The sequence below is a fragment of the Candidatus Phyllobacterium onerii genome, from assembly GCF_028331445.1.
Classification (GTDB): Bacteria; Pseudomonadota; Alphaproteobacteria; order Rhizobiales; family Rhizobiaceae; genus Phyllobacterium; species Phyllobacterium onerii.
This window is the reverse complement of sequence record NZ_JAQMHX010000001.1, coordinates 454860-512530: the sequence shown is the minus strand read 5'-3', so window position 1 is coordinate 512530 and position 57671 is coordinate 454860. Positions and strand designations below refer to the sequence as shown.

The window sequence follows — 57671 nt, the reverse complement described above, 5'->3', positions numbered from 1 at the left end:
TAGACTGGCGTGGTCGAAAGCTTGACTTTTTCCTGGCCGACCAGTCCGCGTCCGTCCTTCTCCAGCCGGGCGAGAAGCGCGGCCCTCGCATCGGCATCGAGCGACGAACCAAGCATTGTCGCGTCCACATCCTCAAAAGGAAGGCGCGTCGAAAGTGCCGGGCCAACCATCATCTGGTCGAGCCGGTCCATGACATGCTTGCGTTCCTTTTCCTGCCCGCACCACCAGGTGGCGATGCTCGGCAGCGCGAGATCGCGATTATGCAGCGCCTTGGAAATTGCCGGCAGAAACGCTAGCAGCGCACGCGTTTCGAGTATCCCGGAGCCGAGCGCGTTGACCAGCGAGACCGATTGCTGGCGGAGTGCGCCGACAATGCCGGGCGTGCCGATCCACGAGTCGGTTTTAAGCTCGAGCGGATCCATGTAGGCGGCATCCATTCGTCGCCATAGAACGTCGATAGGCTTGAGACCGGAGACAGTGCGCACCATCACCCTGCCGTTGCTGACTGTCAGGTCATCGCCTTCCAGAAGCATGAAGCCGAGATACCGGGCAATATAGGCATGTTCGAAATAGGTCTCGTTGTTGGGTCCAGGTGTCAGGATCGCGGCACGTCCCTGTGGATCGGTGACGAGGCTCTGCAGCGAATCGCGGAAATCCTTGAAGAACCCCGCGAGGCGATGCACGTTCATGGCGCCGGAAATATCCGAAAGTGCTCGTGTCGTTGCCACTCTGTTTTCGAGCGCGAAACCGGCACCGGAAGCAGCCTGTGTGCGATCACCCAGCACCCACCACCGGCCATCAGGCGCACGCCCAAGTTCGAATGCGCAGAAATGCAGGAAATGGCCGCTCGCAGGTTTTACGCCTGCCAGCGGATGCAGGAATTCCGGATTGGACGCAATCAGATCCGGCGGCAGTATTCCATCGCGGATCAGTTTTGTCTCGCCATAGATATCCGCGACGATCTCCTCCAGGAGGTCAGCTCGCTGTGTGAGACCAGCCGTGATTGTCTGCCAATCCGCCTCATTGATCAGAATCGGTATATGCGCCAGCGGCCACTCGCGTTCCTGCGTGCCGTTCTCATCGTAGACGCGGTAAAACACACCGGCATCGAGCAAGTACTGGTTGGCGCGGGCAAAACGCGTCGCGAGCTTTTCAGGACCAATCTGGTCGAGCGTATGGAGCAGTGTTTCCCAGCCCGGCCGCACCGCGCCCGATGGATCGATCATCTCGTCGGCTACACCAGGCAGGGGCTTATAGCTTGCAAGCAGGCCGGAACTTGCGAGGGATGGAGCTTGGCTCACCTTTGACATCGTCGCTTTTCGATACCTGTGTTCATACCCGCGGCCTTCGTAGATCAAGCGTCATCGGAAACTCCGCTGCGGGCTGTTCCTTTCTGAGCTCGTAAGCTCCGGCCGTGTGCCCGCGCGGCTCAAACCGGGTAAGCCTGCGTGCTTCCGCCTCGTTTGAATTCACGGGAAACGTATCATAGCTACGGCCGCCCGGATGTGCGACATGATAGACGCAACCGCCAATAGCACGTCCTGACCATTGATCGTAGAGGTCGAACACCAGCGGCGTATTGACCGGGATCATCGGGTGGAGACCGGATCGCGGCTGCCACGCTTTGTAACGGACGCCGGCGACGGCGGTGCCCTGCACGTCGGTCTTCAGCGGCACTTCGCGACCATTGCAGGCGACGCTGTGGCGGGCAGGATTGAAGCCTTCAACCTTGACCTGAAGCCGCTCGACAGAGCTATCGACGAAACGCACCGTACCGCCAATCGCGCCCTGCTCGCCCATGACGTGCCAAGGCTCCAGCGCCTGGCGCAGTTCAAGCTTGACGCCTTCGTTCTCGATTTCGCCGCAGAAGGGAAAGCGGAATTCAAGTTGTGCCTCGAACCATTCCGGACGGAAATCAAAGCCGTTCTGGCGCAGATCTGCGAGTACATCCAGAAAGTCCTGCCAGACGAAGGCCGGCAGCATGAAACGGTCATGCAACGTGGTACCCCAGCGCACAAAACTCCCCTCGATCGGCGTATTCCAGAACCGGGCGATCAATGCCCGCACCAGCAATTGCTGCGCGAGGCTCATACGGGCATTGGGCGGCATCTCGAATCCACGAAACTCGACCAAACCCAGCCTTCCGGTCGGACCATCGGGAGAAAACAGCTTGTCGATGCATATTTCCGAGCGATGCGTATTGCCGGTCACATCGACCAGCAGATTGCGGAACAGGCGGTCGACGAGCCAAGGCAGCGGCGGCGTGCCCTTGCCGGGCAACGGTACCTGCGCCATGGCGATCTCGAGTTCGTAGAGGCTGTCATGGCGTGCTTCATCGAACCGCGGCGCTTGGCTGGTCGGCCCGATAAACATCCCGGAGAACAGATAGGACAGTGCTGGGTGACGCTGCCAATGTAAAACGAGGCTCTTCAACAGATCAGGCCGGCGCAGGAACGGACTGTTGTTCGGTGTCTCGCCACCGACCACCACGTGATTGCCGCCGCCTGTACCGGTATGGCGACCGTCGATCATGAACTTGTCAGCGCCGAGCCGCGTCTGCCGCGCTTCCTCATAGATAGCCGTCGTTACCTCGACGCATTCGCGCCAGTTCGACGCCGGGTGAATATTCACCTCGATGACACCGGGATCTGGCGCAACGCGAATGACATTGATGCGATGATCCTGCGGCGGCCCGTAGCCTTCGATATGGACCGGCAGGCCCAGGCTTGCCGCCGCAGCTTCGGCTGCGCCAACAAGTTCGAGATAGTCTTCCAGTGCCTCAACCGGCGGCATGAAAACGCTTAATCGGCCATTGCGCGGTTCGACCGAAATGGCCGTGCGCACCGCGCCACCGATTTCACCGAGCTCCTGTTCGATACGCTCCTGTTGTGTGCCCTCGGCCGCAGTGAACGAGGCCACGGTCTGCGGCGCGTCTCGAGGAGCCGCTCCAGGCTGAGCAACCGAATCCGGCAAAGGACCGCGCTCGACAGATGGGTCTACGGGCACGATAAACGGATATTCAGATGGGGGAACATGCGGCAAGGAGCCGAGCGGCAGGCGATAGCCAACAGGCGAATCACCCGGCACCAGGAAAAGCTTGCCACGGCGCGTTGTCCACTTCTCGCTACGCCAGCGCGGCCCTGCGGCAGCCTGACTGTTCCAGCGCTGCACGGGGAGCACGAAACCTGTCGGTTCCGTCAGTCCGCGTTCGAAGACGCGTGCCATGCGGCTGCGCTCTTCCGGATCCTTGAGCTTGGAATTGGAGGGATCGACGTTGGCAGGCAGATTGCCTTCCTTGACTATCCATTCGGCCGGGTCTTCGTAGGCAGGCGTGACCATCTCGTTCTCGACGCCGAGCACCTCGGCCATGCCGGTCAGAAGCTTGCCCGCATCGTCCGGTTTGATCTTTGCCACGCTGTTCTCGGCTGCAATCAAATCCGGATTGACCCAGATCGGCTTGCCGTCCTTGCGCCAGTAGAGCGAGAACGTCCAGCGTGGAAGGCTTTCGCCGGGATACCACTTCCCCTGCCCGTAATGCAGGAACCCGCCCGGAGCGAAACGCTCGCGCAGGCGGCGGATGAGCTTGTCGGCCTTCTCGCGTTTGGTCGGTCCGACAGCATCGGTATTCCACTCGCCGGATTCGAAATCGTCGATGGATACAAATGTCGGCTCGCCGCCCATCGTCAGGCGCACGTCGCGCTCTTTGAGAAACGCGTCCACCTTTTCACCGAGTGCATCCAGCGCTGTCCAGGATTCATCGGAGAATGGCTTGGTGATGCGCGGGTGTTCGGAGACGCGTGTTACACGCATATCGAAGCCGAATTCGACATTCGCGGGTTCCGCCATGCCGGAGATCGGAGCCGCATTGCGATAATGCGGCGTGGCAGCCAGCGGCACGTGGCTCTCGCCAGTCAACAGACCGGATGTCGGATCGAGACCGATCCAGCCTGCACCCGGCAGATAGACCTCGCACCAGGCATGGAGATCCGTAAAATCCTGGCTCGTGCCGGCGGGCCCGTCCAGCGAAACAAGATCGGGCTTCAACTGTATGAGGTAACCGGAAACAAACCGCGCCGCTAGGCCAAGATGGCGTAACGCCTGCACCAGAAGCCAGCTCGAATCGCGGCAGGAACCCGTGCGCACGTCCAGCGTCACTTCCGGTTCCTGCACACCGGTTTCCATTCGAATGACATAGCCAACTTCGCGCTGGATACGCGCATTGAGATCCACGACGAAATTCACGGTGTTTGTCGGAGTGCGATCGACAGTCGCAAGAAAATTCGAGAGCAGCGGTCCGATCGGCTCCGGTTTCAGATAGATCGACAAATCGTCCTTTATGTCGTCGGGATAAGCAAAGGGCCATGTCTCGGCGACGGGTTCGACGAAAAAGTCAAACGGATTATAGACCGTCATGTCGGCAATCAAATCGACTTCGATCTTGAGTTCCGTCACCGGCTCCGGGAAAACGAAGCGCGCCAGGAAATTGCCGTAGGGGTCCTGCTGCAGATTGACGAAATGATTGGCCGGACTGACCTTCAGCGAATGGCTTAGAACTTTGGTCCGGGAATGAGGCGCGGGCTGCAGACGGATCACTTGCGGCCCGAGCATGATCGGGCGGTCATATTTATAGTGGGTCAGATGATAGACTGCTGCGTGAATTGCCATGTCGCCTCAAATTTTTTTCTGAAATGCTTGTCCCCGAAGAACCGTAGCCTACTCCACGCCTTTGTTAAATGTCCCTGCCAATTATTTTAGCACGGAAAAGGTTTGCCGCATAAACGGGCTTGGCCACACAACTTGGAGCGCCGTCGCGACCTGACGAATGCAACCCTGCATTCGTTGCCGCCAAGATCGATCACAGTCACCTTCGTCGAGTTTTGTGAGTGAAGCAGAAAACACCGGGCCAGCCGGTGTATCGGAGGCATTAGGCATCTCCGACTAGGGCAAGAGCCTTGCTCGCAAGACAGGAGGTGACGCTATGTGGTTTCTACCACTGCGTATCACCCTGGAATTGAAAAAGACCCGGAGCAGCTGGACACTGACTCTCCGGGTCTTATTTCAGTAAACCAGGAAAGAGAGGCAGGCGAAAGCTTGCCTCTCACTCCAAGACAAAACATAGCATTTCTCTCCATTTTTCCAAGCGGTATCCGCTCTTGATTGGTGTGCAGGCTATTAAACGGATTGCTTTGGGTGCTTTTTCCACTAATGATCGTCACCGATGGTTTCTCCGGCAAGACAACGCTGGAGATGAAAAGGGAACACGGTGAGGCGTACCCACAAGGGACCGAGACCGTGGCTGCCCCCGCAACTGTAAGCGGTGAGTGAGGCTCAATAGCGCCACTGGTGAAAACCGGGAAGGCCGGGCCAAACCGAGACCCGCGAGCCAGGAGACCTGCCATCAATACTGAAATTCGAACCGGACGGGGTGTGCCGGGAGCGATGCGATGTTTCCCGCTGCAACGGTCCCCTCGGCGGGTCCGTGCCTGATGGCAGCGCTACATTGTCCGTTCCCTGATCCTGTCCCCTAACAGATGGACGGGAATGAACACCCCAAAGACTCCCTCTCGCGTCAGGCCATTTCTTGCGCTCAGTATATCGCAGGCCTTTACATACGTTATAACGTTACGTAATGGAGGTGCTGTGCGCTGCGACTTTTGCCGCCTTTCAACATCCGGAGGACTTCACTCATGAGTCATATCGTGCTCAACGCCGCCGACGTGACTTATCGCATAGCCGGCGAAACCCTGGTCGACAAGGCGTCCTTGACGATCGAATGCGGTGCACGCCTGGCGATCATCGGACCGAACGGTGCCGGCAAGTCGACCTTGTTGCGCATGCTGGCAGGTCTCCTTCACCCCGCAAGCGGCGATATCACGCTTCATGGCAAAAGCGTCAGCCATTTGACACCGCTTGAGCGTGCCCGGCAGTTTGCCTTTGTCGGCCAGACCGACACGCCGGCGCTGCAACTTTCCGTCGAGGATTATGTCTCGCTCGGCCGTATTCCGCATATTGGCGCCTTTACCAAGATGCGGGAACGCGAAATTGTGGCTGAAGCATTGCACCGCGCGAAGCTCGCGCAGTTTTCGCGACGTGCCATCGGATCGCTGTCGGGCGGCGAGCGTCAGCGCGTACAGTTGGCGCGGGCCATTGCCCAACAACCGGCCGTGCTTTTCCTTGACGAACCAACCAACCATCTCGACCCCAGGGCGCGCAGCGAGTTGCTGTCACTGGTCGCCGGACTGGACGTAACGACGATCGCGGTCCTGCATGATCTGCCGTTGGTCGCGCCCTTTGCCACGCATGTCGCAGTCATGCACAACGCCCGGGTAGTGGCCACCGGCACCCCCGATGAAACGCTGACGCCTCGGGTTGTCGGCGACGTGTTCAATTTAGACGTTTTGCGCTTGCGCCATCCATCGCAGAACCGCGACCTCATGGTGTTCGAGACGCCAGAACCATCGCCTTCAGTCCATCCCCACGCACGGAGCATTTGATGAAAAAGACAATTCTTGCCCTCGCACTGACCGTATTGTCGACGCCCGCTTTCGCATTCCCCGTTACTGTCGACAGTTGCGGCAAGCCGCTGACTTTCGATGCCGCGCCAAAACGAGCCGTGATCCAGGATCTCAACATGAGCGAGATGGCCTTCACGCTCAATCTGCAACCGTCGATGGTCGGTGTGACCGGCATCACTGGTTGGTACAAGGTGGATGACGCCTTCAAGAAGCAGCTTGGTCAAATCCCGGAACTCGCTTCCAAGGAACCGACACTGGAAAACCTAGTTGCCGCCAACCCGGATTTCTTCTTTGCCGGCTGGTACTATGGGATGAAGCCCGGCGGTGACGTGACCCCGGATACGCTTGCGCCCTACGGCATCAAGACTCTCGTCCTGACCGAGAGCTGCGTCCACCTCGACAAGAATCGCCCCGCCGCTTCGATGGATCTGCTCTATGGCGACATAGCCAAACTCGGCAAGATTTTTGGCAAGGACCAGCAGGCCGAGGCACTGGTTTCCGGCTGGAAGACACAGCTCGCGGAGATCAAAAAGAGAATCAACAGCAGCGGCGAAACCCGTGTTTTCCTTTATGATTCCGGTGAGGACAAGCCATTCACCGCGGGCAGGTTCGCAATGCCGACGGCGCTAATCAGCGAGGCCGGCGGTACCAACATCATGTCCGACATGGAGACGAGTTGGAGCACGACATCATGGGAAACTGTCGCGGCACGCAACCCGCAATTCCTCATCCTGCTCGACTATCAGGATGGTGCAGGCTATCAGAAGCTGCTCGACTTTCTCAAAGCGCATCCAGCGATGAAGGAAACCGATGCGGTGAAGAACGAGCGGTTCGTGGCCCTGCGCTATGCAGAGCTCACGCCCGGTCCGGCCAATATCGAAGCGATCGGCAAGATCGCCAAGGCCATGCATCCGGAAGCCTTCTGAGTGCACGCCAGAGGACGCATTTCATTGGTGGCGGGCGTGATGCTGGTCATCACCCTCGCTCTGCTATCCATCGCCTATGGCTCGACTGTCATACCCTTGAGCGATGTGCTGAATGCCTTCGCCCATGCGGCCGGTCTTAGCCACCTCAACACCACGATACCAATCGAACGCATTGTCGTTGATCTGCGCCTGCCGCGCGTCATACTTGCCATCTGCGTTGGCGCCGGGCTCGGCATTGTCGGCGCGATGTTGCAGACGGTAACGCGCAACGATCTCGCCGACCCATTCCTGTTCGGGCTATCCTCGGGTGCCGCAGCCGGTGCGGTTTCGGTGATCAGCATTTTCGGCGACCGCTTCGGCATCTGGACGCTACCGATCGCTGCCTTCATCGGCGGCATGCTTGCGGCGGTCATCGTGCTATTGCTGGCGCGCCGCGTCCAGGGTCAGGGGCCGGAACGCATGATCCTTGCGGGCCTTGCCGTCTCGTTCCTGTTTGCCGCGCTCACCAACTATATGGTGTTCTCCGGCGATCAGCGCGCCGCCCATTCCGTCCTGTTCTGGACGCTTGGAGGGCTCGGCCTCGCACGCTGGGAAAACCTGCCGCTGGCCTTGCTTGGCCTCGCCGCAATCCTCATCCACGCGCTCTATAATCACCGCAACCTCGATGCGTTTCTCGCCGGCGAAAATACTGCGGAAAGCCTGGGCGTCCGCGTCAACCGCACGCGCAATACGGTCTTCATCGTCTGCGCATTCTCAACGGCGATCTTCGTTTCGGTCGCAGGCGTCATCGGTTTTGTCGGTCTGATGATTCCGCATATCGCCAGGCGTTTTGCCGGTCAGCTTCATGCGGGCCTGATCCTCACCTGCGCACTGCTCGGCGCAATGTTGATCCTCCTGAGCGACCTTGCCGCACGGATCCTGCTCGCGCCGCAGGAACTACCGATCGGCATCGTTACGAGCTCCGTCGGTGCGTTTTTCGTGGTGACGCTGCTGTTACGCAAGCGGTCGGGCTAGAGCCTTCCGCGGGCCACGAAGCTCGGATTGGCGAAGTCCGCATCATTGGCCTGGTTGCGGCGGCCATAGGTCAGCGGCTTGCCGTCAAGTGTCAGCGTGACACCTCCCGCGGCGCGTAGAACCGCATCACCTGCCGCCGTGTCCCATTCCATTGTACGGCTGAGCCGCGGATAGATGTCCGCTTCGCCCCGCGCCAACAGCCCGAACTTGATTGATGAGCCGACCGAGACGCAATCGGCGATGGCGAAATCCTTCAGATACTCATCAGTTTCCGGCGTACGGTGTGAGCGGCTGGCGACGGCGATCATTTCCTTCGGCGCAGTCCGGCACGAAATGCTGTTGCGCGTGGTCACGCTTCCCGTGGAATCGACGGTCACTTCCTGCGCACCGTTCGGGCCGCCGGTGAACAGCCACCCGCGTACCGGAGCATAGACGATGCCCAGCACCGGAGCGCCGTCTTCGATCAGGGCGATGTTTACAGTGAAATCACCATTGCGATTGACGAACTCGCGCGTGCCATCGAGCGGATCAACCAGATAAAAACGGTTGCCGAGATCACCGGGCACATGCCCGCCGGAAATCTCTTCCTCCGCCACGATCGGAATATCGGGCGTTGCCTGGCGCAGCGCTTCGAGGATGATCGCTTCCGCCGCACGGTCTGCCGCCGTGACCGGTGAATTGTCGTCTTTCAACGCGACATCGCAGCCTTCTATGTAAATGCGCAGAATTTCGCGTCCGGCAGCAATCGCCGTGGATTCGAAGGTCGCGAGGAGATTGGAGTGGTCGAGAAGTTGAGCAGATTTCATAAACGGGTCCAGATTATGCTGCGAGAATTGCCGCCTGACCCTCCCCCTTGTGGGGAGGGAGGCTGCGAAGCAGCAGGGAGGGGTTCTTTGCGGCAGTCAACCTGGCAGTGCATCCGCCTCTAGTTTTCAAGAAAGCCCCCTCCCCGGACCTGCGGTCCGTCCCTCCCCACAAGTGGGAGGTAAAGAGCAGAGCTTAAATCGACCACGAACTCTGATCGTAGTTGAATATGATACCGTGCTCTACAAGCAGCTTTTCAACCTCTGACGCCAGCTCTTCCGTCGTCCGGCCAACTGTCTTCAAATGCAGTTCCGGGTTGTCAGGCGCTTCATAGGGCGAGTCCACGCCAGTGAAATTCTTGATCTCGCCGCGCAGTGCCTTGGCATACAATCCCTTGGGATCGCGCTTCGCGCACTCCTCGAACGGCGTATCGACAAAGATCTCGAGAAATTCACCTTCAGCCAGCAGCTCGCGGACCATACGGCGCTCGGAAGCAAACGGCGAAATGAACGATACGAGCACGATCAATCCGGCATCAGCCATCAGCTTGGCCACCTCGCCGACACGGCGGATGTTCTCGACGCGGTCTTCTTCGGTAAAGCCAAGATCGCGATTGAGACCATGACGGACGTTGTCGCCGTCGAGAATATATGTGTGCTTGCCGAGTGACGACAGGCGCTTCTCGACGAGATTGGCAATCGTCGATTTGCCGGAACCCGATAGGCCGGTGAACCACACGACCGCGGGTTTCTGGTCTTTTTGCGCAGCGCGCGATGCCTTGTCGACATCGAGCGCCTGCCAATGCACATTGGAAGCACGGCGTAGCGCGAAGTCGATCATGCCGGCGCCGACCGTCGCATTGGTCAGGCGGTCGATCAGGATGAACGACCCTGTCGAGCGGTTCGACTTGTAGGCATCGAAGGCGATTGGCACCTGCGTCGAGATATTGACGACGCCAACTTCATTCAGGTCAAGCGACTTGGCGGCTTCCTGCGCGAAACTATTGATATCGATTCGATATTTGAGATCTGTAATCGTCGCAGTGACCTGATCGGTTTCCGTCCGCAGGATATAGGATCGCCCCGGGATCAGCGCATGCTCGGCGAACCACACGACGTTGGCGGCGAACTGGTCCGCGACGTCAGGCCGTGCGTCGGGTGCGACCAGCATATTGCCGCGCGAAACCTCGATCTCGTCATCGAGAACGATCGTGACTGCTTCGCCCTCGCCGGCAGACTTGAGGTCGCCGTCCCACGTGACGATACGCTTGACCCGCGAAGACTTGCCGGATTTGGCAACGACGACTTCGTCGCCCGGCGCAACGCTGCCTGAGGCAATGGTGCCGGAAAAACCGCGGAAGTCGAGGTTGGGCCGGTTGACGAACTGAACCGGAAAGCGGAACGGACGTGCCTCATCCGCGATTTCCAACGGCACGTTCTCCAGATGCTGCAACAGCGCCGGTCCCGTGTACCAGGGCAGGTTGGCCGATGGCCCGATGACATTGTCGCCAAAGCGCGCCGAAAGAGGGATGGCCTGTATTGTCTTGAATCCGAGTTTGCTCGCAAACTCCTGATAATCCGCAACAATCTTGTCAAAAACATCCTGCGAATAGTCCACGAGATCGATCTTGTTGACGGCAAGAATGATGTTGCGAATGCCAAGCAGAGACGCGATGAAACTGTGACGCCGTGTCTGGCGCAGGATGCCCTGCCGCGCATCGACCAGCACGATTGCAAGGTCCGCAGTCGAAGCCCCCGTCGCCATGTTGCGCGTGTATTGTTCATGGCCAGGCGTGTCGGCGACGATGAACTTGCGCTTCGGCGTCGAGAAGAAACGATAGGCGACGTCGATGGTGATGCCCTGCTCGCGTTCAGCTTCCAGCCCGTCGACCAAGAGAGCGAAATCGATATCTTCGCCGTTGGTGCCGTGCTTGCGGCTATCCTTGGTCAGCGCTGCCAGCTGGTCCTCGAAGATCAGCTTGGTATCGTAAAGCAGACGTCCAATGAGCGTGGATTTGCCGTCATCGACGGAGCCGCAAGTGAGAAACCGCAGCAGCGATTTCTTCTCTTGTTCGGCCATATAGGCGTTGATTTCTTCGGCGGCTGAAGCTGCAGGCGAAATCTCGATCTGTCCGAGCTTAGACATCAGAAATAGCCCTCACGCTTCTTCTTCTCCATGGAGCCCGCCTCGTCCTTGTCAATCATGCGTCCCTGCCGCTCGGAGGTGCGCGAGACCAGCATTTCGCTGACGATTTCCGGCAGCGTTGCCGCGCCGGACTCAACAGCTCCCGTCAGAGGATAGCAGCCAAGCGTGCGGAACCGCACCATTTTCTGCTGCAGCACTTCGCCGGGAAGCAGTTGCATCCGTTCATCGTCGCGCATGATCAACATGCCGTCACGCTCGACAACCGGACGCCTCGCGGCAAAGTACAATGGAACGATCGGAATTTCCTCCTGCATGATATATTGCCAGATATCGAGTTCGGTCCAGTTGGAGATCGGAAACACGCGAATGGATTCACCCTTGGCGACGCGGGTATTGTAGATCTTCCACATTTCCGGCCGCTGGTTCTTCGGGTCCCAGGAATGCTGCGCATTGCGGAACGAGAAAATCCGCTCCTTTGCCCGAGACTTTTCCTCGTCACGGCGCGCACCACCAAAGGCGGCGTCGAACCCGTATTTGTCGAGCGCCTGCCGCAGTGCCACGGTTTTCATGATGTGCGTATGCGTGTTGGAGCCATGCGTGAAGGGACCAATGCCCTGCTCGATGCCTTCCTGATTGCTGTGCACGAGAAGATCGAAGCCCAGTCGCTGAGCTTCTGAATCACGAAATGCGATCATCTCCTTGAATTTCCACGTGCTATCGACGTGGAGGAATGGAAATGGCGGCTTGGCCGGATAGAAGGCCTTCATCGCCAGATGCAGCATGACGGACGAGTCCTTGCCGATCGAATAAAGCATCACGGGATTGGAGAACGTCGCCGCGACCTCACGAAAAATATGGATTGCTTCGGCTTCAAGACGCTGGAGATGCGTCAGGTTCTTGGTCATGAAAATTACTATCCACTCTCGCTGCCAGCATCAGGCGTAACGAATATCAACTGAATCACGCGGCGTATCAATATCGCCATTGCTCGCGGCAACATAGTGGAACGGCGGAATTTAAGGAAAGGATGGTTTCACAAGGGATACGAAATCCGCGCCAATTTATTGCCGTGAACGACATTTTATCAGAATGCGATTCCATAGCTGGGCAACGCCGGAGTCCAGCTTTTTTAAAACGCGCAGTCCGTGGAAAATTGATCCCGGACCAAGTTCTAGCTCGGCGAAGACTTTTCGACAATTCGATTTGACGGCCGTCAGGGTGGATTATCGAAGGTCTTCCGGCGGGATCACGCCCTTCGTCAGGATAAAACACCCATAAAACCGCCGCTCTCCGGTGGCGATGACGCAATAGGCATTCTTGGCGTGTTCATAGAAATCCATCCGGTCGATAGAGACCATCGGCCAATGCTTGCCTTCTGCGGCGTCGATCTCCGCCTGCATTTCTACCTGCACATCAGGAATTTCGTCGGGACTGCCGACGATTTCCATGCGCGCGGCGGCGTCATCGATGAATGTGTCGAGCGGCATGACCGAGAGAATGGCACGCGCGGCTCTCGGCGCAGTCACAGCGTCAATGCGCAACAGCCGGCCGAGCCGTGTCTGGCGCGCAATCGAATCCCCCGGAAAATTCGTATCGCAAATGACCAGCCGGTCGCCATGGCCCATAGCTCTCAGAGCGTAGAGGACATCCGCATTCAGCAATGGATCCAGATTCTTGAGCATGTTTCCTCCCGATATGTCTGATTATTTCGCGCGATTTTGCAGAAATTGATCGAATTCTTCGGCCGTCGCATAGGACTTCTGTGTGCCTTCGCGGGTAATTGAGTCAGCGGCATAGAGCGCCGCTTTCCTGAGCGAGGCTTCGAGTTCCCGGCCCTCTACGTAGTAGCGAGCGAAGCTGCCGATGAATGCATCGCCGGCGCCTGTCGTGTCTTTCGGCTGGACTTTGAGAGGCTCGATCAATGTCGAGGAACTTGCCGTGATCAGGCGGGCACCGCGGGAGCCGAGGGTGACGATGACCGTGCGGATGCCCTTGTCGATCAAGGAGCGCGCTGCCGTTTCAATCTCGGGGTCTGTCCCGGTAGGCATGCCGGTCAGCAGCGCCAGTTCGGTTTCGTTGGGAACAACGAAGGTTGCCCTGGTGACCTGTTTCGGATCGAGATCAGGCGCAGCAGGTGCGGGATTGAGGATGGTTTCGATGCCATGCCGATCAGCGAAGGCAATCGTGTAATAGACGGTCTCAAGCGGCACTTCCAATTGCATCAGGATGAGGTCGCAGCGTTTCAAGTCTTCTGCGGCAGCATCGATATCGGCGGGCTTCAGATCATTGTTCGCGCCCTTGATGATAAAGATCGAGTTCTCACCGCTTTCATCGACAAAGATTGGCGCAACGCCGCTCGATTTACCCGTAACGGTTCCGACATGCGAGACGTCGATGCCGTTGCTCTTCAGGTTGTCGATGGTGCTTTGACCGAAAACGTCGTCGCCAACCTTGGTGACCATCATCACATCGGCGCCAAGCCTTGCAGCAGCGACCGCCTGATTAGCGCCCTTGCCGCCAAATCCCATCGAAAATGCCGGTGCTTCCAAAGTTTCTCCCGGCGCAGGCATGCGAATGATCGATGTGACGAGATCGGTCATGTTGCTACCAACGACCGCGATGCGACGTGCCATATCTGTTTCCTCTTTGGTCAATAGTCTTTTGCCAATGATCTATAGCAATGATTAGCCGGAAAGAAACAGGTCTTGTCATGAAATGACTGGCTGGGGCGGGAGGGTTCGAACCTCCGAATGGCGGTACCAAAAACCGCTGCCTTACCACTTGGCTACGCCCCAAAATGTCAGCGCCGGTTTGAATAATCCGCGTGACAGCGCGGCCTTATAACCTCTGGTTCCAGCTTGTGCAATGTGAATGATTGGAGAGTTTGTACGTTCTTCGCAATTGTTTCCGCAATATTTTCGTGACCCACGCCGGAACGGGACTTGGACTTAAGTCAGGGTTCTGTTCAGAAATGTATGCCGTAAGCTGGAGGAATATTGCGTTTTGACGGCGAAGCAGCAGCACCGTGCCAGCCGGTGCAATCAGGGGGATGGGCCTCCCTGGCTGAGGCATACGGCCAATATGCTGTCAAAACTTGGAGTGAAGCGAATGTGGTTTCTACCGCTGCGCATCACCCTGGAAGTGAAAAAGAATCGGATCAGCTGGTCACTGACAATCCGATTCTCATTTTCACTAACCTAGGAATGGGGGGTGGGCTTCGGCCTGCCTCCTATCCAAGCGGGAATATAGCACTTCTCAAGGAATTTCCAAGAGTGCTAAGTGACCACTACGAGGTCGTATAATTACGGGAATCAGCATTGGCCGCCATCATAGCTCCTTTTCTTGCCGCTGCCGTTGCAAGTGCCGTCTTGCTGACGATCATCATGCGGGCGCTTCCCGCAGATTTCCTCGGCGCGGCGGTGACCGATCGCTCCAATCACACGCAGGCGGCGCAGCAATTGGGCGGCCTCGCCATTGTACCGGTCATCATTGTTTCACTGTGGATATTCGGCCCTGCAGCCGGCCTTGACCGGCAGTTTCTCAGCGCAACAACCATTGCCGCTGCCCTGCTATGGGTTGTCGGTTTCCTCGATGACCGCCATCATCTGCCCGAAACAATCCGGCTGGCATCGCAAGTCGCAGCCTCGGCGGTTGCAGTCTATGGGCTTGGGGCCGACTTTCGCCTTCTACCGGAACTCCTGCCTTTCCTTGTGGAGCGTGGTCTTCTCGTTCTCGCTCTCGTCTATTTCATCAACCTGACCAATTTCATGGACGGGCTTGACCTGATGGTCGTATCGGGCCTTGGCATTCCCCTCGCCTTGCTTGCCGGGTTTGCGGTCTTCGGACTTGTTGTGCTCGGGACCGGTAGCCTCGCCGCATCGATTGCAGGAGGGCTATTAGGCTTTGCCGTCTTCAACCGGCCGAAAGCGAGCGTGTTTCTCGGCGATTCCGGCAGCTTGCCCATCGGCTTGCTCAGCGGGCTTGCCTTCTTTCGGCTTGGCCATGATCTGTCGATCTGGGCCGGGCTGATCCTGCCGCTGTTTTTCATGGCCGATGCAACATCGACGCTGTTCATGCGTCTGGCAGCAGGCGACAACATTTTCGCCGCGCACTCGAAGCATGCCTATCAGGTAGCGAAGCGCTCCGGCTGGTCGGTCTGGGGGATCGTCATTAGCGTTGGCGTGCTCAATGTCATACTTGGAGCCTGTGCCGTCGCAGCGGCACAACACGGTCTGTTTCGTGCCGCAGGTATTCTCGTGGCGCTGATTGGCGTCGGGTTCGTTCTGCTCCGGTTTCGAGCCAAGTTGCGCTAGGCTCTAGGAGGTTGCGTACTCGAACAGAAGCTTGCGCACAGTATCCGCGTCCTGCTTTTCGATCAGCTGCCGCAACTCTGTGATAGCTTCAGGCAAATGGTTCACAGAATTGGCGCCGCGCTTGGCGCGCAGGATTTTAGAATGGTTTGTCGGTGACACGCCAGTCGGATCGTAGAACAACTCTTCATGCAGCTTCTCGCCATCGCGTATGCCAACGGTGACGATTTCGATATCGCCCTCGGGATGGAGGCTGTCTTTGATCGATAGGCCGGCAAGAAGAATCATGTTTTCCGCAAGATCGCGGATACGCACGGCTTCGCCCATTTCGAGCAGCAGAATATCCCCGCCCCCGGAAAGCGCTCCCGCCTGAATGATCAGTTCCGCAGCTTCGCGCACCGACATGAAATAGCGGGTCATGTCGTCATGGGTGACCGTCAACGGACCGCCATGGGCGATTTGCTCGCGAAACAGCGGCACGACCGAACCGCTGGAACCGATCACATTGCCGAAGCGAACCGACGCGAATATCTGCCCGCTGCCCTGCCTGCTCGCCTCATCGCCATGATAGCGTACGATGAGCTCGGCCCATCGTTTGGTCGCGCCCATGACATTCGATGGCCGCACGGCTTTGTCGGACGAAATGAGGACGAAATTTCTGACCCCTGCCTCGCGCGACAACGCGGCCAGCACCTCCGTACCGATCACATTGTTTCGTGCGCCCTCGACAACATTTTCCTCCACCAGCGGCACGTGCTTATAGGCGGCACAATGATAGACATTCTCGATCTTATGCGCCGCAAGCACGGTTCTGATCAACGGCGCATCGGCGATGGAACCGAGCACAGGTACGATCAGACAATCGCTGACCGCGGCGAGCTCGCGATGGAGCTGATAGATGCTGTGCTCATTGACATCGAAAATGACCAGCTTCGCCGGTGCCAGCTTGACGATGGTGCGGCAAAGCTCCGACCCGATCGATCCGCCAGCGCCAGTCACGAGAATGGCGCGATCTTCCACGGTCTTGTCGAGCAGGATAGGATCGGCCGGCACTGGCGAGCGGCCTAGCAGGTCATCGATATCGATGTCGCGCAGATGGCTGATCAGGTATTTTCCTGCGGTCAGATCTGAAATCGCTGGGAGGATACGAACCTTGACATCGAGAGACTTCAACCTGCCGATCAGGCGGCGGCGCTGAATGCCGCTCAACGACGAGGTCGTCACGATCATCTCGTTGATGCCGAAATTGTCGATGAGAGTCTCGAGCTGCGATGTCGGGTAAACACGGATGCCAAGAATATCCATGCCATGCAGGCTCTTGTCGTCATCGACAAAACCCGCGACGAAGACTTCGTTCTGCGACCTCAAAGCGTTGGCCAATTGGCGGCCGGCATCGCCCGCCCCGAATATAAGACACTGCCGCGCCAGCAGCTTTTCACGCAAGGGGCTCCACAGAAGCCATTTTGCGGCAAAACGGCTGCCGCAGATGAGACCGATGCTCAGCACCCAATAAAGAAATGGTATGGCGCGCGGCACACCTTCGGCACCGGTCATCAGCGTCAGGAAGGCGAGGCAGACCCAGAGAATGACGGAGATCGTCACGGCCTGGATCATCGTCCAGATTGCCTTGTCAGGAAGGTAGCGTATGACAGACCGATACAGCCCGAAACGCACGAACACCGGCAGACCGATAAGAGGCGCAGCGACCATCAACAAAGCTTGCTCGCTGTTCGGGATAAAAAATTCACCGAATCTCAGCAAATAGCTGAGCCAAATAGCGAAAGTCAGCGTAACCATGTCAAAAATGACAAGGAGTATCTGCTTGTAACGACGCGGCATCATCGAGACGCTTTGCCGAAAGATTTCCAATTTCATTAATCCTCAAGGTTCAAGGCAAAAAACGCAAGACCAGTAGCATAGGGCATCATAAATGCAATGCTCGTCTATCGATCAACCGGGACGTGCTTGGAAATCAACAGAAAACTCGATATAATGGGTGTCGGAGAGAGGGCAGGCTTTCACCCGCCCTCCTTTCCTTACCGTATGAAATGGACCCGAAGAGACAGTGACCAGCTGCTTCGGGTCCTTTTCATTGTAAGGGTGATGCTAAATGGCAAGTACCACATAGTTCACCTCCGGTTTCCTGGCGAGGCCCTCGCCTCGGCCGAAGCGGCCTATCCTCTTCGAATGCACCGGCTGGCTCGATGCTGCTGCTTTCGCCTGAAAACCTGTTGAGGATCGCTTGGTTGTCGGTTGAAGGCAACGAATGCAGGGTTGCACCGATCTTCAAAAAACACGTTGCAAGGTTGTTGCAGCGGCCACTTCCCACGGGCTGTTTATCCACCACCTGTCAGGCGGCTTTAGAGTCCTGGTCTTGATCGATTGCTGAAGGACAGCCAGATGGACCAGACGACGACGAACCTCAAATTGCCCTACATAGCGCCATCGCAGGCGCAAAAGCATGTCACCCACAACGAGGCTATCCGAGCGCTCGATGCGCTGGTGCAGCTCTCTGTGGTGAGCCGCAAACTGAAGAATGCCCCGCCGGAGCCCTCGGAAGGAGACCGTTACATCGTCGCGGCCGAGGCCGTCGTGCCATGGGCGGGGAAGACGGACCAGATCGCCGCGTGGCAGGATGACGCCTGGGCGTTCTTCCAGCCGCAGGAGGGCTGGCACGCCTGGGTGGCAGAGGAACAAACCTTTGTCGTTTTCGATCACAATTCCTGGAGCAGGGTAACGAGCGGAACCAACCCGGTAGATTCTGTCGGTATCAATACGGTCGCTGACGAGAACAATCGGCTGGCGTTAAAAAGCCCTGCGTCGTTGTTCGATCATGTTGGCGGCGGCCATCAGCTGAAAGTAAACAAGGTGGATGACAGCCAGACCGCCTCGGTGCTTTTCCAGTCCAATTATCGGGGCCGGGCCGAGATGGGCACAATGTGGGATCGTGATTTTCATATCAAGACCAGCTCCGACGGCAATCAATGGCAAGACGCCATGGTCGTCGATGGCGCCACAGGGATGGCCCGTTTTCCCTCAGGCATCGCTCATTCAGCCACCGCCAAGAAGCAGTCCGGTCTGATTTTCCTCCCGCCAAGCGACACCGGCACGGCGATTTTCCAGCCGCTGGGGGTTCGCGCCCAAGCCCTGAAGACCGCCAAACTGGCTTCGATCAGCGCTGATATCGTGACCTTCACCAGCAATACCGCCGGCGAATTCTTCGGCGCCGCCATGCGCGGCCTGTCGATGGCTCGCATCTGGAATGTAACCAAAATACCGGCGCAACCGGCCTTCGCCAAATGGGATACTGCAGCCAACCAGCTGCAAGTGAGCAACGCCGACGACGTCAAGCTATGGTCTGCGGGCGATACGATCCAGCTTGGCGATCAGGTTGCCAATCTCATTGCCATTGATGTCTCGCCGCTGATGCAGAAAATTCTGGGTAGCGTATTCCGGCAAGACGGCCTTCTTCTCGATGCGGGGAACACCAATATCACCGTTGCCTGCAGGAATCAGTCTCCTGCATCCACATCCAACCTCGTCTATTTCAAGAGCGATGAAGCTCGTAGTTTCAGCGTGATCGGGATTTACGGGTGAGAGAGAGCCTTGAGAATTCAGCCTGATGAGGCAGCTGGTGTGGTTTTCGAGAACCGGAGCGCAGTGGCCTTTTGGGTCCATGAGCACCGGAAGCACAGAAAATCGCATCAGATGTCCATCAGGGTGAAGCTATCAAGGCTCTCTCAACTGCCTCTGTAAGTCGAATACCCCCACGGCGTTACCAACAGAGCTACATGATAATTGCCATCGGCATTCGCTATTGAAAACCGGAGAGGAATATCGTCGAGGAACGGAGGTTCGTCACGCGCAATTTGCGATGCCTTGAAATAATCCTCGATGAAGAACGTCAGCTCGTATTGACCCGCCGTCATCTCATCCGGGGATAGCAGCAGCGCATCTGTCCTGCCATCGGCATTGGTAACGGCGGTCTTGAGCAAATGACGGCCGGTTTCATCGATCCGGTGCAGCGTCAACGCCATGCCGGCGGCCGGCTTTCCCGCCGCCGTATCGAGCACATGTGTGGATAACTTTCCCATCAAAAGCTCCTCATGCAAATAAATCGTCGAGACGAAAGCGTGCGATCAATGCGATCTGCCGCAGCGCTTCGATCACCTCTTCGCCCGAATTGTGGTTCAGGCGTTGGCGAAACGCCGCCATGATCGAATGCTTGTCATGCCCCCGGACCGCAAGAATAAACGGGAAACCGAAACGGCTCTGATATGCGTTGTTCAACCGATGAAACTCTTCGAACTCGGCATTCGTCAACCTGTCGAGACCCGCGCCCTTCTGCTCGCTCGTCGATTCCGCTGTCAGATTGCCCTGCCGCGCCGCCTTACCCCCGAGATTGGGATGTGCCCGTATCAACCCGAGTTGCGCCACCTGCCCTGACGCGTTCACGGCATTGACCATCGCTGCGTGCAGGTCCTCGGTGTTGGCAAAAGGCCGTAACTTCGCGACAGCCTCCGGAACCCAAGGCGAGTGTTCGAATATGCCGCCCAGCGCTGCAACGAAATCCGTGGTGCTTGCCTTGTTCAACTCATCAAGTGTCATTCATTCCCCCTCGTACGGCCTGCACAGCACGCAACACCGCCTCGGGTGTCGCCGGGGAATCCAGCTGCGGCACCCCGCCACGGATCGAAGCGATTGCGTCGCGAATGGCCAGCCACACCGATATACCAAGCATCAACGGGGGCTCACCGATGGCCTTGGAGCGAAACACCGTTTCTTCCCTGTTGGGCATATTGTCGAGAATGCGCACATTGAACTCAGGCGGTACGTCGCGCGATCCGGGTATCTTGTAGGTCGATGGCCCGACAGTCCGCAGCTTGCCCGCTTTGTCCCACCAAAGCTCCTCGCATGTCACCCAGCCCATGCCCTGCACGAAGGCACCCTCGATCTGGCCAAGGTCAATGGCAGGATTGAGCGGTGAGCCGACGTCCTGCAAGATATCGGCGCGCAGGCAACGCATCTCGCCCGTGAGCGTGTCGACGGCAATTTCCGCCACCGCTGCGCCATAGCTGAAATAGAAGAAAGGCCGGCCCTTCATCGTCTTGCCGTCCCAATGAATCTTCGGCGTTGCATAGTGTCCGGCTTCCGAGAGCTGGATGCGCTTGGCCCAGGCCATTTTCGCCAGTTCACCGAAGGATACCGAGCGATTGTCAGCGTGGACACGGCCTTCGCGATAGATGATCACGTCTTCTTCGACATCGAAATGCTCGGCTGCCACCCGTGTCATGCGCGCCTTGATTGCGGTCGCGGCCTTGAACGCAGCCATGCCGTTGAGGTCGGAGCCGGTAGACGCCGCAGTGGCACTGGTGTTCGGCACCTTGCCCGTCGCGGTGGACGAAATGCGGACCATGTCGAGCTCGACCTGAAACACCTCGGCCACCACCTGCGCGACCTTCACAAACAGGCCCTGCCCCATTTCGGTGCCGCCATGATTGAGGAAGATCGACCCGTCCAGGTAAACATGGACCAGCGCGCCCGCCTGATTGAGCGAGGTCAGATTGAACGAGATGCCAAATTTGATAGGCATCATCGCCAGCCCGCGCCGGATAACAGGATTGGCAGCATTGTGCGCGTCGATCTCAGCGCGGCGATAGTCCCACTCGGCGGACCCGAGCACCGCATCCGTCACCTCGACCAGACGATTATCCTCGACCTGCTGGCCATAGGGCGTCATGTCGCCGGTCTCGTCGCCATAATAATTGACCGCCCGGACCGCATTGGGATCAAGCTTCAATTCGCGGGCGACCGTATCGATAACGGCCTCGATGGTGATAATTCCCTGTGGACCGCCAAAGCCGCGAAACGCCGTGTTTGACACGGTGTTGGTCTTGCAGGCATGGCCGATGAAGCGCGCGTTCGGGATAAAATAGGAATTGTCCGTGTGAGTCAGCGTGCGCGTGATAACCGGTCCCGTCAAATCTGGCAGATTGCCCGCCCGCGCCAGATATTCGACATCGAGACCGAGAATGCGGCCCCTATTATCGACACCGGCCTTCCAGTTGGCGATATAATCGTGGCGCTTGCCGGTCGCTACCATGTCGTCGCGGCGTTTTAGCCGCATCTTGCAAGGTTTGCCGGTCTTGGCTGCAACCAGTGCCGCGGCGCCAGCAATGATCGTCGGCTGACTTTCCTTGCCGCCAAATCCGCCGCCCATGCGCCGCACCTGACATTCCACAGCGTTGGCGTGTATGCCGAGAATACCGGCAACATGGTGCTGTACCTCGGTCGGGTGCTGGGTCGAGGAATGCACCAGCATTTCACCGTTCTCGCCGGGAATGGCATAGGCGATATGGGTTTCGAGGTAGAAATGGTCCTGCCCGCCGATGTGCAGCTTGCCGGAAATGACATGCGGCGCGCCCGCAAGTGCAGCTTCGACATCGCCCTCGATGACTTCCTGCGGCGGCAGCACATAGCTTTTCCGCCGGTGCGCCTCTTCGATATCCAGCACAGGCTCGAGCGTCTCGATATCGAGCTTTACCTTTTTGGCAGCGCGATACGCCGTTTCGAAATCCTTGGCTGCAACGACCGCTATCACCCGTCCTTCGTGATCGACAATATCTTCGGCGAAAAGCGTCTCGCCGTGGAGGATTGGCCCGACTTCATTGTGGCCGGGTACATCCTTCGCTGCCCAGATACCGGCAACACCATCTATCGCCAGCGCTTCGGAGGCGTCGAAGCCGTTCAGCCTGCCGTGCGCCACCGGCGAAAGGACGAATGCCGCATGCAATGTACCGGTTAGCTCCGGCATATCGTCGATGTAGTTCGCCTCGCCCGCCACATGGCGCGCGGCGGAATCATGCGCAATGCCTTTGCCGACAATGCTGCGCTGGACGATCTTGGCGTCAATGTTCATAGGGCCCTCCCGCGTTGATCGAAGGACTCCGACGTTGCCGTCTTACCCTCCCCCTTGTGGGGAGGGGAGGCTGCGCAGCAGCAGGGAGGGGTCTTTTGAGGCATAGAATTTTGCACTGTGACAGAGAAAGAAAAGCCCCTCCCCGTCGCTTCGCTCCGTCCCTCCCCACAAGGGGGAGGGAAAGACGCGGCACATCGCACTATCATCTCAAGCGGGTTGCCTCCTGATGCGATGTCATCGACATTCATAGGGCCATGACCTCCACTGTCTCGCCCGCAACATCGCGCCAGAATCGTTCGGCGAGGTTCGCGGCAACCTGCAAACGATATTCGGCACTGCCGCGCCAATCGCTCAGCGGTTTAAACTGCGCGGTGATCGCACGTGCACATGCTTCGACGGCTCTATGGTCAAAGGTACTGCCGACCAGCGCCTGTTCAGCCTTGGGCGCACGCTGCGGCGTTGCCGCCATGCCGCCGAATGCGATGCGAGCGCTGCGAACCTGACCCTCTTCGCGGACAACCGAAAACGCCGCACAGACAGTAGAAATATCCTGGTCGTAGCGCTTGGAAATCTTGTAGACGCGAAACTCCTGGTCCTCCGCCGGCTTCGGGATCGACACCGAAGCAATCACCTCGTCCGCGCGCAGTTCGGTCTTGCGATAGTCGAGGAAGAAGTCTTCGAGCGCCAGAAAACGGTGGCCGCTCAGCGAAGCAAGTTCAATCTCGGCTCCGAGCGCAATCAACGCCGGCGGGCCGTCGCCGATCGGGCTCGCGGTGCCGATATTACCGCCGATGGTTCCCATGGAGCGTATCTGAGTCGAACCAAAACGGCGGATCAAGGTCGCGAAAGAGGGATAATACTCGATAATACCGGCGAGAATCTCCTCCCAGGTTACGGCCGCGCCAAAGCTCAAATGATTTTCGGTCTCGCGAATGGCACGTAGTTCGCGCACACGGGCAAGCGAAATCACCTCGTTCCAGTCAGTGTGATAGTCTGCCAGCGCAACGCCAAGATCGGTGCCACCGCCAAGCAATATCGCGTCGGGCTTCTCCTTGCGCAGTTGCAGCACATCATTCAGCGACTGCGGCTGATGGAATGTCGAACCGGCTGCCGAAATCGTCGTGCGTGGTTCGATCTTCGCAAAGGCGGCAACATGCGGTCCCGCAATCGTCACATTGCCAACCTTGCGCGCGGCCTCAACGATCGGCCGGTAGCCGGTACAACGGCACAGATTGCCAGCCAGTGCATCGTGGATATCAGAATCCGTGACTTCCGTCTTGTGAGCGAGACCGGTTGCCGCAGCGTTCCCTTGCGCTGCAAGACCGGCTCCCGCAGGGCTTCTTTGCGCTGCAAGACCTGCCAGAGAAATCACGATACCCGGCGTGCAAAAGCCGCACTGGGACGAACCATTTTCCGCCATCGCCGCTTGTACCGGGTGCAGCTGTTCCGTCTTCAAACCCTCGACCGTGACTACAGCGCGGCCGTCGATCTGGCCCATGGCGAGAATGCAGCTATTGGCGGCCTGATAGTGCACGGCATCGCCGGCAGGGTCGCCGATCAGCACCGAGCAGGCCCCGCAATCACCCTCGGCACAGCCCTCCTTGGTGCCGGTCAGCCGCGGCACGCTGCGCAGCCAGTCCAGTACCGTCGTATCCGGCCGAACAGAGGCTTCCTGCTTTTTACCATTCAGAAAAAAACGTATCGTTTGTGACATGGTGCCAGCTTCAACCGGCTATGCGCACCCGTCAAGGGGAAACAACTTGCCAGCTCACTCAAACGGCAAGCTTTTCAATCCTGTAGACCACATCGTCAAAGAAGAACTCCTCAAGATTATTGCCCTCGCCACCATAATCGACGACGAGAAAATCCGACGTTTCTTCCAGTGAGATCAGTGGGTGATGCCAGGCGTTGCGGGCATAGTTGACGCCCTGATTGCCCTGGCACAGAAAGGCGACAGGCATTCCCGGCTTACCGCCGTCGTCTTCAGCCACCACGATCAGAAATGGCCGGTTCTGCAGCGGTATGAATGCCTGGCTGCCAAGTGGATGACGTTCCAACATGCTGATATCGACAGGCAGCGCAAACGGCTTGCCCCGGAAGATATTGACCAGCACCCGCGCGCCTTCGCCCGTCACGTCGACATTGGCGAGATCGTGATAGCGCTCTGTCGTGCCACCATTGATAAGGCGCAATTCAGCGCCTTGCGTCTCGATCACATCGCCGAACCGCGCAAACGCTGGCTTGGTTAGTGGTCGGACATCAAGACCTGTGATTTTCATGCCAGTGCCTTGCAATATCGATGCGGCGTGTGATCCACACATCCTCGTGGTGCTGGATGTAATCGAGAAACCGCTCCAGCGCCGCCGCTCGTCCCGGGCGCCCCACCAACCGGCAATGCAACCCCACCGACATCATCTTCGGCGCGCCGTCCTTGCCCTCGCGAAGCAGGCAATCGAACGTATCTTTCAGGTAAGTGAAGAACTGATCGCCGGAGTTGAACCCCTGCGGCGTCGCAAAGCGCATGTCGTTGGCGTCGAGTGTATAAGGCACGATCAGGTGTGGTCCCTTCGGACCTTGCACCCAGTAAGGCAATTCGTCGGCGTAGCTATCCGCGGAATAGACGAACCCGCCCTCCTCCATGACAATCTTCAGTGTATTGTCGGAGGGCTTGCCCTGATAGATCCCGAGCGGCCGCGAGCCGGCGATCTCCGTGTGCAAGCGTACAGCCTCGTGGATATGCTGGCGCTCGAGCTCTTCGGGGAAATCCTTGTATTCAAGCCAGCGCAGGCCATGGCTGGCTATCTCCCAATCAGCCTCTCTCATGGCAGCGACTGCTTCCGGATTGCGCGCCATGGCGAGTGTCACGCCATAAACCGTTACCGGCAGATTGCGGCGCGTGAACATGCGCCACAGCCGCCAGAAACCGGCGCGTGACCCATATTCATAGATCGATTCCATGTTGAGATTGCGCTGGCCCGGCCATGGTTGCGCCCCCACTATCTCCGACAGCAGGCATTCGGATGCCGGATCATTGTCGAGGATCGAGCTCTCTGCACCCTCTTCGTAGTTGACGACGAATTGCACAGCGAGCTTTGCGCCACCCGGCCATTTCGGATCAGGCGGATTGCGGCCATAGCCAATCAGATTGCGGGGATAGTCTGGCATTGAGGGAATGGTGTTACTTGGAATGCTTCGGCTTGTCGTCGCGACGTTCATCGCGTGTGACGAACATTACAAAGGCTACCATGAGCAGCCCGCCAACCGGCATAATCATGAAGAGCATAAACTGTTCCAATGTCACGGTTTTAACCCTTTCAACGTTCGTCTCGCATACAAATGTAATGCAGTCGCAAACATAATACAAATAGCTGTGCCGAGGCCGATTAAAGCACTTGGCCCACTTGCGTTATAGATGCTTGAGGTAAGGGGTGCCAAACCGCCCACGGCACACGAGGCAACGGATAAACCGTTTAGCCAAGTCGCCGTGAGCTTTTTCTGCTCATTATAAACAGTCCCCAAGACGTCCAATATGACACCAGCCAAAAGCAATAATTATCAAAAATACATAGTAAAAAAACGGCGGACTATAAATGAAGCGCCGGTTTTCGCCGGCGCTTTTGTAGGTATCACCGGCGCTTGAGCAAAGACCCAACCGCCGGAACAACCGCTGCAGCCAATGCAAGCTTCAGCATATCGCCGACGATGAAAACACCAACGCCGTAGGCGAGCGCCTTTTCGAAGCCGAAGAGATAGGCCATCCACAGGAAGCCCAGGCCGAGGATAACCACCTCGGCGGCCAGCATGGCGAGGCCAAGGACGATCGGATTGCGGGTAAAACCGTTGTCGGCAGCGCGGCCAACGATCCAGGCGGCAGCGATATAGGACAGGAGATAGCCGCCTGTCGGGCCTACCATATAGGCAAGCCCGATGCCCTTTTCCGGTGTTCCGGTGAATACCGGCATGCCGAGCGCACCCTCGAGCAGGTAAAGCGCCATCGTCGCAACGGCAAGCCGCGAACCATAAGCCGCCGATATCGCGAACACCGCAAACGTCTGCATTGTCACGTTGACAAAGACCATGTCGACCTTGGTCTTGGCGGCAAGCGTCATCAACGCAGTGCCGACGAGGGCGAGCGAAACAAACCACACGGCTTTGGCGAGCTGGCCTTCCGGCTGGAACGTCTCGGCAAGAGAACGAGTTTGGGCAGCAATCATGTTCTTATCCTCCGGAAGGTCGTGAACCCTACAAATTCACGCCTCTAGCTTTCACCATTTCATGAAAAATGTATATTGAGGATCATGCCGCACTGCAATACGTCGAAAGCCGCACAAAAGGTAAATCCCGATCAATGAACCTCGTTTTCGACAAGGTATTTGCGCCGCATTATGGCGAAGCCATCGATGTTGCGCCGAATATACAGCGTATTACCGTCAACAATCCGAGCCCCTTTACCTTTCACGGCACGAACTCCTACCTGATCGGCAAAGATACGCTGGCGCTGATCGATCCAGGTCCCATTGACGAAGCGCACAAGACGACGCTCCTGCGTGCCATAGCCGGGCGCCCGGTCAGCCATATTTTTGTCAGCCACACCCACCGCGATCATTCGCCCCTGGCAAGCGTGTTGAAGGCTGAACTCGGCGCGATTCTGGTGGCAGAAGGGCCGCACCGCCCCTCCCGCCCGTTGCACACGGGAGAGATCAACTTTCTCGATGCGAGCGGCGACACGGAGTTCATGCCGGACATCATGGCACCAGACGATTCCATCATCGAAGGCGATGGCTGGGCGCTTCGAAGCATCCATACCCCCGGGCACACGGCCAATCACATCGTCTTCGCGCTCGAAGGTACGGACATCCTGTTTTCCGCAGATCACGTCATGGCTTGGGCAACCTCCATCGTCGCGCCGCCGGATGGCTCGATGTCCGACTATATGGCGTCGCTCGACCGCCTGCTGGAGCGCCACGACAAGGTGTACTTTCCTGGTCACGGCGGCCCGGTTACCAAGCCGAAAACTTTCATGCGCGGCCTGAAAGCGCACAGGAAAATGCGCGAACGCGCAATTCTGGAACGGGTGAAAGCGGGCGACCGGACCATTCCCGCCATGGTCACGGTGATCTATCGCGAGACCGATCCGCGCTTGCACGGCGCCGCGGCGCTGTCGGTACTGGCGCATCTTGAGGATATGGTCGCGCGCGGCCTCGTGCAGACCGAGGGCAGCCCGGCGATCGATGGCGTTTATTGGGCGTCAAGTACCCAGTAACAGCAGTCGATGCCGCTTATCTCCCCCGTTGCGGGGGGAGATAAGCGCAGCGGTGAAGCAACCTACTGCGCCGGTTCGGTCGTTTCCTCTTCTGGCTGGGCGCTCTGCACTTCCGCGTCGAGCGCGGTCATGAATGCCGTGATGCGGTCGGCATTCTCGCCCAGATCGTGGATGCCGTAGCGGGAGACCGAGCGCATATCGACATAGGTGGTCTCGCCCTCATCGGAAAGGCGGATAACCGCATCGCTGGTGAAACCGAGCAAAAAGGTGCGCGCCACCACTTCGAGCAGGATTTCCTCATCAACGCCCGGCTCGCCTTTTTGGGCAACAACCGTCCAGCCATTGGCGGCAATGACCTTGTTGATTGCGGTCAGAATGCGATCAGGCGAGCCATCATAGCGGCGGCCTGTCACCTGCGGGTAGGCGCTGGATTGAAGCGCGCGGCTGTCCTCGTCATTCACGACGGGATTCATACGCTCGGTCCTTTGCCCTACCGCAAACAGTTCGGGCGGATCGGTGATGTCGGTCGAAACGTCGTAGATCCTCGGCAGCATCAACGCCTGATAGAGCGTCGTGACAAAGGGCGCCAGCACCACGAACGCGATTACCATACCCCAAAAGGCACTGGGAAAGCCCATATCGCCCCGGCGCCAGACACTGGTGAAACCCTTGAGACTGAGTAACAACGCCAGCAGTGCGAGGCCAGCAACAATGGCGAGCAGCCAGAGAAACTCCGGCGTTTCTATACGTTCGAACCGATGGCCAAGCCCCGAAAGAACAAACAGAATGAGGCCAAGAAACGCAATGCGTACCGACCATCTGGCGGAAATCGATCGGCGGCGTCGAATATGCGGTCGCATGAGATTCCTGATTGCTGGTGACTGCGCCACAGCTAATCGCAATTTCACGCCGAGACAAGCATTTGAACTTCCGGCGGCGGTATGTGGCTCGACAAGCGCACCACACACCTGCAGTCGTTCCGAACTTCCTACGCCACCATACCGATATAGGCCCGTCTCTTCGCATCATATTCCAGGCCGATGGCCGGATCGCTCTTGCCGATCTTGCCGTTTTCCAGATGCCCGGCATAGCGGCGCAGAAAATTGTTGGCGTTGACGCCATCGACAACGGCAACATCGTACCAGCCATCCTTTGTCGCGATCTCGACTGTCGTCGTTCCGTTGACTTCCTTCGCCTTGTCGATCGCCTGTTCGGTACCCGAATAGGCATCGATCAGTTTCAGCTTACTGCTCACCGTTTGCCATTTCTCAAAGACGATCTGCAGCTTCTTGCCGTCATCCGCCGATTTCATCTCAATGATGTTCGGAAGCTGGGTTTGCTGCGCGTCCAGCGAATTGCCGGAAAACTCGAACAGATAGCCGTTGGGGCCGTGAATGGCATGCTCGTAGACGCCATTTGCAATCTGGGCGTAGTCCGTGACTTCGATGGGCTTTCCGCCCGGCTTCAAGCCCTCGACGCTGTAATACCAGGATGGCGCGTCCGTCCTCGAATAGGGGGTGACATAAAATGCCGCTCCGAGCGGCCCTCTATTGCGGATCACCCATTCGACGCGCTTCTTGCCGTCACTGTGCGTGCCGAAGCGGAAATAGACCTGAAAATCATAGCCAATGGGGAGGATTTCGCAGCGTGTTCTATCCTGTTTGGTGCCGATCGGCTTGCCCGCATGGGCGTCGGCCTTGACGTCGGCAATCCCCGGTATGAAATAGGCACTATCAGCCACCGCCCTTGCGCTTGTTCGGTTGGCATCAGTAAGGATCGTCGCTTTTTCACCCGGGGCAATGAGTTTGTCGAGTCCTTCGGTCCGCGTCCGGCTGAAATCGAACGTGCTGGTCAGATCGCCGGCTATGGCCCGTCGCCAGGAGGAAATATTGGCAAAGACGGGCGTGTCCGCGGCTTGCTTGCCCCGGGCAATCAGCCATTTTTCGAGGAAGCGAATGACAGATGTATGGTCGAAAGTCTCCGAATTGACTCGGCCACCTGCACTCCACGGCGAGATGACCAGCATTGGTACGCGCGAACCCATCCCTATCGGATCGGCGCGCTGGATCGACGTTTCAGAATTGACAGTGCCTTTTGGCGTTAATGTGATGCCCGGCGATGTCATGCCATGACTGCTGTCCAAAAGGCGGCGTGGGTGGCAGAACATGGTCGAAAAACCCGCCATTCTCATCATAATTGATCAGGAAAAGCGTCTTGTGCCAGACCTTCTTGTTGGCCGCGAAGGCGCGCAATATTTCATTGATATAATACTCGCCGAAATGCGGGGGATATTTCGGATGTTCGGTAAACGCCTCCGGAGCTACGATCCAGGACACCTCTGGCAGTTTATTGTCGAGGATGTCCTGTTCGAACCGCGACAGCGCATTTGCATCCGTTCGCAGCACCGAATTGACGCTTTGGTTCTTCTCGTAGATCGGATTTTGTTCTGAAGGTGATTTCGTCTTGTCGAAGCGATATCGTTTGAAATATTCAAGCGTGTTGTCGCCATAATTTCCGGCAAAAGCATCGTTCGTCCAAGTCAAACCGTCCTGATAGAATTTCCACTCGATTCCGAGTTCCTTGAGCTTCTCAGGATAGGATGTCCAGTCAACCCAATCGGGGTCCTTGGCGCCACTGAAATAACTATTAGCCGTCTTGCCCATGCAGGTACCAGTAAACATGAAGCTCCGGTTAGGGTCGGTGGCTCCATTATGCGAGCAGAAATAGGCGTCGCACAAAGTGAAGCTTCGCGCGAGTTTGAAAAACAGGGGGATGTCCTGCTCGGTGTAGTGAGAAAGGGCCACGTACCCCTTTTTTTCCTTCCACTTATCCATCAAACCGCCGTTCCAGGCATCAAGGCCGGTGCCATAATCATGCGCCGGATCCTCGAGGAAGACACTTCCCGCGCTATCGGCGGGGATCGTTTCCCCGTCGATGCCCGATTCATGGGTCTGCGTCTTGGGCAGGCGGTAAGGTCTTGCGCCATCCGATTGTTCCCAGACCGGATTGCCGTTCCGAAGCCGCAACGGCCTCGGATCGCCAAAGCCGCGCACCCCGCGCAGCGTACCGAAATAGTGATCAAACGAGCGGTTCTCCTGCATCAGGATCACCACATGCTCGATATCTTTGAGCGAACCGCCCGGGCAGTCGGCAGCACTGGTCAGCAACTCCTCGATCGTTGTGGATTGTGCCAGCGCCTCCTGCATATAGGCCGAGCAAGCGGTGTAGGCGGCGGCACTGGTGCCGGCAAGGCCCAGCATCTTGATGAAATCGCGTCTATCCATAATGGCTACCTGAAATTTTTTGAACGACAAAGGATATTGGGAGTGAAAGGGCCAAGGCAGCACCAAACAAGCGCGGCCTGACCTGCGGCAAACCTTATTGGCAAACCTTTTCGACGAGCTTTGCCAGCGCCGCGTTTAACCGGTCACGATCGAAGATTGCAGCGTCGCGCTCCGATGCCATCTTGATCAGATTGTCCTCGGAAATTTTCAGTGCCACCGCCTTCGCCTCGAGTTCGCCTTCAAACCCGGTCTTGCCGTCAGGTCCGATCTTGCCGGTGCTTAGCGCATTCTGGTGTTTTATCTGCAGCGCATCATAATCTGTCTTCAAAGTCAGATAATTTTGCTTTTCAGCTTCGATGCTGGTGTTCAGATCTGCGATTTTCTTCAAACTGGCCTCGCGTTCGCTGGTAAGTCCGGCAATGGTCACATTGGCGGTACTGAGTTGCCCAGCAAGTTCCTGATTTTTCTTGGTCAGCTCATCTTTGGCTTTGTTTGCCTGCTCGAGCTCTGCCGTCACCGCATCGAAAGTCGATTTGGCAATCTTGTCCGAATTCGAATCCGATCCATTACATGCGGAAAGCAGGATCAACGGAAATGCTAGAAATAGATTCTTTTTCAAAATGAATACTCCAGGTAAAAGATTTGAAATTCTAAAAATCAATATTTGAACGCACTCGGATTCGAGCTAAGCACCGGCCCAATCGTAAATCCGCTTTGTCACATCGTATGGGATGCCGATGGCCGGGTCGGTCTTGCTGAGCTTGCCGTTTTCCAGATGCCCGGCATAGCGCCGCAGATAGCCGGTGGTTGTTTCCGCTGACGCCACGATAGCGTTGTCACTGTCGATAAAAGAGACATCGTACCAACCATTCTCGGTTGGCAAAGCAAGTTTGATTGCGCCGCTACTTAAATAGGTTATCTGCCCGGTATAGGCAGAGACTGCCTTTATGCCGACATTGGCTGTCGGCCACTTATCGAACACAAATTCGACCGTCTTGCCGCCGTCAGTCGAGTGTATATCGATCACCTCCGGAAGCCGCTGCTCCGTCCGGTTCGTATCGCCCCGGAATTCACTCAGATAGCCATTCGGTGCATGCACGGCGAATTCATATTTGCCGCCGCGTGCGATGAGGTCATATGCGTCAACGACTTCCACAGGCTTGCCATCCTTGCCAGCCTTGGTCAGCGCATAGAACCAGGCGCCCCGATCCTCGTCCGCTTTCACATAGGAATAGACATTGAGCGCAACGCCGATCGTGCCCCGGTTCCTGAACGAAAGCTGCAGCTTGTCGGGCTTGCCAGCTTTTTCGACGACGGAGCCAAACACATTGAAATCATAGCCAAGCGGCAGAAGCTCCACCTGCGTGCGGTCCTGTTTCAGACGCGTTTCCTTGGCCAGGTCGGCGGCGATATCGGTTCCCTTCCCCTTATACGTTGGCAGAGCCTTCATCAGGGCCGCTTGATCGGCCTTGGTCCGATACGCCGGAACCGACTTTGCCGCCGCAATTGCCGCATCGATCTTGGTCTTGCCCTCGCTGGCGACAGTGTCGAGCTTGCGGGTAAAATCGAAGGCGCTGGTCATGTCACCGCAAATGGCTTTACGCCAGGATGAAATATTCGGGAATATCGTCCCTTCGTTATGCTTCTTCCTTGCCGCAAGCCAGGTATCCAGAAAGCGCAATGTCGAGGTATGGTCGAATAGCTCGGAGCAGACACGCCCGCCGACGGTCCATGGCGATATGATAAGGCAAGGCACTCGGCAGCCGAGACCCATGGTCAGTTGGTCTTTGGGGAGCGCTGGATGGCGTACATACTTCGTTGTGGCAAAGTCCTGCGTTAGCACCCATGCATGCTCCGTGTTGAAATCATTCTCATCAGACGACGTGGAAATGACAATGCCATCGGATACCTTGCCAGCATCCTTTGCTGCAGGCAACGGCGGCAACGGCGGCGGCACATGATCGAAGAAACCGTCATTTTCATCGTAATTGATGATGAAGACGGTCTTCTTCCACACTTCCGGATGGGCAGCCAGCACTTTGAGTATTTCATTGACGTAGTATTCACCAAAGTGCGGCGAGATACCGCCGGGGTGTTCACAGAACGCGTCGGGAGCGCTGATCCAGGAAATTGGAGGCAAGGTGCCGGCGGCAACGTCCCTTTCGAAAACCGAAACGACGTCCGGTTGCTCGCGCAACACGGTGTTGGCACTGAGTGCACCCTTGAAAAGATCCGTTTCGGGATCCATGTATTTTTTGAAAGCTCTTAAGGTTGTGTCGTCACCATTGTTAAAGAATCCGTCGCTAGAAAGCATGTTCTGGTAGATTTTCCAATCGACACCGAGTTCCTGCAATCGTTCGGGATAGGTTTTCCAGTCGGGCCGCGGGCCGACCCCGCCGGTAAAAAAGCTGTTGTTTGTTTTTCCCGCGGCGGTTCCGGTCCAAAAATGGGCGCGGTTGGGATCTGTCCCCGTATGGGTGGAACAATGGTAATTGTCACAAATAGTGAAGGCGTTGATTAGCTTGTTATAGAAAGAGAGATCCTTGGCGACATCAAAATGCGCCATCGTATCCTCGCCCTTTGCCAGCATCCATTGATCATTCCAGCCATGATTGATGGCATCACGCTGATCATCATAGGTATGTGCAAGTCCGAACGATTTGTACTCACCGGCGGAATCGGTACCGCGCTGCACCTGGAACGGTTTGATGTGACCCTTGCCTTGAAGCGAGGCAACGAGCTTTGGATACCGGGCCTTGATGTCCTTGGGAATAAATTTGGCAATTTCGGGGGGTAGCGATTGGGCGTCCTGCGGCAACGTGCCAACAAACGGTGACGCCGCGAACTGCGTCGACAGTCCCTGCAACCAGTAGAAGAGTTCCGCCAGATTTGGCAGGCCCTTCTCGAGCGACGGCAACACAGCGACCGCAGCCGGCCAGCTTTTCTTCAAGGTGGCGATATCGATGAGACTGGCAATCATGGGCAACAGCATTCCGACAATCGATCGAGCATCCACAGCGGAAAGAAACGGTTTGATCGTTGCCGGATCGAACGCGCCGCCAGGCATCGTTGCTGCAGCTATGTCTTTTACTATTGCGTTATCCAGCAGCGAAAGAACAACGCCCTTCACCAGCTCGGCAAAGTTCTCGTCAATATCCTCGGACTTCACCGCAAGCATGCCAGCCTTCAATTCCTCCAGTAGCTCCGGAATGGTCTTGCCGGCCATCTCCGGTGGCAGAAGGCTGTCCCAGTCGCTTCGCAGCACACGCTCGATAAATTCCTGGGGTATCTTATTGATCAACGGTGTCACCGTTGGCGCTACCGTCGGAAACATCGGAAGGATCTCCGTCTTGAGGAACGGCTTGATGTCCTTCGGCCAGTTTTTGGTGTAACTCATCCAGTTCGTGCTGTTGAGCCAATAGCTCAATGACGAAAGGAGCGGTGCTCTTGGCTGGTTGAACACGGAATCGCCATTCTTCAACCGCAAAGGCCGCGGGTCGCCAAAGCCACGCACCCCGCGCAAAGTGCCGTAATAATGATCGAATGAGCGGTTTTCCTGCATGAGGAAGATCACATGCTCCACATCATCGAGCGAGCCGCCCTGACAATGCGCAGCTGTATTCAACAAATCATCGATGGTGGTGGATTGCGCCAATGCCTCACGCATATAGGACGAGCAGGCGGCATAGGCACTAGCGCTGGTGCCGGCAAGACCCAGCATCTTGATAAAATCGCGACGTTCCATTGAAATCTTTTCCTTAACTAAATTATTGATTTTATGAATTATTTTGGACGAAATATTAAAGTGTGCAGTCTGCAAAATGCTTGTCTCTGCCGGTCACATATAGAGTGAGCATGAAATCTGGATGACAACTCCGGGATGGAATTACGTTCAACCCCCACCTGCATTTAAGCCGTTTACACTTTATGAGTGGATCGGGTGTCACAGTACTGACATGATCACCGTCCTGATTTGGACAATCGTTTCGGGAAAGCAGAGGGCGGAACGCAAACCGCATTTCAAACATGAAGATAACGAGGTCGGACAATATGCCTGAGGCTGGCCAAGCGGTTTCGCTTGAAGTTGTGGAAATCGAACTTGCGCTCGGTGCCCAGGATATAGTCGCCGACGGCTTTGAGGGTGCGCTGCAGAAGGCAGCCGATCTTGTCAACGGCGAAGTGGTCTTCAATATCAGGGCGCCGGAAAACAGCGACCAGCAGCGGATCGCTGCCATCTCCGTGTCGGACGGTACGACCGACCAGACGGTATTCGTGATGCTCGGCAACGACGGAACAAGTTTGACCGTGACCACGGATCAGCCCGAGACCGCACCGCAGAGCAAACTCGGGATGGAATTCGCCGCTCTCCTCAAGCGTTTTCGGACTTAAAGCGGCGCCAACGTAACCCGGCAGGGTTTTTGCGCAACAATACGCGAAAACGACACAAGACCTGGCGATTCCTATGCAAGGATAGTCGATTCCGGAATGCTTTTCTGCACCCTGCGTTGACATTTTGGTTAGCGAGGTTGCAGGCAGCTTTCTTGACGCCCCGCTTTGCACTTTCAAACGAGTCTGGCTAAGGTCACAAATCTTTCAAAGCCGGAGTTACCAAATGGCGAATGGCCATCCCCTTACCAATGTCCAGCAGCGCGATATCAACGCGATCTTGCACCCCTATACTCCCCTCCACAAACTTGCAGAAACCGGACCGCTGGTCATGGGGCATGGCAAAGGCGTCTACCTCTACGACACGCAAGGCAAGGCATATATCGAGGGCATGTCGGGCCTGTGGTGTGCGGGTCTTGGCTTCGGCGACGAAGAGATGATCGAGGCTGCCAATGAGCAGATGCGCACCCTGCCCTATTACCATCTCTTCGGTGGCAAGGGTATGGAGCCAGCTATCGAACTTGCTGAAAAGCTTAAGGAAATCGCGCCCGTACCAATCTCGAAGGTGTTCTATACATCGTCCGGTTCCGAGGCAAACGACACGCAGGTCAAGCTTGCCTGGTACTATAACAATGCCCTCGGCCGGCCGGAAAAGAAGAAGATCATCTCTCGCGTCAAGGCCTATCATGGCGTCACGGTCATGGCCGCGTCGCTGACCGGCCTGCCCGGCAACCACAAGGGTTGGGACTTGCCCGTGGACCGCGTGCTGCATACGGATTGCCCGCATCACTACCGTTTCAGCCTCGAGGGCGAAAGCGAGGTCGAGTTTGTGGCTCGTCTTGCCAAGTCCTTGAAAGATATGATCGAACGCGAAGGGCCGGAAACGATTGCCGCCTTTATCGCCGAGCCGATCATGGGTGCTGGCGGCGTCATTATTCCGCCGTCCGGCTACTTCGCCGCCATCGAACCGATCTTGCGCGAGCATGATATTCTGATCATCGCCGACGAAGTGATCAACGGTTTCGGCCGTACCGGCAACTGGTGGGGCAGCCAGAGCGTCGGCATGACACCGACGACCATATCCGTCGCCAAGCAGTTGACCGCAGCCTATGCGCCGCTCGGTGCCGTGCTCGTTCCCGAGGACGTCTACCAGGCCTATGTCGACCACAGCGCCCAGCTCGGCAGTTTTGGCCATGGTTTCACTTATGGCGGGCATCCGGTCGGGTGCGCGCTTGGCGTGAAGGCAATCGAAATTTACCAGCGCCGGAATATTGTCGAGTATGTTCGCGGCTTGACTCCGACCTTTGAAGCTCGCCTTGCCAAGGTCAAAGATCATCCACTCGTTGGCGAGGTTCGCTCTTGCGGACTTGTTGGGGCGGTGGAGATGGTTGCTGACAAGGCCACGAAACGGTCCTTCGATCCGGCGCACGGCGTTGGTTCAAATCTTGCGAAGTTCCTGGAGGGCCATGGCGCCATACTTCGTGCACTTGGCGATACGATCGCGTTCTGCCCGCCAATGATCATCACCGAGGATGAACTGAACGAACTTTTCAATCGCTTCGAACTGGCTCTGGCCGACACCGAGGCTTTCGTTTCGAAGAACGGGCTGCGGGCCCAATAATTTTCAGTTCGTCAAGCCATGAAGGGGCAGTCAGAAACTACCCCTTCATGTCTTTTTCACTTGGTGGTCAGCGTAACGCCTTGCTTTTCCTGGGCTTTTATCCGAACGTAGGTCACGTCTATACCGCCATGCGCCTCGTCCTGTCCCGAATACCAGCTTTCACCAGTCAGTGCAGCAGGGTTTGCAACCTGATTGAGCTTCGCGCCATTCACTTCGACATTCGTGGCATGAGGGCCGTGAATCTTCACAATATAATGTTGGAGGTCTGGCGTGAAACTACCCTCTGGAGCAGCCGTTTCGAATAAAACCGTTTTATCAGTCCTTTGCACCGACAATTCTTGCAGAAAATATTCACCCGTCTCGTAGTTGTAGCTTTTGCCGTCATCATCGTAATACTCGAACGAGGTGCGCTTTGTGTCCGGGAACACTTCCACGTTCAGTTCTTTGAGCGGCAGTTGTCCCACATATTGCACGTCTTCGTGCATCATCGGTATAATTGCGCCTTGGCGGATGAACAGCGGGAAATTGTGTTCCCATCCAACAGTATTGAAGCTGGTGATCTTGCTACCCTGCTTCGCCTGACCTGAATTCCACTCGGTCCAGTTCCCCGCAGGAAGGTAGATATCCTTGCTCCGCTGTCCTTGCTCCACCACCGGAGAAGCCAGCAGCCAATCGCCGAACAGCCAGCTGTCGACATTGCTTTCAACGCTCTTGTCTTCCGGCCAATCGAATATCAATGGACGGACAATGCCGACGCCGGTCTTGTTGCGCTGATGTTCGTAGCTGTAGATATAGGGAATGAGCTTGTAGCGCAGCCTGATTGCCTCGAAAATTGCGGTATCCTTCATATCTTGAGGCACGTTCGTATTCGGCTTGTTTGGGATATAATACCAAGGCTGACGCTGATTGCCGTTGTCGGCGTGGACGCGGAAGATCGGAGTGAAAATGGCGAACTGCATCCAGCGGGCATAATCCTCGTTTCCGGTCTTGCCCTCCGGCGCGGTTCCGTGGCCATTGCGAAATCCGCCCGTATCCATGGTCCATTGCATGGCGCCTGCGTTGATCGCACTCAGCATTTTCTTGCGCTGCTCGGCCATGACACCAAAACCGTTATCGATATCGCCCGACCAGAGCCCATAAGCGTAGCGTTGAGCGCCCAGATAGAAGTTACGATTGATCGACCACACGCGTTGTTTGGGTGCGTAGCTGCGCTGCCATTCGTAGACCGCGCGTTGCATATCGAAACCTTCGGTTTCATTACCGTCGTCGGTGGCTTCACTCGAATCGAACTCATCGTTCCACCAGCCCGAAATACCGGAATCGAGCGCACCTTTAAGATGGTCAAAATACCATGCCGTGACCTCGGGCTTGGCAAAATTCAGGTGCCGCATCTGGGTGGTGTTTAAGAAGTAATCCGGTTGGTTTGTTGTATAGGGCATCCAGAAATTATTGCTCTCTGCAAATTTACCTTCCTGCGATTCGACCGGGATACGGGGCTTCAGGATAGCCGTCAATTTGATACCCTTCTCGTCAAGCCACGGCTTCAGCTTCTTTTCATCCGCAACGCTCGCCGCCATACCCGGAAATTTTGTTAAGTTCCATTTGAACTGGCTATAGGGAATGTCGGCTCTGGCCCAGTACATCCAGTCCAGGTCAAATGTGAATGCGTCGAGCGGTATGTCTTCATCGTGATATCGCTGAATGATTGCACGGAGTTTGTCTTCGGTCAGACCTTTGTCATACTTGTATCCATCCCATTGATCGTTTGCGCCCCATTGGCTGTTGGTGAAGCCCATGGCCCATTTTGGAAATAGCGGTGAACGTCCGCTTATCTTCGCAAGTGCACCGAATAACTCGGGCGGCCTGCCCAGGAGCAAATAGGCATCGACATCGCTCTTTGAGGTGTCAGCGAATACGATGTTCTTGTTGTCGCGCAGATCGATTTTCCTGCTGGCAGAACCCATCGTGTCGACAAGAACTCCATATCCTGCCGTGCTCCAGACAAAGGGTGCACCCGCGTGACCCTGCGCGCCGGAGTTCAGACCTTCTTCCCAGTTGCGGAAGAGGGCAACAGGTTTTTCATACTCGGCGCTGCCATTAATACCGTAAAGACGATCATTTGCATTATGCTCTACGTTGACCTTGCCGATCTTGAGCGCGTCGATATCGATCGTCATCAGCTTCGCGCTTTTGGCGTCGAGAACCGAGACGGTTGCGTCTGAAGGATTCCAGCGGGCGGTGTATTGTCCCAAAACAAGGTCCTTGCCCGTCGTAAGGGCTGAGTCCTTCACCTCGTAGGTGGCATCGGATTTAAAGGAAGGGTCGATCACCCGAGTTTTCTCTGTGCCCTTTCCATCCGGCAAATAATGAACCCGAAACGCGTTGGCGGTCACTGCACGAACCTCGAGCACATCCTTCTTCAGTTGCACATCGAAACCGCCCGGCTTTGATGTGATGGTGCCGTCCTTGACCGGCTCGACCTTTTCTGTGACGGGCTCGCCAGTAGATCCTTTTTCACCGGCCACACCTTTGTCACCTGCAAGACCTTTGTCCCCGACGGCGCCCTTGTCACCGACCGCACCCTTGTCGCCGGCCAGACCCTTATCGCCAACTTCCCCCTTGTCTCCGTTGTCGCCGGCCTCGCCATTGCCGCCGGCTTCACCTTTGTCTCCGATCGCACCCTTGTCGCCAGGCTCACCCTTGGGTCCGGGCAGACCGGCAAATGTACTGCCGCCTGATTGTGCTGTGTCTGTCTTTGAATTGTTGCAACCCGCGAGACCCGGCAACAACATCAAGCTCAGAATAGAAATTTGAATGCGGTTCAAGATAATTCCTCCTCAAATAAGGTGAGGCAAAACCAGACATTTCGACGGAAAATCAATGAGATGCGTAGCTACGTCCGAACGTGCGGCGTCGTTGCGCGGCTGGCCGCGTCGGCACAATTGCGCATCAAATATTTGATCCAGCTCTGGTGTGGTTCTGTCTTTTAAAAATGGTTCGCTAAAAATGAACTGCGCGGATGTATCCGCAAAAATCATATGAATTTCTATATCTTCATGCGGATGAACCCCTCCCAAGGTGTCGCTCAATGAGCGTTCCGCAACGAACACAATACGGACAAGCCTGTCAATTGTCCCAAAGTATAGATATTTCGATAGTCGTATAAATATCAACGATGGTTAGACGCCTGGTCGCAGGGGCTGCTCGCTCTCCTGCACGTCCTCAAGACGTGTAAAATGGAAGCCTTTTTGTTTCAGGGCAAGAATGCCTTTGACGACTCCCTCTCCTGCTGCTCGCGTCGGCTGGTTCACATGGGCGATGATCACGTCGCCATCCTTGGCGGCTACTATACGCTTCTCAACCTGACCAGCCAGTAACGAGGCACCCATGTCGGCGTTCAGGGAATATCCGGCCACCCGATACCCCATCTGATGGGCGAGTGTTATCGCATCGTCGCTGTAGCGAGCCGTTGCGTCGCGATACCAGGCCGGCTTCGTCAGTGTTGCTGCAATCATCGCATTCGCACCGCCTTCAATCTCCGTGCGGATAGCAGGCAGAGATCCTGCCGTCTTCAGGCCGAACATCTTGGGTTGGTTGTCGATCGCCGGAACGTGGTTCAGTCCGTGATTTTCAAGTTCAAACAGCTCCGGATGCGCTTTCATGATCGCCACTGAAGCGGCATTGTGCTTGAGCCAGCGGCCGGTGACAAAGATTGTCGCCGGAATATGATTTTCAACCAACGCATTGAGGATGCGCAGATCTGTCTGGCCGGAACAGGCATCCAGCGTCAAGGCGACCTGCGGCGTTGCATCGCCGCCTTTGGTGATGAAAAGCTTGGGTTCTATGAAGTGGGGATGTTCCTTGGCACCTGCCGTGACGACGGAGGCGCAGAGAGCAATTGCAGTGATGATTGCAGACGTTGAGCGCACGATTTTCGCCATGGATTGAGTAGTTTCGCGCGGACAAGGCGCGCGAAACCAAGCATATTTATGGCAGACGTTGTTTAGGTCAGGACCTAGGCATTCTTCGCCTTTGCCGACGCCTGCGCTGCCGCAAGCCGGGCGATCGGAACGCGGAATGGCGAACAGGAAACATAGTCGAGCCCCACCTCTTCGCAAAAGTGGATGGATGCGGGATCGCCGCCATGTTCGCCGCATATGCCGAGCTTGATTCCCGGCCGCGCGGCCCTGCCCTTGTCGGCGCCGATCCGTACCAATTCACCAACGCCGTCAATGTCGATCGTTACGAACGGATCCTGCTCGATGATTCCCTTCACCTGATAGCTCATCAGGAAGGATGAGGCGTCATCGCGCGAGATGCCGAATGTCGTCTGGGTCAAGTCGTTGGTGCCGAACGAGAAAAACTCGGCAACTTCGGCAATCGAGTGGGCACGGATGGCGGCACGCGGCAGCTCGATCATTGTTCCGACCAGATAGTTGATCTTGATGTCAGCCTCTTTCATCACGTCGGCCGCAACCGCATCTATTCGCGCCTTGACGAAATCGAGTTCGGCGCGCAACCCAACGAGCGGCACCATGATTTCCGGTTCGACAGGCGCGCCTGTCGATTTCGCCGCTTCCACAGCAGCCTCGAAAATCGCCCGCGCCTGCATTTCCGCGATTTCCGGATAGGAGATGGCAAGACGGCAGCCGCGATGGCCAAGCATCGGGTTGGTTTCATGCAGGCTATCGGTTCGTTCGCGCAGCTTGTCGGCGTCAACATTCATGGCAGCAGCGACTTCTGCGATTTCTTCCTCGGTTTTCGGCAGGAATTCATGCAGCGGCGGGTCCAGCAGGCGAATTGTGACCGGCAGACCATGCATTATTTCAAACAATTCCACGAAATCGGACCGTTGCATCGGCAATAATTTGTCGAGCGCGGCACGGCGGCCTTTCTCGTTATCGGCCAGGATCATTTCACGCATGGCGACGATGCGTTCGCCTTCGAAAAACATATGCTCGGTGCGGCACAGTCCAATACCTTCAGCGCCAAATGAGCGAGCCGTGCGAGCATCGACAGGTGTTTCCGCGTTGGCGCGCACTTTCATGCGCCGCGTCTTGTCAGCCCATTCCATGATCCTGCCGAAATCCCCGGAAAGTTCCGGCTGTCGCATCGGTACTGCGCCCTTCAGCACCTGACCGGTGCCGCCATCGATGGTGATGACATCGCCCTTCTTCAAAACGACTCCCATCGCGAGCAGCGTTTCGTTGCGATAGTCGACGCGCAGCGAACCTGCACCTGATACGCAGGGTTTACCCATGCCGCGTGCGACGACCGCCGCGTGGCTGGTCATGCCGCCCCGCGTGGTCAGGATGGCCTCTGAGGCATGCATCCCGTGGATGTCTTCCGGACTGGTCTCGATCCGCACCAGAATAGCTTTGCGCCCCTCGGCCTTCAGCTGCTCAGCGTCTTCCGACGAGAAGACGATTTCGCCAGTGGCAGCGCCCGGAGATGCCGGAAGGCCTGTTCCGATTATGTTGCGCTCTGCACCCGGATCGATGGTCGGGTGTAGCAGTTGATCAAGCGAAGCTGGATCGATGCGCAGAACCGCTTCCTCGCGAGAAATCAGACCTTCTTCTGCCATCTCCACTGCAATCTTCAATGCTGCCTTGGCGGTACGCTTGCCGGATCGCGTCTGCAGCATCCACAGTTTGCCGTTCTCGATGGTGAATTCGAGATCCTGCATGTCGGTGTAATGCTTCTCGAGCCGTTCCGACACTGCACAAAATTCGGCAAAGGCCGCCGGCATTATCTTCTCCAGCGAGGGCTTGTCGGACCCCGCAGCAATACGTGCGTCTTCGGTGATGTTCTGGGGCGTGCGAATACCGGCAACGACGTCTTCGCCTTGCGCGTTGACCAGGAACTCGCCGTAGAGTTTCTTTTCGCCGGTGGATGGATTGCGGGTGAAGGCAACCCCGGTCGCCGAGCGATCGCCCATATTGCCGAACACCATCGCCTGGACACTAACAGCCGTGCCCCAGCTCTCCGGAATGTTGTGAAGCCGCCGGTAGGTAATCGCGCGGGCGTTCATCCAGCTGGAAAATACAGCGCTGATCGCGCCCCACAGCTGTTTTTCCGGATCCTGCGGGAAAGGCTCATCGAGTTCTTCTTCAATCTTCGCCTTGTACAACGCAATGACGTTTTTCCAGTCGTCGGCTGTCAGGGCCGTATCGACCTCATGGCCGAGATTGGCCTTGGTGTCTTCAAGAATCTCCTCGAAAACCGAATGATCGAGGCCCATGACGACGTCGGAATACATCTGGATGAAGCGGCGGTAGCTGTCATAGGCAAACCGCTCATCGCCGGTCTCGCGGGCAATCGCCTCGACCGTCCCGTCGTTGAGGCCAAGGTTGAGCACTGTATCCATCATGCCTGGCATGGACGCCCGCGCTCCTGAGCGCACGGAGACCAGCAACGGCTTTTCCATGTCGCCAAAATTGCGGCCTGTTATCTCAGCAATGTGGGAGAGGGACTTTTTTATATTCGTTTCGAGCGTGTCCGGATATTTGCGGCCATTGTCATAGTACCAGCTGCAAACATCTGTCGTGATGGTGAATCCCGGTGGAACCGGCAAACCGAGTGCGCACATCTCGGCAAGATTTGCGCCTTTTCCACCTAACAGATTGCGGTCACCGGCGGATCCTTCCGCCTTGCCGTCACCGAATGTATAGACCCATTTCACCATTGCAGCCTCCCTTGCCGCTGAAACACAGGAGAGGTCTACGCGATCAATTCGTCAAGCACCATTAAAAAATGCTGCATCGCAGCATTCAAATCGATTAGCAGAGTAAATCCGCATTAAGCTTTGAAATCCTTCGTCATTTACGATCGATCAGCTTGCCTCACGCAGCTGCTCTGCCGTCTGAAGATCGACGGAGACCAGCTGGCTCACGCCCTGTTCGGCCATGGTGACGCCGAAGAGACGATTCATCCGGGCCATGGTGATGGGATTGTGGGTAATGACGACAAACCGCGTATCGGTGGAAGCAGCCATTTCGTCCATCAGATTGCAGAAACGCTCGACATTATGATCATCGAGCGGCGCATCCACTTCGTCGAGGACACAGATCGGTGCGGGATTTGTGAGGAACACCGCGAAGATCAAAGCCATCGCGGTCAACGCCTGTTCACCGCCCGACAGGAGCGTCATCGTCTGCGGCTTCTTGCCGGGCGGGCGAGCAAGTATCTCAAGGCCCGCTTCCAGCGGATCGTCGGACTCGATCAATTGCAGCTCTGCGGTGCCGCCACCAAAGAGGTGTGTGAACAGGCGTTGAAACTGGACGTTGACCACTTCGAACGCGGCCAGCAGCCGTTCACGTCCCTCCCGGTTCAAACTCTGGATCGCCTGGCGCAGTTTCTTGACCGCCTCGATGATATCCTCGCGCTCGCTGATGATCGTCTCAAGCCGCGCGGAAAGCTCGTCTTGTTCTTCCTCCGCGCGCAGGTTGACCGCCCCGAGACGTTCGCGCTCGATCTTGAGACGTTCCAGATTGCGCTCCGTTGCATCTACATCCGGCAGCGGATCATCAGGGCCAAGTCCGGTCAGCTTCATCACCTCATGCGGTGCGCAATTCAGCGCCTCGGCAATGCGGGTTTCGGCATCCTTGCGGCGTTCTTGCGCGGCAGCGAGCCGTTCCTCGGCGCGCGCCCTGCCTTCGCGCGCTGTGGCCAGAGCTTGAATGGCATCGGTTGCAAGCTGGTCCAGTTCCCGTTGCCTGTTTTCCGCAATGGCAAGCTTGTCGGCTGCGTCCTTGCGCAAAGCCTCTGCCTCGGACAATTGCGAAAGCAATATCCGATTGCGCTCGGCAAGTTCGTCGGGCGCGTCGGCAAGATTTTCCGCCTCGCATTCCGCTTCCAGACGGCGTTCGGAAAGTGACGTGATCTGGCGGTCGGCATTATCGGCGCGGTTGACCCAGCTCTTGCGTTCGTGACCAATCGCTTCGAGGCGACGCATACGATTTTCGGCTTCGCGGCGCAGACCATCATGAATCGCGCGGGCTTCCGCCAGCGCGGCGCGATCAAGCGTGACTTCGCTCGTCAAATTGGCGAGCCGGATATTGACTTCATCAAGGTCGGCAGCACCCGACAGCCGGGTTTCCGCCTCCAGGAATTGCTCCTGGGTTTCCTCCAGGTTTTCGGCAAGGCGCGCCCTGCCCTCTTCAAGAGCGGCGCGACGGCTGGACAATTGCCCCGCGGCGCGTTCGGCGGCGGCCAAGGCTTCGCGTGCATCGGTGACGGAACGCTGCATGCCGCGCCATTGATCACGTGCAGTTCGCTCCACCTCGACGGATTGCCGCACGGCTCCTTCGGCCGCGACTATTCCGGCTTCCGCAGCACGCAGGATTTTCGTTGCCTCGACCACTTCAAGATCGAGTTCCGCCAAACGGTTCTTCTGGGCAAGGCGTTGTGCAGCCGGCGTTGGTGCATCGGCGCTCGCCGTATAGCCATCCCAGCGCCACAACGCGCCATCGCGGCTGACCAGCCGCTGACCCGGCTTCAACGCGGACTGTAGCCGCGCCCCGTCTGCCTCGGAGACAATGCCGATCTGGGCGAGACACCGCGCCAGTTGGCGCGGAGCCCGGACAAATTCTGCCAGGGATTGAAGACCTTCCGGCAATGCCGGGTCCCCCGAACCGTCTACCTCGCCCCAGAAGACCGGAGCGCTTTTGTCCGTAGGTGCGTCAAGATCCTCACCCAATGCAGCGCCAAGAGCGACTTCATAACCCTTCTCGACTTTCAGCGACTCCACGACCGCGGGAAAAAGGTCCGACCCGCCAAGGTTGATCATCTTGGCGAGCGTATTCGCTTCTGTCTCTATGCGGCCCAGGTTGCTGCGCGCTTCCTGCAGCGGCTGGCGAAGTTCCGTCTCCCGCCGGCGCGCGGTTTCCACCGCCGCTTCAGCGATGAGCGCAGATTCTTCGGCCTGATCGAGTGCGGCTTCGGCGATTTCCACCAGACCTTGTTTTTCAACAGGATCGGCCAGCGCGCCGATTTGGGCTGTGACTGCAGACAAGTCGCGCTCCACATCGCTCATCTGACGCATGAGGCGCTCGCGCCGCTCGGCACTCTCGCGCAAGTTCCGCTCGACTTGCGCACGTTCGGCCGACGCTTCCGCGCGCTCGGCGGTAACCTTGGCCAGTGCTGTTTCGCTCTCTTTCAGCTTGGCGTCCGCGCGCTCGAATTCTGCACGCGTTTCGATCTCGCGCTCGCCAGCATTGGCATTTTCTTCGTTGAGTGACCGCTCCTCCGTGTCGAGACGTGCCAGCACATCGGCGTTATCGCGCACCATCTGCTCTTCGCGAGCAATATCGGCAGTGAATTGAACGAGGCGCTTTTCCAATTCGTTCTGGCGCGCCCGCATTCGCTCGGCTTCCTCATTGAGCTGCGAACGCGCGATGGTCAGACGCTGCAATATCGCGGCCGCCTTGGCTTCCGCTTCACGCAAATCGGGCAATTTATGTGCGCCGATCGCCTGTTCCTTGGCGGCGTTCATCTGCTTTTGTGCCTGATCGCCGACGCCAACTGTTGCCACCGAGAGCGCCGATTGCGCCTCGCCTTCCTGCGCTTTGGCAACGGACCATTTCAGATGCAGAAGAATGGCTTCCGACCGGCGTATATCGGCGGACAGGCTTTTAAAGCGATTTGCCTGACGCGACTGCCGCTTGAGGCTTTCGATCTGCGTTTCAAGCTCACCGACGACATCCTCGAGCCGCTCAAGGTTCTGTTCCGCTGCCCGTAGACGCAGTTCAGCCTCATGGCGACGGGTATGCAGGCCGGAGATCCCTGCGGCCTCTTCCAGCAAGGCCCGGCGTGCCTGCGGTTTCGCCTGGATAAGCTCACCGATACGGCCCTGACCAACCATCGAAGGCGAACGTGCGCCTGTCGATTGATCGGCAAAAAGCAATTGTACATCCTTGGCGCGCGCATCCTTGCCGTTGATGCGATAAACCGAGCCGGCCTCGCGCTCGATGCGCCTCGAAACCTGAAGCTCGTCCGCGTTATTGAATGCGGACGGCGCACTGCGATCCTGATTGTCGAGGAAGAGCGTGACTTCCGCCGTATTGCGTGATGGCCGTGTCCCCGATCCGGAAAAGATTACATCGTCCATGCCGGAGGCGCGCATGTTCTTGTACGAACTTTCGCCCATCACCCAGCGCAGCGCTTCAACGAGATTGGACTTACCACAGCCATTGGGACCGACGACGCCGGTCAAGCCGCTCTCAATGACGAATTCTGCGGGTTCTACGAACGATTTGAAGCCGAGCAGGCGGAGCTTGGTAAAGCGCATCAGATGCCCTTTCCGACAAACACCGCACGGGCAAAAGATGGGATGGCGGACACGGCCAAGTGCCCGCCGAAAACCTGGTGGCGGTTACTTAAGCAGTCCGTCAATAATCGCTGACATTTCGTCAACCGAAAGGGCTCCCGAGTATCTGGTGCCATTGATGAAGAATGTTGGAGTAGCGTTCACTCCAAATTCATTGGCTCCGCGCTCACGCACAGCATTCACATCATCCAGAAGTTTTTGGTTCGTCAAGCAAGCCTTGAAGGACTCCTGTGTAAAACCGGCCAATTTGGAGATTTGAAGCAAAGGTTCTTCTGCATTTGCCGCTCCTGCCCACTGTTCCTGCTGTTTGAACAGAACTTCGACCAGCGGGTAATAGCGCTCTTCAGGAGCACAACGTGCCAGCATGAAGGCAGCCGCCGCGCGCGGATCAAACGGGAATTCGCGCAGGATGAGCTTGGCCTTACCCGTATCGATGTATTTTTCCTTGATCGTGGGCAGGGTCGTCGTTGCGAAATGCGCGCAGTGCGGGCACGTCATCGATGCGTATTCGACGATCGTTACGGGCGCTTCAGCCTTGCCCATCACGATATCTTTCAAGGTGCCGGGCGCTAGCAGCTTGGCCTCGTCGACCGTCCCCGCAGCAGGCGGAACCTTTACATCGGATGCATTCGGGACAGGAGTAGCGTCTTGTGCCCAAGCCTCCGTACCAGCGGCCAAAGCGATGGCGGCCGTGGAAACAGCGGCGAGCGTCAGAATTTTTCTGCGTGTCAGCAATTCAGTCATAAGATCACCTGTCTCCGGTGTTGGTTATGCAATTACAAGTCTTTGACTCGTTAGTGGTTCATGCCAGTTTCTTTAAGGCACAGTATGCGTTCTGTCTTTGAATTTTTCGTGATGCAACATCAATGAATTCACACGATTAAAAATTATCGTTTCATCTTGTCGGCATGAATGCTCTGCCCCAGCCGTTGCAGCGCCTCGCGTAGACCATCATCCTCGATCGGTTCGACGGAGCGGCTGATCTTGTCGGCTGTTGCCGCGTCTACTGGCGGCAAGGTCCGGCGTTTTGTAACCGGCCGTTCCACAGGCTTCTGTTCGATCTTGATCCTGCCAACAGCTGCAAAACCCAGAAATGCATTGACGCGGCTGATGATTTCACCCGTTTCGTGTTGAATTCGCATGGCCGTAAAACCTTGACAAGCGACGACCAGCGTTGCCGGCTGGAACGGGTCATTCTCATGTGCCCGGCGCGGCCAAAGAAGTTTGAGCGGTCTTGATTGCGCGCCCAGGGCTGGCCCAACGACCTCTTCCCAAGCCTGAACAAGTTCGATCGTTATCCCCGCGCGCTTGCGCAACACAGGATCGAGAATTCCTGCAGCCGGGTCGGCAAGCGGGCGAAAGCCTTTTTTACTGCGATCATCGCTCATTGGCCTATCGCACCTGTTTCGGAGAGAGTTTCAGCGGCCATTATAGCCGCGGAACCATTCAACGAACAAAGGAATACCTTGTTCCAGCGTGGTAGCAGGTGAAAAACCGAGGTCTCGTGATGCAAGGTCGATGTCCGCATATGTACATTTGACATCAGCGGGGGGCATCGGCTCAAATTGTTTTATCGCCTCTCGACCACAGGCTTTTTCGATGATTTCGATAAAACGCATCAAAGCCACCGGCTTGTTGTTGCCGAGATTGTAGACTGGCGCCGTTCCTTCTGGATGGGCGAGAATGCGATTCACGGCTCCATAAACACCGCTGACGATGTCATCAATGAACGTGAAATCGCGCTGCATGTGGCCGTGATTGTAAACCTTTATCGGCTTGCCCTGCAAAATCGCATCGGTAAAAAGCCAAGGGGCCATGTCAGGGCGACCATAGGGACCATAGACGGTGAAAAAGCGCAGGCCTGTCGAAGCAATCTTGTGTACGTGTCGATAAGAGTGAGCAAGAAGCTCTGCCGAGCGCTTGGTCGCGGCGTAGACCGAAACAGGATGATCGACGGGATCGTTTTCGGAGAACGGTACTTTGGTATTGGCGCCATAGACCGATGACGAACTCGCGTAAACGACAGGCGGCCGCTTCGGCATCTTGAGCGCCTGCTCGAATATCGTCACCTGCCCATGCACGTTGGCATCGACATAAGCTGCGGGGTTTTCAACCGAATAGCGTACGCCCGCCTGCGCTGCGAGGTGAACGATGATGTCTGCATCCGTGTCACTGCCAATCGCAGTGGAAAGCCCTTGGGGATCGGCTATGTTGCCACGAACAAAACGGATATTGGAAAGACCATCTAGCGCGGAGAGCCGGGTCTCCTTGAGCGCTACGGGATAATAGTCGTTGAGATTGTCGATCGCGAGAACATCAAAGCCCTCGCTGGCGAGCCGTCGCGCAACGTGAAATCCGATAAAACCAGCTGCTCCGGTAACGATGGCCTTCATAAATTTCCCAACATCATTCTAGGCACTCTTCGCCATGGCGAGCTTTTGGTCCGAATCGCTCAAAGCAAGCTTGTCGGCTTCGGATTGGGCGGCCAACTGCGATATCGACAGATAGGGCGAGGGGCCAGATATCCAACAGATCATCAGCGTCAGATAGATGAAAACCGCGTCCGTCGCATCATGACCGAACATGATACCCAGCATGCCCGTAACCACATAACTGCTCACCAGCAATAGGGAAATAGCGATTGCGAGATCCCGGCCCGGCCCGGGCTCCTTCCTGCGCGCGCCGATTATTGGAGCAGCAAGAAGCCCGACCACCGACAGCACACCCAGTATACCGCTGTCGACTGCGGCATTCAAAAGACCGTTGTGAACGTGAGTAAAAGACATTTTCTTGTCAGGAGGCAAATTCAGGATCTCGTTGACCCGGGACATGCGATTTTGCGGACCATAGCCGATCAGTGGCGATGCCAGAAAAGCCCGCTTGGCGGCCGACCACAGCATCAGCCGCGCATTGAGCGAATTGATACTGTCTGGCTGACGATCCAGCTGCACGATATCGCTTTCGAGCGCGTGATAGCGCTCTGTCACCTTCATTGCCGCAATGGCGATGATGCCGACGATTATGACAGCTCCAACGACCTTCACGACGTTGGTGATCGTCGGCAGGGTTTGTCCTCGCAAGTACCAATACAAGATGGCAAAATTTATCGGCATGACCAGCCAGGCTGAGCGCGTGCCCGAGAGAAATGCACATACAAGACCACAGGCAAAACCAGCGATTGCAATAAATCGCTCGGTCTTGCTGTCTGAATGTGCATTGAGCAGTGAAATACTGCCAAACAACACTGTGAACAGTCCGAACACGGCGGCGTTGCCAGCGCCCCCTTCGGCGCGGGGCGACAGAAAGGCGATCTGGACGATGCTGAATATGAGCGAACCGATCATGCCGATGCCGGCACCGGTGATCAAAAAGGGGACAAGCCGACCGGGAAGGCTCGCCCGAAGTCGCGGCAGAACAGCCCAGATCGCAAGGAAGGGAATCATCTTGAAGAGGAAGGTAACGCCCTTCGACGCATCGGGATGCACAACCACTGAAAGTATGGTCACGAGAACGTAGAAAGTCAGACACCAGGCGACGATCTTGTCGGTTCTGCTCATCTCGAACCGGAAACGTTTAGCTGCGAGTGAAACGATTGCCCATAAAAAGGCACAGACCAAGGTCACGGAAGTTCCGCTTGCCAGCAGGCCAGGAAACAGCGCAAACACAAACGTAAAGAGACGATTGTTGCGATCGATTCCGATAAAATGGCCCCTTGTGGGGAGCATTACCGCTTTGGCTAATTGATCTGGAAGCATTTAAGGTTCCGAATGATTGTGAAATTCATGCTTGCAACCGTTTTTGTAAGAACCGTCAAGGCTTCGTGTAGCGCAGTTTGGAATTGATGCAACCTATAACCACCCGCCTGCTACTATGGTATGATTCCCATCATCGAACTCTACCATGGCGCATTTCGCCGCGCGAGCGTCTCGCAGGCATCACAGCCGATCCCTATCGGATCTGGCTTTCCGAAATCATGCTGCAACAAACGACGGTCGAAGCCGTCAAATCCTATTTCCGCGTTTTCATCGAAAAATGGCCGACGGTTGTGGATTTGGCCGCCGCGAGCCAGGACGATGTTTTGCGCGCGTGGGCTGGCCTTGGGTATTATTCGCGCGCACGAAACCTGAAGAAATGTGCCGATATCATCTGTGCAGAATATCGCGGGCGTTTCCCGTCCGATCTCACCAGCTTGAAATCGCTGCCGGGGATCGGCGATTATACGGCGGCCGCGATCGCCTCGATCGCATTCGATCTGCCCATGGCCGTTGTCGACGGCAATGTGGAGCGCGTCATCACCCGGCTCTATGCTCTCGGCACGCCTCTGCCATTCGCCAAGCCGGAGATTCGCACATACATGCAGGCGCTTACACCTGATGAAAGACCGGGGGATTTTGCGCAGGCAATGATGGACCTCGGAGCGACGATCTGCACGCCCAGGCGACCTGCGTGCGTCATTTGCCCGCTCAACGACAATTGTCAGGCGTTAAAAACCACCGATCCGGAATTCTTTCCCGTCAAAGCGCCCAAGAAAGAGAAGCCTGTTCGCGTTGGGGCTGCCTTCGTGGCTATTTCGAATGATGCGGTGTTTTTACGTGGCCGCGCAGAGACGGGATTGCTTGCCGGCATGGCGGAAGTTCCGACGACCTCATGGACGGCACGCCTGGATGGGGAAACCGAATTGGATGCAGCCCCCTTTCCCGCAAACTGGATCGCCACCGGCAACGTTACCCATGTTTTTACGCATTTCGAGTTGCGTCTTAAAATCTACAAAGCTCATGACGTAGAGAAAGACATTGCGGCCGGCGGGTGGTGGGTCAAGGTTGATAAATTGGGAGGCGAAGCCTTGCCCACGGTCATGAAAAAGGCCATTGGTGCCGCCATTCCAGATGCGTTTGCAAGGAGAAGAAATTAGAATGACACAGGTCAAGCATATCGTTTTCGACATCGGCATGGTTCTTATTCACTACGACCCGCATGCCGCCTTCCTGGATGTCATTCCCGATGCCACTGAGCGCAAATGGTTCTTCGACAACGTCTGCACACACGAGTGGAATATAGAACAGGATCGGGGACGGAAATGGCCGGAGGCTGAGGCTCTGCTGATCGCCGATTTTCCCGACCGCGAGCAGCATATCCGCGCGTTCCGGCAGAACTGGCACATGATGGTTCCGCATTCGATCGATGGCAGCATCGAGATCATGCGCAAGCTGATCGCCGATGGTCACGATGTGACGATGCTTACCAATTTCGCGTCAGACACTTTGCGCGAGGCATGGGAGCGATACCCGTTCCTGACCGAAAGCCGCGGCGTTACGATTTCGGGCGATGTCGGCCTTCTCAAGCCGGACAAGGCAATCTACGACCACCATGTCGCTACCTTTGACCTTGAACCGTCGTCGACACTCTTCATCGATGACAGCGCCAAGAATGTTGCCGGTGCCAAGGCCGCAGGTTGGCAGTCGGTGCAATTCATCGATCCTGAAACGCTCAAGGCCGATCTGAAGAATCTGGGCATCAACGTCTGAGTATCAGCCGGAAACGCCGACCTACCCGCCTGCGGCAACCATGCCGGATCGTACCTGCTTGCGCAGTTCGTCGATTGGCTTGAGCACGCCTTCGTCTTCGAAGTGCCAGAACGTCCAGCCGTTGCAGGCATCGAGCCCCTGCGCTTTCGCGCCCATGCGATGGATTGATCCTGCATCACCGCCTGTCGTTACAGTACCATCGGCACGTACGATGGCAGCGTGGCGCTTGCGGATATCGCTCAGGACCGCACCCGGCTTCAACATGCCGGATTCAATGATGCTGCCGAATGCGACACGTGGCTCGGCGCGCTTGCTGGTCATGACGGTGAGGTCGGCGCCGGCTAGTGGGTCCACCGCAGCGATGCGAGCCGTCGCAGCATCGATATATTTCTGTTCCCGTTCGATGCCGACAAAATGCCGTCCGAGCCGTTTGGCGACGGCACCGGTGGTTCCCGATCCAAAGAACGGATCGAGAATGACGTCCCCTGGTTTCGATGAAGCCATGAGAATCCGGGCCAGCAAGGCCTCCGGTTTTTGAGTTGGGTGGATCTTGTCGCCATTCTCATCTTTAAGACGCTCCGAGCCGGTGCAAATCGGGAAAAGCCAATCCGAGCGCATCTGAAGATCGTCGTTGGCCGCCTTCATGGCTTCGTAGTTGAACGTGTAGCCCTTTGATTTCTGATCGCGCGATGCCCATATCATTGTCTCGTGGGCGTTCTGGAACCGGCGGCCGCGAAAATTCGGCATCGGGTTATTCTTGCGCCAGATGATGTCGTTGAGCATCCAAAATCCGAGATCCTGCATTGTCGCGCCGACACGGAAAATGTTGTGATAGGAGCCAATGACCCAGATCGTGCCGTTCGGCTTCAGTACGCGGCGGCATGCGAGAAGCCAGGCGCGCGTGAACGCGTCATACGCCTGGAAGCTTTCGAACTGGTCCCAATGATCGTTGACCGCGTCCACCTTTGATTGATCCGGGCGATGCAGATCCCCCTCAAGCTGAAGGTTGTAGGGTGGGTCGGCGAAGATGATATCGATCGAATGATCGGGCAGACGATTGAGAGCGGCGACGCAGTCGCCTTTGAGAATGGTGTCGATCCAGGAGGTTTGCGGCGCTGCCTGGGGCAGATCATTCACGAGACGTACTACGGACATTTGATACTCGATTACTGGAGACGCTTTACATAGTGGTATGGTTACCGCACACGGTAAATATCGCGTTAAGCGCAGTGAAATCGCGGGACGAAAATGCAGTCCTAGTCTTTGACCCGAGGGCCATAAACGTGTAGTCGATGCCCGACATCCCCCAAAACGACCGGAGCCGCTGCTGTTGCGGCGCTATTTTTACGAACAGGTATGACTAATGGAACCTCAGCTTATTATTTTCGACTGCGATGGTGTGCTCGTCGATTCAGAAATTCTTGCCGCCGAAGTCGAATCCCAGCTGCTGACACAATCCGGCTACCCCATTGCACCGGAAGACATCGCCCAACGTTTTGCCGGGCTCACCTGGACGGATATTCTGCTTCAGGTGGAAAAGGAATCCGGCATTCCGATTTCGGCCTCGCTGATCGAAGAATCGGCGCGGCAGATGGACCATAAGCTGCGCAACGAACTCAATGTCATCGAGGGCGCCGAACAGGTCATCGCAGCATTGAAATATCCGAAATGCGTCGCATCGAATTCGATCAGTTCTTCACTGAAGATGATGCTCGAACAAAGCACGCTCTATGATCTTTTCGCGCCGCATATCTTCTCGGCGCGCGAAGTCGGTACACAGAAGGCAAAGCCAGATCCAAACGTGTTTTTGTTCGCAGCAAAACAATTCAATGTCGATCCGGCGCGCTGCATCGTTATCGAAGACTCGAGCCATGGCGTTCACGCTGCACGGACTGCGGGCATGCGGGTAATTGGTTTTACGGGCGGCGCTCATACCTATCCCGGCCATGCCGACAAACTGACTGATGCGGGTGCGGAAACGGTCATCAGCCGTCATCGGGATCTGCCGGCAGTTATTGAAGCAATGACGGTGTGGTCCGAAGCAGTTTGACTGGGCTCAGGATCTAGCGGAGGCTGGCATCATACCAGCCTTCACTGTGTTTTCGGCTTTGATTTTGACGCCGCGCTTGCAGGCCCTTCGTCGAAACCTATGAACACCTGAATGTTCTGCGCCGTTGGCTTTGGGAAACTCACATTGGGATCGTTGAAAACGAACTGTGTGGCTGCATTGCCATCCGAAGCCGATATCGCCTGCTTGTGCAGTGTCGAGTAAAGTACATTTGTTCCCTGAATGACGGCGACGCGGATAGGCACTGTAATTGTCCCGGGCGCAAATTTAGGACCGGGTACGACCTTGCCAGCAACGGCCACCTTCATGGTCATGGTACCATCACTTGACTGGCACGACCGCGTTTCGTTCGAGATCGAAGCTTGATAGATCAGGTTTTCAGGCGTCTTGTCAGCTGATTTTCCATAATTCGTCAGGACCGAGGTCCCTTCGCGGATCGTCACCGTGGGGCAGAACGCAGTCAACTCTGACGCTGTTATGCGTTTTTGCGCTTCCGCGGTGGCCAGCGCTTTCTCACTATTCGGGTCGTCTTTGTTGCTGCCGCTGGTAGAGCATCCTACAAGACCCATAGCAAAGATCATTGCACAAACCGGGACGCAAAGCTGATAGAAGGGCAGAGATTTTTGTGCTTCTGACTTCATGAACAGAACTCTCCTTGACGAACGAACCTTAAGAGGCCAAACGAAAATTCGTCAGGAAGCGGCGAAAATGGTGGTTTTCGAGTACCGAAGCGGAACGTACGTTTTGTACGTGAGCATCGGAGCACAGAAAACCGTCATTTGCAGCCCTTCCATGACGGATTTGCGGTTGGGCTCTGACGAACGAGCGTGTTCTATACCAACGGTAAGGAAATAATGCGACGGGGCATTGCAGCCTTTTTTTGACAAGGGCAGCGACAGCACTATTGGACAAAACACATGAGGCGACCGAGATGAAATATGTGAGTACCCGGGGAGAAGCGCCGGTTTTGGGCTTTTCCGATGCGCTTTTGTCCGGTCTTGCCCGCGACGGCGGGCTCTATCTTCCGGAGCAATTTCCACAGTTTTCCGCAAGCGAGATCCGCTCGCTGCGCGGCAAAACTTATGCGGAAATCGCCATTCAGGTTCTGACGCCATTTATCGCCGGCGATATCGACCAGGCTGATTTCGAGAAAATGGTGCATGAGGCCTACGGTACGTTCCGCCACGAAGCCGTCTGCCCGTTGGTGCAAACCCGCCACAACGAGTTTGTTCTCGAGCTTTTCCATGGACCAACCCTCGCCTTCAAGGATGTGGCGATGCAGTTGCTGGCGCGACTGATGGATTACATCCTGACCAAGCGTAACGAGCGCGCCACCATCGTCGGTGCAACTTCTGGCGATACGGGCGGCGCAGCCATCGAGGCATTTGCCAACCGGGATCGCACGGATATCTTTATCCTGTTTCCGCACAACCGCGTTTCGCCCGTGCAGCAGCGGCAGATGACGACATCGGCGGCATCAAATGTCCACGCGCTGGCTGTCGAAGGAAATTTCGATGATTGCCAGTCTCTGGTCAAAGGTATGTTCAACGATTTGGCCTTCCGCGATTCCCTTTCTCTGTCGGGGGTCAATTCGATCAACTGGGCGCGCATCATGCCGCAAATCGTCTATTATTTCACGGCTGCCGTTTCGCTCGGAAGCCCCGAGCGCCCGGTATCCTTCACCGTTCCGACCGGCAATTTCGGCGATATTTTTGCAGGCTACGTTGCTAAGCGCATGGGCCTTCCGATTGTCCAGCTCGTCATTGCGACCAATGATAACGATATTTTGACCCGCACGATCGAAACGGGAATTTATGAAACACGGGGCGTACTGCACACGACATCGCCTTCCATGGACATACAAGTTTCTTCCAATTTCGAGCGCCTGCTCTTTGAAGCGCACGGCAGGGACGCCGGCGCAGTGCGCCGGTTGATGGGCGGGTTGAAACAGTCAGGCAGCTTCACGATTTCCGACACTGTGCTTGCCGCAATCCGCGCTGAATTCGATGCAGGGCGCTCTACCAAGGCTGAAACGGCCGAGGCAATCGCAAATGTATTGAAGCAATCCGGCTATCTGCTCGATCCGCATTCGGCCATCGGACTGAAAGTTGCGCGGGAGAAGGCCAGGCGGGAAACGCCAAGCGTTGTACTTGCCACTGCTCATCCGGCGAAATTTCCCGATGCCGTCGAGGCGGCGAGCGGCATTCATCCAGACCTTCCGCTCTGGCTGGGCGACCTCATGCAACGAAAAGAACAGTACACGGTACTTCCCAACGACCTTAAAAGTGTGGAAGAGTATGTGAGCCGACATTCAAGAGCGGCGGGTAAGGAGCATTGAATGGGCGTTGAAATCAGTCGCCTCTCCAACGGTTTGACGATTGCGACAGAGACAATGCCGCATGTGGAGAGTGTAGCGCTTGGCATCTGGGTCAAGGCAGGGTCGAGGAACGAGGCCAACCATCAGCACGGTATCGCTCATCTTCTTGAACACATGGCTTTCAAGGGAACTGAAAATCGTTCCGCCTGGAAAATTGCAGCCGACATTGAAGACGTAGGCGGCGAGA

44 protein-coding genes, 1 tRNA gene and 1 riboswitch (2 of these 46 cut by a window edge) are annotated in these 57671 nt (G+C 56.7%); of the genes, 13 read left to right on the top strand and 32 right to left on the bottom strand.

Annotated elements, in window-relative coordinates:
* Together PHA01_RS02445 and PHA01_RS02440 are read right to left on the bottom strand one after the other, a co-directional pair.
* Positions 1–1310, bottom strand: partial view of a circularly permuted type 2 ATP-grasp protein gene (locus PHA01_RS02445; protein ID WP_271893115.1) — the 5' portion only. 1093 nt of this gene lie to the left of the window's left edge; only the first 1310 of its 2403 coding nucleotides appear in the window; its start codon is at positions 1308–1310; its stop codon lies off the left edge, out of view.
* Positions 1311–1332: 22 nt separating this feature from the next.
* Complete coding sequence (locus tag PHA01_RS02440; RefSeq protein ID WP_271893113.1) at positions 1333–4665, bottom strand: transglutaminase family protein; 3333 nt, start codon at positions 4663–4665, stop codon at positions 1333–1335.
* Positions 4666–5202: 537 nt separating this feature from the next.
* Positions 5203–5414: riboswitch (cobalamin riboswitch) on the top strand.
* Positions 5415–5687: 273 nt separating this feature from the next.
* On the opposite strand from PHA01_RS02440, the gene PHA01_RS02435 reads away from it, so the two are divergent.
* The 3 genes from PHA01_RS02435 to PHA01_RS02425 are packed head-to-tail and all read left to right on the top strand — an operon-like array spanning position 5688 to position 8455.
* A complete protein-coding gene (locus PHA01_RS02435; RefSeq protein ID WP_271893112.1) occupies positions 5688–6494 on the top strand; it encodes an ABC transporter ATP-binding protein in 807 nt (268 codons plus the stop codon).
* Positions 6494–7441, top strand: a complete 948-nt coding sequence (locus PHA01_RS02430; protein ID WP_271893110.1) for an ABC transporter substrate-binding protein — start codon at positions 6494–6496, stop codon at positions 7439–7441. Before PHA01_RS02435 ends, PHA01_RS02430 begins: the two co-directional genes overlap by 1 nt.
* A gap of 39 nt (positions 7442–7480) precedes the next feature.
* On the top strand, positions 7481–8455 hold the full coding sequence (locus PHA01_RS02425) for a FecCD family ABC transporter permease (RefSeq protein ID WP_271893913.1): 975 nt from the start codon (positions 7481–7483) through the stop codon (positions 8453–8455).
* Here the strand turns inward: PHA01_RS02425 and cysQ are convergent.
* The 6 genes from cysQ to PHA01_RS02395 all read right to left on the bottom strand — a co-directional run bounded on the left by cysQ (position 8452) and on the right by PHA01_RS02395 (position 14199).
* Entirely contained in the window at positions 8452–9261 is an 810-nt protein-coding gene (gene cysQ / locus PHA01_RS02420; RefSeq protein WP_271893108.1) for a 3'(2'),5'-bisphosphate nucleotidase CysQ, read from the bottom strand. The two genes, PHA01_RS02425 and cysQ, sit on opposite strands and share 4 nt — an antisense overlap.
* Before the next feature lie 193 nt (positions 9262–9454).
* Positions 9455–11404, bottom strand: a complete 1950-nt coding sequence (gene nodQ / locus PHA01_RS02415; RefSeq protein ID WP_271893107.1) for a bifunctional sulfate adenylyltransferase/adenylyl-sulfate kinase NodQ — start codon at positions 11402–11404, stop codon at positions 9455–9457.
* On the bottom strand, positions 11404–12309 hold the full coding sequence (cysD, locus tag PHA01_RS02410) for a sulfate adenylyltransferase subunit CysD (protein ID WP_209997650.1): 906 nt from the start codon (positions 12307–12309) through the stop codon (positions 11404–11406). The genes nodQ and cysD overlap by 1 nt, the downstream gene beginning before the upstream one ends.
* Before the next feature lie 318 nt (positions 12310–12627).
* Positions 12628–13086, bottom strand: coding sequence for an RbsD/FucU family protein (locus PHA01_RS02405; RefSeq protein ID WP_224505460.1), 459 nt, complete (start codon positions 13084–13086; stop codon positions 12628–12630).
* Between the two features lie 21 nt (positions 13087–13107).
* A complete protein-coding gene (gene rbsK / locus PHA01_RS02400; RefSeq protein ID WP_271893105.1) occupies positions 13108–14037 on the bottom strand; it encodes a ribokinase in 930 nt (309 codons plus the stop codon).
* Between the two features lie 87 nt (positions 14038–14124).
* Positions 14125–14199, bottom strand: a tRNA-Gln gene (locus PHA01_RS02395).
* A 522-nt stretch (positions 14200–14721) separates the two neighbouring features.
* Between PHA01_RS02395 and PHA01_RS02390 the strand changes: the two genes are divergently transcribed.
* Positions 14722–15717, top strand: coding sequence for an MraY family glycosyltransferase (locus tag PHA01_RS02390; RefSeq protein WP_271893104.1), 996 nt, complete (start codon positions 14722–14724; stop codon positions 15715–15717).
* Between the two features lie 3 nt (positions 15718–15720).
* Here the strand turns inward: PHA01_RS02390 and PHA01_RS02385 are convergent, their stop codons facing one another.
* Positions 15721–17589, bottom strand: coding sequence for a polysaccharide biosynthesis protein (locus PHA01_RS02385; protein WP_271893103.1), 1869 nt, complete (start codon positions 17587–17589; stop codon positions 15721–15723).
* 525 nt (positions 17590–18114) lie between these two features.
* Between PHA01_RS02385 and PHA01_RS02380 the strand changes: the two genes are divergently transcribed.
* On the top strand, positions 18115–19311 hold the full coding sequence (locus PHA01_RS02380; RefSeq protein ID WP_271893102.1) for a DUF2793 domain-containing protein: 1197 nt from the start codon (positions 18115–18117) through the stop codon (positions 19309–19311).
* A gap of 143 nt (positions 19312–19454) precedes the next feature.
* On the opposite strand, the gene uraH is transcribed toward PHA01_RS02380, so the two are convergent.
* The 7 genes from uraH to PHA01_RS02345 form a co-directional block, all read right to left on the bottom strand.
* Complete coding sequence (gene uraH / locus PHA01_RS02375; RefSeq protein WP_271893101.1) at positions 19455–19808, bottom strand: hydroxyisourate hydrolase; 354 nt, start codon at positions 19806–19808, stop codon at positions 19455–19457.
* Positions 19809–19818: 10 nt separating this feature from the next.
* On the bottom strand, positions 19819–20322 hold the full coding sequence (uraD, locus tag PHA01_RS02370) for a 2-oxo-4-hydroxy-4-carboxy-5-ureidoimidazoline decarboxylase (RefSeq protein WP_271893100.1): 504 nt from the start codon (positions 20320–20322) through the stop codon (positions 19819–19821).
* A complete protein-coding gene (gene xdhB / locus PHA01_RS02365; protein WP_271893099.1) occupies positions 20312–22633 on the bottom strand; it encodes a xanthine dehydrogenase molybdopterin binding subunit in 2322 nt (773 codons plus the stop codon). The genes uraD and xdhB overlap by 11 nt, the downstream gene beginning before the upstream one ends.
* 244 nt (positions 22634–22877) lie before the next feature.
* Complete coding sequence (gene xdhA / locus PHA01_RS02360) at positions 22878–24347, bottom strand: xanthine dehydrogenase small subunit (protein WP_271893098.1); 1470 nt, start codon at positions 24345–24347, stop codon at positions 22878–22880.
* 58 nt (positions 24348–24405) lie between these two features.
* Entirely contained in the window at positions 24406–24912 is a 507-nt protein-coding gene (locus PHA01_RS02355) for an ureidoglycolate lyase (RefSeq protein WP_271893097.1), read from the bottom strand.
* On the bottom strand, positions 24893–25798 hold the full coding sequence (gene puuE, locus PHA01_RS02350) for an allantoinase PuuE (protein ID WP_271893095.1): 906 nt from the start codon (positions 25796–25798) through the stop codon (positions 24893–24895). The genes PHA01_RS02355 and puuE overlap by 20 nt, the downstream gene beginning before the upstream one ends.
* Positions 25799–26259: 461 nt before the next feature.
* Positions 26260–26847: a biotin transporter BioY gene (locus PHA01_RS02345; RefSeq protein ID WP_271893093.1), complete on the bottom strand. Its 588-nt coding sequence runs from the start codon at positions 26845–26847 to the stop codon at positions 26260–26262.
* A gap of 134 nt (positions 26848–26981) precedes the next feature.
* Here PHA01_RS02345 and PHA01_RS02340 point away from each other — a divergent pair, with 134 nt between their 5' ends.
* Positions 26982–27896 (top strand): MBL fold metallo-hydrolase, encoded by a 915-nt coding sequence (locus tag PHA01_RS02340; RefSeq protein WP_271893092.1) that lies wholly within the window; start codon positions 26982–26984, stop codon positions 27894–27896.
* A gap of 62 nt (positions 27897–27958) precedes the next feature.
* On the opposite strand, the gene PHA01_RS02335 is transcribed toward PHA01_RS02340, so the two are convergent.
* From PHA01_RS02335 to PHA01_RS02315, 5 genes are all read right to left on the bottom strand, one after another.
* The gene (locus tag PHA01_RS02335) at positions 27959–28756 is read right to left on the bottom strand and encodes a DUF1499 domain-containing protein (RefSeq protein ID WP_271893090.1); all 798 of its coding nucleotides are present in this window, start codon (positions 28754–28756) and stop codon (positions 27959–27961) included.
* Positions 28757–28884: 128 nt separating this feature from the next.
* Positions 28885–30021, bottom strand: coding sequence for a phospholipase domain-containing protein (locus PHA01_RS02330; protein ID WP_271893089.1), 1137 nt, complete (start codon positions 30019–30021; stop codon positions 28885–28887).
* On the bottom strand, positions 29972–31180 hold the full coding sequence (locus PHA01_RS02325) for an alkaline phosphatase family protein (protein WP_271893088.1): 1209 nt from the start codon (positions 31178–31180) through the stop codon (positions 29972–29974). Before PHA01_RS02325 ends, PHA01_RS02330 begins: the two co-directional genes overlap by 50 nt.
* A 94-nt stretch (positions 31181–31274) precedes the next feature.
* Positions 31275–31799: a hypothetical protein gene (locus tag PHA01_RS02320; protein ID WP_271893087.1), complete on the bottom strand. Its 525-nt coding sequence runs from the start codon at positions 31797–31799 to the stop codon at positions 31275–31277.
* A 66-nt stretch (positions 31800–31865) separates the two neighbouring features.
* The gene (locus PHA01_RS02315; protein ID WP_271893086.1) at positions 31866–34925 is read right to left on the bottom strand and encodes an alkaline phosphatase family protein; all 3060 of its coding nucleotides are present in this window, start codon (positions 34923–34925) and stop codon (positions 31866–31868) included.
* Positions 34926–35206: 281 nt separating this feature from the next.
* Between PHA01_RS02315 and PHA01_RS02310 the strand changes: the two genes are divergently transcribed.
* Together PHA01_RS02310 and PHA01_RS02305 are read left to right on the top strand one after the other, a co-directional pair.
* Positions 35207–35569: a hypothetical protein gene (locus tag PHA01_RS02310; protein ID WP_271893084.1), complete on the top strand. Its 363-nt coding sequence runs from the start codon at positions 35207–35209 to the stop codon at positions 35567–35569.
* Between the two features lie 223 nt (positions 35570–35792).
* Complete coding sequence (locus tag PHA01_RS02305) at positions 35793–37187, top strand: aminotransferase (RefSeq protein WP_271893083.1); 1395 nt, start codon at positions 35793–35795, stop codon at positions 37185–37187.
* 56 nt (positions 37188–37243) lie between these two features.
* Here PHA01_RS02305 and PHA01_RS02300 read toward each other — a convergent pair whose 3' ends face one another.
* From PHA01_RS02300 to PHA01_RS02260, 9 genes are all read right to left on the bottom strand, one after another.
* Positions 37244–40012, bottom strand: coding sequence for a TIM-barrel domain-containing protein (locus PHA01_RS02300; protein ID WP_271893082.1), 2769 nt, complete (start codon positions 40010–40012; stop codon positions 37244–37246).
* 12 nt (positions 40013–40024) lie between these two features.
* On the bottom strand, positions 40025–40276 hold the full coding sequence (locus PHA01_RS02295; RefSeq protein WP_271893080.1) for a hypothetical protein: 252 nt from the start codon (positions 40274–40276) through the stop codon (positions 40025–40027).
* A gap of 90 nt (positions 40277–40366) precedes the next feature.
* The gene (locus PHA01_RS02290; RefSeq protein WP_417020912.1) at positions 40367–41119 is read right to left on the bottom strand and encodes a polysaccharide deacetylase family protein; all 753 of its coding nucleotides are present in this window, start codon (positions 41117–41119) and stop codon (positions 40367–40369) included.
* Positions 41120–41202: 83 nt separating this feature from the next.
* Positions 41203–43872 (bottom strand): pyruvate, phosphate dikinase, encoded by a 2670-nt coding sequence (gene ppdK, locus PHA01_RS02285; RefSeq protein ID WP_271893078.1) that lies wholly within the window; start codon positions 43870–43872, stop codon positions 41203–41205.
* A 147-nt stretch (positions 43873–44019) separates the two neighbouring features.
* Positions 44020–47475, bottom strand: coding sequence for a chromosome segregation protein SMC (gene smc / locus PHA01_RS02280; protein WP_271893077.1), 3456 nt, complete (start codon positions 47473–47475; stop codon positions 44020–44022).
* An 84-nt stretch (positions 47476–47559) separates the two neighbouring features.
* The gene (locus tag PHA01_RS02275; RefSeq protein ID WP_271893076.1) at positions 47560–48258 is read right to left on the bottom strand and encodes a DsbA family protein; all 699 of its coding nucleotides are present in this window, start codon (positions 48256–48258) and stop codon (positions 47560–47562) included.
* Positions 48259–48401: 143 nt separating this feature from the next.
* A complete protein-coding gene (locus PHA01_RS02270; protein WP_271893075.1) occupies positions 48402–48902 on the bottom strand; it encodes a DUF721 domain-containing protein in 501 nt (166 codons plus the stop codon).
* Positions 48903–48932: 30 nt separating this feature from the next.
* A complete protein-coding gene (locus PHA01_RS02265) occupies positions 48933–49907 on the bottom strand; it encodes an SDR family NAD(P)-dependent oxidoreductase (RefSeq protein WP_271893073.1) in 975 nt (324 codons plus the stop codon).
* A gap of 18 nt (positions 49908–49925) precedes the next feature.
* Positions 49926–51269, bottom strand: coding sequence for an O-antigen ligase family protein (locus PHA01_RS02260; RefSeq protein WP_271893071.1), 1344 nt, complete (start codon positions 51267–51269; stop codon positions 49926–49928).
* Between the two features lie 86 nt (positions 51270–51355).
* On the opposite strand from PHA01_RS02260, the gene mutY reads away from it, so the two are divergent.
* Together mutY and PHA01_RS02250 are read left to right on the top strand one after the other, a co-directional pair.
* The gene (gene mutY, locus PHA01_RS02255; protein WP_271893070.1) at positions 51356–52426 is read left to right on the top strand and encodes an A/G-specific adenine glycosylase; all 1071 of its coding nucleotides are present in this window, start codon (positions 51356–51358) and stop codon (positions 52424–52426) included.
* A gap of 1 nt (position 52427) precedes the next feature.
* Entirely contained in the window at positions 52428–53039 is a 612-nt protein-coding gene (locus PHA01_RS02250) for an HAD family hydrolase (protein WP_271893069.1), read from the top strand.
* A 21-nt stretch (positions 53040–53060) separates the two neighbouring features.
* Here the strand turns inward: PHA01_RS02250 and PHA01_RS02245 are convergent, their stop codons facing one another.
* Entirely contained in the window at positions 53061–54194 is a 1134-nt protein-coding gene (locus tag PHA01_RS02245; protein WP_112527355.1) for a site-specific DNA-methyltransferase, read from the bottom strand.
* 208 nt (positions 54195–54402) lie between these two features.
* Between PHA01_RS02245 and PHA01_RS02240 the strand changes: the two genes are divergently transcribed.
* Positions 54403–55089: an HAD family hydrolase gene (locus tag PHA01_RS02240; protein ID WP_271893068.1), complete on the top strand. Its 687-nt coding sequence runs from the start codon at positions 54403–54405 to the stop codon at positions 55087–55089.
* A gap of 41 nt (positions 55090–55130) precedes the next feature.
* Here the strand turns inward: PHA01_RS02240 and PHA01_RS02235 are convergent, their stop codons facing one another.
* Positions 55131–55748, bottom strand: a complete 618-nt coding sequence (locus tag PHA01_RS02235) for a hypothetical protein (protein WP_271893067.1) — start codon at positions 55746–55748, stop codon at positions 55131–55133.
* 290 nt (positions 55749–56038) lie between these two features.
* Here PHA01_RS02235 and thrC point away from each other — a divergent pair, with 290 nt between their 5' ends.
* Both thrC and PHA01_RS02225 read left to right on the top strand, forming a co-directional pair.
* The gene (gene thrC / locus PHA01_RS02230) at positions 56039–57445 is read left to right on the top strand and encodes a threonine synthase (protein ID WP_271893066.1); all 1407 of its coding nucleotides are present in this window, start codon (positions 56039–56041) and stop codon (positions 57443–57445) included.
* Positions 57446–57671 carry the start of a M16 family metallopeptidase gene (locus PHA01_RS02225; protein WP_271893065.1) on the top strand. Its footprint extends 1070 nt past the window's final position, so 226 of the gene's 1296 nt are visible here — the first part of the coding sequence; the start codon lies at positions 57446–57448; its stop codon lies off the right edge, out of view. It abuts the gene before it with no gap.

Bases quoted from the DNA above. Each gene is read 5' to 3' on its own strand.
- PHA01_RS02440 (WP_271893113.1), bottom strand. From the start codon at position 4,665: ATGGCAATTCACGCAGCAGTCTATCATCTGACCCACTATAAATATGAC.
- PHA01_RS02435 (WP_271893112.1), top strand. From the start codon at position 5,688: ATGAGTCATATCGTGCTCAACGCCGCCGACGTGACTTATCGCATAGCC.
- PHA01_RS02430 (WP_271893110.1), top strand. From the start codon at position 6,494: ATGAAAAAGACAATTCTTGCCCTCGCACTGACCGTATTGTCGACGCCC.
- PHA01_RS02425 (WP_271893913.1), top strand. From the start codon at position 7,481: ATGCTGGTCATCACCCTCGCTCTGCTATCCATCGCCTATGGCTCGACT.
- cysQ (WP_271893108.1), bottom strand. From the start codon at position 9,261: ATGAAATCTGCTCAACTTCTCGACCACTCCAATCTCCTCGCGACCTTC.
- nodQ (WP_271893107.1), bottom strand. From the start codon at position 11,404: ATGTCTAAGCTCGGACAGATCGAGATTTCGCCTGCAGCTTCAGCCGCC.
- cysD (WP_209997650.1), bottom strand. From the start codon at position 12,309: ATGACCAAGAACCTGACGCATCTCCAGCGTCTTGAAGCCGAAGCAATC.
- PHA01_RS02405 (WP_224505460.1), bottom strand. From the start codon at position 13,086: ATGCTCAAGAATCTGGATCCATTGCTGAATGCGGATGTCCTCTACGCT.
- rbsK (WP_271893105.1), bottom strand. From the start codon at position 14,037: ATGGCACGTCGCATCGCGGTCGTTGGTAGCAACATGACCGATCTCGTC.
- PHA01_RS02385 (WP_271893103.1), bottom strand. From the start codon at position 17,589: ATGAAATTGGAAATCTTTCGGCAAAGCGTCTCGATGATGCCGCGTCGT.
- PHA01_RS02380 (WP_271893102.1), top strand. From the start codon at position 18,115: ATGGACCAGACGACGACGAACCTCAAATTGCCCTACATAGCGCCATCG.
- uraH (WP_271893101.1), bottom strand. From the start codon at position 19,808: ATGGGAAAGTTATCCACACATGTGCTCGATACGGCGGCGGGAAAGCCG.
- uraD (WP_271893100.1), bottom strand. From the start codon at position 20,322: ATGACACTTGATGAGTTGAACAAGGCAAGCACCACGGATTTCGTTGCA.
- xdhB (WP_271893099.1), bottom strand. From the start codon at position 22,633: ATGAACATTGACGCCAAGATCGTCCAGCGCAGCATTGTCGGCAAAGGC.
- xdhA (WP_271893098.1), bottom strand. From the start codon at position 24,347: ATGTCACAAACGATACGTTTTTTTCTGAATGGTAAAAAGCAGGAAGCC.
- PHA01_RS02355 (WP_271893097.1), bottom strand. From the start codon at position 24,912: ATGAAAATCACAGGTCTTGATGTCCGACCACTAACCAAGCCAGCGTTT.
- puuE (WP_271893095.1), bottom strand. From the start codon at position 25,798: ATGCCAGACTATCCCCGCAATCTGATTGGCTATGGCCGCAATCCGCCT.
- PHA01_RS02345 (WP_271893093.1), bottom strand. From the start codon at position 26,847: ATGATTGCTGCCCAAACTCGTTCTCTTGCCGAGACGTTCCAGCCGGAA.
- PHA01_RS02340 (WP_271893092.1), top strand. From the start codon at position 26,982: ATGAACCTCGTTTTCGACAAGGTATTTGCGCCGCATTATGGCGAAGCC.
- PHA01_RS02335 (WP_271893090.1), bottom strand. From the start codon at position 28,756: ATGCGACCGCATATTCGACGCCGCCGATCGATTTCCGCCAGATGGTCG.
- PHA01_RS02330 (WP_271893089.1), bottom strand. From the start codon at position 30,021: ATGACATCGCCGGGCATCACATTAACGCCAAAAGGCACTGTCAATTCT.
- PHA01_RS02325 (WP_271893088.1), bottom strand. From the start codon at position 31,180: ATGGATAGACGCGATTTCATCAAGATGCTGGGCCTTGCCGGCACCAGT.
- PHA01_RS02315 (WP_271893086.1), bottom strand. From the start codon at position 34,925: ATGGAACGTCGCGATTTTATCAAGATGCTGGGTCTTGCCGGCACCAGC.
- PHA01_RS02310 (WP_271893084.1), top strand. From the start codon at position 35,207: ATGAAGATAACGAGGTCGGACAATATGCCTGAGGCTGGCCAAGCGGTT.
- PHA01_RS02305 (WP_271893083.1), top strand. From the start codon at position 35,793: ATGGCGAATGGCCATCCCCTTACCAATGTCCAGCAGCGCGATATCAAC.
- ppdK (WP_271893078.1), bottom strand. From the start codon at position 43,872: ATGGTGAAATGGGTCTATACATTCGGTGACGGCAAGGCGGAAGGATCC.
- smc (WP_271893077.1), bottom strand. From the start codon at position 47,475: ATGCGCTTTACCAAGCTCCGCCTGCTCGGCTTCAAATCGTTCGTAGAA.
- PHA01_RS02275 (WP_271893076.1), bottom strand. From the start codon at position 48,258: ATGACTGAATTGCTGACACGCAGAAAAATTCTGACGCTCGCCGCTGTT.
- PHA01_RS02270 (WP_271893075.1), bottom strand. From the start codon at position 48,902: ATGAGCGATGATCGCAGTAAAAAAGGCTTTCGCCCGCTTGCCGACCCG.
- PHA01_RS02265 (WP_271893073.1), bottom strand. From the start codon at position 49,907: ATGAAGGCCATCGTTACCGGAGCAGCTGGTTTTATCGGATTTCACGTT.
- PHA01_RS02260 (WP_271893071.1), bottom strand. From the start codon at position 51,269: ATGCTTCCAGATCAATTAGCCAAAGCGGTAATGCTCCCCACAAGGGGC.
- mutY (WP_271893070.1), top strand. From the start codon at position 51,356: ATGCAACCTATAACCACCCGCCTGCTACTATGGTATGATTCCCATCAT.
- PHA01_RS02250 (WP_271893069.1), top strand. From the start codon at position 52,428: ATGACACAGGTCAAGCATATCGTTTTCGACATCGGCATGGTTCTTATT.
- PHA01_RS02245 (WP_112527355.1), bottom strand. From the start codon at position 54,194: ATGTCCGTAGTACGTCTCGTGAATGATCTGCCCCAGGCAGCGCCGCAA.
- PHA01_RS02240 (WP_271893068.1), top strand. From the start codon at position 54,403: ATGGAACCTCAGCTTATTATTTTCGACTGCGATGGTGTGCTCGTCGAT.
- PHA01_RS02235 (WP_271893067.1), bottom strand. From the start codon at position 55,748: ATGAAGTCAGAAGCACAAAAATCTCTGCCCTTCTATCAGCTTTGCGTC.
- thrC (WP_271893066.1), top strand. From the start codon at position 56,039: ATGAAATATGTGAGTACCCGGGGAGAAGCGCCGGTTTTGGGCTTTTCC.